Origin of the sequence: Tepidiforma sp. (assembly GCF_034433535.1) — a bacterium.
GTDB lineage: Bacteria > Chloroflexota > Dehalococcoidia > Tepidiformales > Tepidiformaceae > Tepidiforma.
In genome coordinates this window covers 1-53,512 of the sequence record NZ_DAOUAO010000005.1, presented here as the reverse complement: position 1 = coordinate 53,512, position 53,512 = coordinate 1, and the positions used below count along the sequence as shown (strand labels likewise).

Genomic DNA, 53,512 nt, shown 5'->3' with positions numbered 1-53,512 from the left:
TCTGGCCGTTCCTTGGCCGGCTGCGCAGCCGGCTCGACTGGGGCGAAGACCTCCCCCGGCCCGGCGAAGTTCTCCTCCTCCTCGGCACCTTCTGCCTGCCCCTGCTCACGCCCGTCGCCCGGGTCACCCTCCTCGAGCCGCTGGGCCTCATCGAAAAAGACCGCCTCAGCTGGGAAAAGCGGCTCCAGGGCCCTCTAGATACACGTGACCAGGTCGCCCTCCTCGGCCTCTTCACCGTCACCGTCAGCATGGCGGCTTTCGCCGGGCTCCAGTGGCGCCCGAAGGTCTGGGGCATTGCCTTTGCCCTCTCGGCCGTCGTCTACCTCACCCTGACGACCTCCCTCTGGACGAACCTCAACGGCCTCGTCAGTGGCCCGTGGGGCTCGCTCGACTACTGGTACAGCCAGCAGGACGCACACCGCGGCGAGCAGCCCTGGTTCTACTACTACCTCCTCATGTTTGCTTACGAATTCCTGCCGCTCGCGCTGGTCCTCCTCGGGGCCTGGTGGGCCGTCGTCCGCGGCGACGCGTTTTCCCGCTTCCTGGTGGCCTGGCTCGCCGGCATCTGGCTGGCCCTTTCGTGGGGCGCCGAAAAGATGCCGTGGCTCAACACGCACATCGCGCTCCCTGCCTGCCTCCTCGCCGCCTGGACCGTCCAGCGGGCCTGGGAGCGCTGGCGGCCCGGCCGCTCGTTGGCGCCCCGCGATGCCCTGCCGCTCCTTTCCGCCGGCCTGGTCGGCTTCGGCGCCCTCCTTGCGATTGCCTACCTGCCCGGCGGCGTCGCCTTTCACGCTCTGCGCGGCATCATCGCCTGCGTCGCGCTCGGCGCGCTCGTGGTGGTTGCCCGGCCCCTGGGGCGCACGGCGATTGCGCCGCTCACCGTCGCCGTGATTGTCGGCGCACTGCTGCCGTTCTCGGCCCGGACGATGCTCGCTGCCACCTTTGAACGCGGCGACGTACCGAAGGACCTCCTCGTCTACACGCAGTCCTCGCCGGCCCTGAAGGATATCGCCGACCAGATCAACGCTCTTGCCGATGCCACCGGCCTCGGCTATGACCTCCCTATCGCGGTCGATACCACCGACTCCTTCGCCTGGCCGTGGGCCTGGTACCTGCGCGATTACCGCGCGGTCTCCTACCTCGACTTCTCCACCGGGCAGCCCCCGGGCACCTACCAGGTGATGCTCGTGGCCGCCGGCAACCTCGGGCGCGTCCAGGACTACCTCCTGCAGCCCGGGGTTCCGCAGTACGCGGCGCCCATCCGCTACCCGCACCGCTGGTGGTACGACGAAACCTACAAGTGGGCGATGGCCGTCGAACCGGGGCAGTCCTGCACATCGCGGAGCGGGAACTGCGGACCGTTCCGCCTCGAAACCTGGCGGCATATCGCCGAGGGGTTCCTCCAGCACGGCTGGCTGACCGCCTGGCTCACCTACTGGCGCGACCACGACTCCGGCCGTCTGCCCGGCTCTACCGACGCCTACGCCTTCTTCCCGGTGAACTTCGACCCCGCGACCGGCCGCATTGCGACCCGCCCGGTTGAGCCGCCGCGCCCCTCCACCGACGCCGATGGTCGGCCGCTCTTCGGCGGGTCGGGCACCCTCCCCGGCCAGTTCCTCGCCCCCGTCGACCTCGAACGCGACGCGGCCGGCAACCTCTACGTCATCGACAGCGCCAGCCGCCGCCTGCAGAAGTTCGACCCCGCCGGCAACCTCCTCCAATGGGTCGACATCCGCGACGACCCGGCCAACCCCGCCGAGCAATCGCAGCCCTGGGGGCTCGCGCTCAGCCCGAACGGCGAGGTCATCGTCGCCGACACCTTCGGCTGGCGCATCCGTGTCTTCGACGCCAGCCTCCGGCCCGTCGCGGGCTTCGGACAGGCGCCCTCCAGCGCCACGCCCGGGGACTTCGACCTCTTCGGCCCGCGCGACGCCATCGTCGATGCCGCCGGCAACCTCTGGGTGACCGATACCGGCCACGACCGCCTCCAGGTCTACACGCTGGAGGGGCGCTACATAAAAACCATTGGCCGCAGCGGCAGCGGGCCCGGCGAATTCGATGAGCCGGTCGGTCTCGCCCTCGGTCCCGGCGGCGAAATCTACGTCGCCGACATGTACAACCGCCGCGTCCAGGTGCTCTCGCCCGACGGCGACTACCTCCGCGAATTCCCCGTCGAGGGTTGGGGCGGCGTCGATGTCAACGACAAGCCCTACCTGCGCGTGCTGACCGACGGGCGCGTCGCTGTCAGCCTGCCGTCCCTCAACCGCGTGCGGCTCTACAGCCCGGCAGGCGAGCCGCTCGGCGAGCTGAGCGCCGGCAGCGAACCCCTGTCCCGCCCCTACGGGATGGTCGAAATCCCCGGTGGTAAGCTCTGGGTGGTCGAAGGTGGCGCGGCCCGCGTCCGCCAGTTCGACCTCTCCCGCTGACCCGAAAGGCCTCGTCGTGCTCCGTTCCCTCCGCTTCTGGGTGAGCTTCGCTGTCAGCGCCGTCCTCATCGCGCTCTTCCTCCGCGCCACGCACCCCCGCGAGCTCGGCGCCGCCCTTTCTGATGCCGATTACCGCTGGCTCATCCCCGGCACCGCCGTCCTCTTCGTGGCCATCACGGCGCGCTGCATCCGCTGGTCGGTCCTCATGCGGCCGGTCGCGGCGATGAGCCCGGCCCGCCTCTTTCCCTACGCGATCATCGGCTACATGGCCAACAACCTCCTGCCTGCCCGCGCCGGCGAACTGGTCCGCGCCTACGTCCTCGGCGAACGCGAGCGCGTCTCCACAGTCGGCACCTTCGGCACCATCGCCGTCGAGCGGCTCTTCGATGGTTGCACCCTCGTGCTCATGCTGCTCGTCGCGGGTGCTCTCGTCGGCTTCGAAGATGGGCGCCTCCGCGCCATCGCCGCAGCCTCGACGCTGCTCTTCCTCGCCGCCGTTATCGGCTTCTACGTCCTCACCCTGCGCGAAGAACGTGCCCTCCGCATCATCCATCGTCTGCTCGCCTGGCTGCCGGACCGCTTCGAACCCCGCCTCGAGGGCGTCGCCGAAAACCTGGTCCGGAGCCTCCGGTCTGTCCACCAGCCCGGGCCGCTCGCCCTGGTTGCGCTTTTTAGCGTCCTCGCCTGGACCATCGAGGCCGGCGCTTACGCCGTTATCGGCCTGGGCTTCGATATGGACGTGTCGTTCGCCCATTACTGCCTGCTCCTCGCGGCCGCCAACCTCGCCATCATCATTCCCACCTTTTTCGGGGGCACCGGGCCGTTCGAATGGGCCGCCCGCCTGGTCCTCGTCGCCGCCAGCGTCGACCCCGCGGTAGCCAGCGCCTACTCGGTGGTGGCCCACGGCGTCATCCTCGTTCCCACCACCGTTCTCGGCCTCATCCTGCTCTGGAGCTTCGGCCTCTCCTTCCGCCGCATCTCCCGGGTCGAGGTCGAGGAGCAGGGGCTGATGCCGTGAGGGCTGCCATCGTAGGAGCCGGAGTCGCCGGGCTCGCCGCCGCCCGCGTCCTCCGCGAACGCGGTCACGAGGTCACCATCTTCGAGGGCCGCCACGAGGTCGGCGGGCAGGTGGTCACCTTCCCGGTCGGCGGCGAAGAGCTCGAGTGCTTCTACCACCACATCTTCACCAGCGACACCACCGTCATCCGCTACATCGAAGAGCTCGGGCTCGGGCCCCACTTGCGCTGGATCGAACCGCGCAACGCCCACTTCGTCCGCGGGCGGATGTACCCCTTCGTCACCCCGCTCGACCTGCTCCGCTTCACCGCCATCCCGCTGGCCAGCCGCATCCGCCTCGGCCTCGCCGCCCTCTGGCTCCGCCGCCGCGCCGATGGCGTCGAGCGCTATGAAGGCGTCACCGCCCGCGAATGGATGCTCCGCGCCGTCGGTCAGCGCGCCTTCGATGCCTTCTGGGGCCCGCTGCTGAAGGGCAAATTTGCCGACCAGGCCGACCAGGTCGGGATGGTCTGGCTCTGGAACAAGATCTATCTCCGCTTCTCCTCACGGAAAGGCGGCTCCTCCAAAGAACTGCTGGGGTACCTGGAGGGCAGCTTTAAGCGCTACTACCGCGCCCTCGCCGACCGCCTGGAGGCGCAAGGGGTCGCTATCCACCTCTCGACGCCGGTCGAAGCGATCGTGCACGAGGCCGGTCAGGTGCACGGCCTCCGCGCCGGCGGGTCCTACCACGAATTCGACGCCGTGCTGATGACGACGCCGAACGTCATCACCCTCAAGATCTGCCCCGACCTGCCGCCTTCGTACCGCGACATCCTCGAGCGCGTCCGCTACCAGTGGGCCACCTGCCTGGTCCTCGCCCTCGACCGCCCGCTCACGCCCTACTACTGGCTCTCCATCGGCGATGACCTCCCCTTCGTCGCGTGCATCGAGCACACGAACTTCATGCCCCCCGAGCGGTACGGCGGGAACCACATCGTTTACCTCTCCAACTACACCTCTCCCGGTCACCCCGTGCTCCAGATGGACGCTGACCAGGTGTTCGAGTACTACCTCAGCGGTATTCGCCGCCTCAATCCCGCCTTCGACCCCTCGTGGGTGCGCGACCGCTGGTTTTTCAAGGACCCGGGCGGGCAACCGGTGATCACCACCCACTACTCGCGCTCCATCCCGCCGATGCAGACCGGGATCGCCGGCCTGTACCTCGCGAACACGACGCAGGTCTACCCCGAAGACCGCGGCCAGAACTACAGCCTGCTGCTCGGAGAGAAGGCGGCGGGGCTCATGGACGAGGACTGGCGCGCCCTCGTGGCCCGCCTCGGCGTCGGCATTTAGGCCGCCACTGGCGGGTCGGCGCGGGGTGGGCGCCGCCATAGGCCGTGGCCCGCCCATCCGCTATAGTGTGCTCAATTTCACAAGCGAGGACCCCGCGCATGGCCGCTGAACCCGGTGTCCAGGAGCTCCGAGAACTCGTCGCTGAATTCCAGCCCGGGCGCGGGCACGTCATGCCCGCTTTGCATAAAGTCCAGCAAACCTACGGCTGGATTCCCCGAACCGCCATCGAGGTCATCGCCCGCCAGCTCAACACCACCCCGGCGCTCATCTACGGCGCCGTTACCTTCTACTCCGATTTCCGCACCCACCCGCCCGCCCAGCACGAAATCGCCTGGTGCTGCGGCCCGGCCTGCCGCCTCCGCGGCGGTGAAGCCATCCGCGAGGCGATCGAAGAGGAGCTCGGGATCGCCCTCAACGAACAAACCCCCGACCACCGCTTCGGCCTCCACGTCGGGCAGTGCAACGGCACCTGCCACGAAGCCCCGCAAATCTGGGTCGATGGCCGCGTCCGCGGCAACCTCACGCCCGAATCCGCTCGCGAACTGATCCGCTCCCTGGGAGACCGCGCATGAACGCACGCCTCGAACAGCTCATCGCCCGGGCAAAGGCGAAGTGGCAGGCCGAACAGTCCAGCGGGCGCGTCCGCATCCGCGTCACGCTCGACACCTCCTCCATCGCTCGCGGCGCCGAGGAGACGCTCGCCCGCCTGCGCGAGGCGGCTGCCAACCGCACCATCGATGCCGACGTCGAGATCACCGGCTCCTGGGGCTTCTGCTGGCTCGAACCCTGCGTCTCCGTGCGCTCCGCAGCCGGCACCCAGGCCATCCTCTACGGCAACGTCACCCCCGACCGGGTCGATGACCTGATCGCCGCCATCGCCCAGGGCCGCGACCTGCCAGAGCTCGCCCTCGGCGTCATCGAGGGGAACGCCACTCCCGAGATCCCGCTCCTCGAAGACCATCCCTTCATGAAGGGCCAGGTGCGCCGCCTGATGGCCAACCTCGGTCGCACCAACCCCGAAGACATCGACCACTACCTCGCGCACGGCGGCTACGAAGGCTTCGGCAAGGCCCTCGAAATGGAGCCCGAGGCAATCATCAAGGAGGTCCTCGATTCCGGCCTTGGCGGCCGCGGCGGCGGCGGCTTCCCCACCGGGCGAAAATGGGACTTCCTCCGCAACGCCACCGCCTCCCCGCGCTACCTCATCTGCAACGCCGACGAAGGCGACCCTGGCGCCTGGGTCAACCGCATCCTCATGGAAGGCGACCCTCACCTGATCATCGAAGGCATGCTCATCGCCGCCCTCGCCACCCACGCCGACGAGGGCTACATCTACATCCGCTACGAATACCCGCTCGCCTTCACCCGGATGAAGAAGGCGGTCGACCAGGCCTACGAGCGCGGCCTCCTCGGGAAAGACATCCTCGGCACCGGCCGAAACTTCGAGCTCATCGTCTTCCTTGGGGCGGGCGCCTACGTCTGCGGCGAAGAGACCGGCCTCATCAACTCCATCGATGGCTACCGCGGCATGCCGCGCATCAAGCCGCCGTTCCCCGCCCAGGCCGGCCTCTGGAACCGCCCGACGAACGTCAACAACGTCGAGTCCTATGCCAACGCCCCGCTCATCCTGCGCAACGGCGCGGCCTGGTGGAGCTCCGTCTCCGACGCCAAGGAAAAGGGCACCAAGATGTTCACCTTCTCCGGCCACGTCAAGCAGGCCGGCTGCATCGAAATCCCCTTCGGCCCGAAGGTCCGCACCCTCCTCGAACAGTACGCCGGCGGACTCAGCGGCGACCTCCCCCTCAAGGGCTTCCAGCCAGGCGGTCCGCTCTCCGGCGTCCTCCCCGCCTCCGATATCGACCTACCCCTCACCCTCGACCCCTACCGCGAGCGCGGCATGTTCCTCGGCTCCGGCGGCGTGGTCTTTTTCGACCAGTCCGCCTGCATCGTCGACCTCTGCCTGTTCTTCCTCGGGTTCTGCGAGGACGAATCCTGCGGGCGCTGCACCACCTGCCACGGCGGTACCCAGCGCGCCGTCGAAATCCTCCGCCGGATCGCCGCGGGCGGCGGCCGCGATGCCGACCTCGAGAACTTCGAGCAACTCATCTCCACCCTCGTCTGGTCGAACTGCCTCCACGGCCAGTTCTCCATGACGAGCATCAAGACCTCCCTCAAGACGTTCCGGGACGAATACGTGGAGCACATCGTGGACAAGGTCTGCCGCGCCGGCGTCTGCCGGGGCCTCATGCCCGGGCGCTGGGCCCGCCGACCGGCAGCTCCGCAGCCTGTCGCCGCCGACTGACAGGCACGCACATCCGTTCGCCCCTACAATGGTCTATCCCCCGGCGCGGGGCTGGAGCCGCGACGCGTGTCGACGCCCATCAGGCAGCAGTACCTCGAACTCCGGAAACGCTACCCGGGCACCATCCTCTTCTTCCGTCTCGGCGATTTCTACGAGACATTCGATGACGACGCCAAACTCGTCGCCGAGGAACTCCAGATAACCCTGACCTCCAAGCCGATGGGCAAGGACTTGCGCGTCCCGCTCGCCGGTGTCCCACACCACAGCATCGATACCCACGTCGCCCGGCTGGTCGCCCGCGGCTACCGCGTCGCCATCTGCGAGCAGCTCGCCGACCCTTCCGAAGTCAAGGGCCTAGTCCCGCGCGACGTTGTCCGCATCGTCACGGCAGGCACCGTCACCTCCGAGGCGTCGCTCGAAGCTGGCTGCCCGAACTACCTCGGTGCCTTCACCCGCCGCGGTGATCACACGGCCCTCGCCCTCGCCGACATCACCACCGGCGAAGTGCGCATCGTCCCGGGCGACGAAGCCGCGCTCGAACTTGGCCGCTCGCCGGTCGCGGAGCTCCTGGTGGAAGACCAGGCCGACGCCGTCGATGCCCGGGTGCCGGTTGTCCTTCGTCCCCTGCTCAGCGAGGTCGCCATCGATGCCGAGATCGCCCGGCAGTTTGGCGAACAGGCGCGCGATGCGCTCGTGCCCGGACCCGCCGCCGCGGCCGCGCTGGCCCACATCCTGGTCTACCTGCGCGAAACCTTCCCGGCGGCACTGGGCGCCCTCCAGCGCGTTCGCGCCGACGACGCCTCCGGCGCCCTCCTCATCGATGCGCGCACCCTCAGGAACCTCGATGTCTTCCCGGCCCCGGGACAGGCCTCTTCGCTGCTGGCTGTCATCAATCGCTGCCGCACCCCCATGGGCACCCGCCTGCTGCGGTACTGGCTCTCCCACCCGTTGCGCGACCCCGGCGCCCTTGCCGCACGCCACGACGCGGTCGCATGGTCAGTCGCCCACCCGATCGAGCGCGAGCAGGCGGAGGCCGTCCTCCGCGGGCTGCCCGACCTCGGCCGGCTGGCCGGAAAAGTGGGCGCCCGAACGGTCACCCCGCGCGACCTCGCTTCGCTGCGAGACGGGCTGCGCCGCTGCCTCGACCTCGGCGCCCGCCTCGCCCCGAACGGGGAGCTGCCCGCGTTGCTCGCCGGGTCGCTGGAAGCGCTGGCCCGGGCCGCCGGGCCCCTCGCCACCCTCAATGCCGCCCTCGCCGAGGACCCGCCTGCCTCGTTCGACGAGGGCGGCGTCATCCGCCCCGGCTTCAGCCCCGAAATCGACTCGCTCCACGCGCTCACCCGCGATGCCCGCGCCTACCTCCTCGGCCTCGAGCGCCTCGAACGCGAGCGCACCGGCATCAAGTCGCTCAAAGTCGGACATAACAAGGTCTTCGGTTATTACATCGAGGTCAGTGCGGCCAACGCCGCCCTCGTCCCGCCGCATTACCAGCGCCGCCAGACGCTCGTCGGTGCGGAGCGCTACGTGACCGAGGAGCTCAAGGAGCACGAGTCCCGCCTCGTGGGGGCCCGCGACCGCCTCGTGGAGCTCGAGCGTCAGGCGTTCGCCGGCCTGCTCGAATCGCTGGCAGCCGACCTCGCAGGTCTCCAGGCCATCGCCGAATCGGTCGCCCTCGTCGACCTGGTCCTTGGTCTCGGCGAGGTGGCTGCCGAGCGCGGATACACCCGCCCCGTCTTCACCGATGGCGATGTCGTCATCCGCGAGGGCCGCCACCCGGTGGTCGAAGTCGCAGTCGGGCCCGGGCGCTTCGTCCCGAACGATTGCATCCTCGGCGACGACACCCAGGTGCTCATCATCACCGGGCCAAACATGAGCGGGAAATCCACCTTCCTCCGCCAGGTGGCGCTCATCGCCTTGCTCGCCCAGGCCGGCTCCTTCGTGCCCGCGGCCGAGGCCCGCCTGCCGCTGTTCGACCGCATCTTCTCGCGCATCGGCGCCCACGACGACCTCGCCGCCGGCCAGAGCACCTTCATGGTCGAAATGGTCGAAACCGCCCAGATCCTCCACCGGGCCACGCCGTGCTCTCTCGTCATCCTCGACGAGGTCGGCCGGGGCACCTCCACCTTCGACGGGATGGCCATCGCCCGGGCGGTGATCGAATTCCTCCACAACCGCAAGGAGGTCGCCGCGCGCACGCTCTTCGCGACCCACTACCACGAGCTGACGGCCCTCGAAGACATCCTCCCGCGCGTGCGCAACGCCCATGTCGCCGTTCGCGAAGAGGGCAGCGAGGTCGTCTTCGAGCACCGCATCGTGCCCGGACCGAGCGACCGCAGCTACGGTATCCACGTCGCCCGGCTGGCGGGTCTGCCGCGCGCCGTCATCGCCCGTGCCGAGCACCTCCTCGCTGAGTTTGAATCCGGACGCCCGAAGACCACCCGCCGCAATGGCCGCGAGACACAGCTGGCGCTGCAGCCGCCGCTCTTCGCCGGTCCGTCCCCGGTCGAAGAGGAGCTGGCCCGCCTCGATATCGACAGCATGACCCCCATGGAAGCGATCCAGAAACTCTACGAGCTCCGCGCGCGTGTTCGCTCCGGGAGCCAGGTGCCGTGAGCGCCGCTGCCCGGGCGCCGGTCATTCGGGTCCTCCCGCCGGAGGTTACGTCCCGCATCGCCGCGGGCGAGGTTGTCGAACGCCCGGTCTCGGTCGTGCGCGAACTGCTCGATAACGCCATCGACGCAGGCGCCACGCGCATCGCGCTGGCCTTCGACGACGGCGGCATCACCCGCATCGAAGTGGTCGACGACGGACACGGCATCCCGCCGGGCGACGTTGAGCTCGCCTTCGAGCGCCACGCCACCTCGAAAATCGCTACGGCCGAGGACCTCCGCCGCGTGCACACGCTCGGCTTTCGCGGCGAGGCGCTGCCCTCGATCGCCGCAGCCGCGGACATCGAAATCCTGACCCGTGCCGCGGGCGAGCCGGTGGGCGTCTTCCTCGCGCTGGTCGAAGGCCGACCCGTGCGCCGAACCTCCCGGCCGGCCCCGCAGGGCACCACCATCACCGTCCGCGACCTCTTCGCGCGCATCCCGGCCCGCCGACAGTTCCTCGGCACGCCCGCCGCCGAGGCGCGCACCATCACTACCCTCGCAATTCACTACGCGCTCGCCTACCCCGGTATCGCGTTCCATGTGGTCTCCGGCGGACGCCGCATCCTCTCCACCAGCGGCGATGACGACATGCGCCACGCGTTTGCCGCGATCTACGGCGCCGATGCGGCCCGCGCCATGCTCGACGTGGTCCACGGCGAGGGCGACGTCGAAGTGACCGGCCTCGCCGGCCCCCCGACCCTCCACCGCGGCAACCGGGGCGCTATCTCGATCTTCGTCAACGGCCGCTGGGTGCAGAGCCGGCCGCTGCTCTTCGCCGTCACCGAGGCCTACCAGTCGCAGCTCCCCGGGGGCCGCTTCCCGCTCGCCGCCCTGCACCTCCGCCTCCCCGAGAGCGACGTCGATGTCAACGTCCACCCGGCCAAGGCCGAGGTCCGCTTCCGAGATGAGCGCCTGGTTGCCCGGGCCGTCCGCCATGCCGTCCGGGCGGCCCTCGAAGCAGCCCTCCCCGCAGCCTGGGCCCCTCCCCCGCCGTCCGATGCGTTTCAGGAGACCCCGCCGCCTGCGGCGCCCCCCGCCAGCGTGCCCCCGGCCTCGCCTCACGCACTGGCCGCGGCGCCGGTGCCTACCCAGGGGGTGCTCGCACTGACCCGGCCCCTCCGCCCGCACCCGTCCCCGGTCGCGGCTCCCCCGGCCCCCCACCGCGATGTCCTCCCCCTGCTGCGCGTCGTCGGCCAGCTGAACGCCACCTACATCGTGGCCGAGGGCCCGGGCGGCATGTACCTCGTCGACCAGCACGCCGCCCACGAGCGGGTGGTGTACGACCGCCTCCTCGCCCGGGTCGAAGCGGGAGATCTGCCCGGCGTGCAGCCGCTGCTCGAGCCGCTGCTCATCGAGCTCGACCCCGCGCTCGTGGCGGTCGCGGAGGCGCAGGCGCCCGACCTGGCGCGGCTTGGCCTCGTGCTCGAACCGTTTGGCCCCGGCAGCCTGCTGCTCCGGCAGGTGCCCCCAGGCTTCCGCGCGGACGACCCCGTGGGAGCCGTCCGCGGCGTCCTCGAGGCGATCGAGCGGGACGACCGCGTCCCCGCCGGCTTCGGCCGCACCCTGGCCACCATCGCCTGCCACAGCAGCGTCCGCGCCGGCATGGCGCTCTCCCGCGAAGAGATGGCCCGCCTGCTCGAGGACCTGGCAGCCAGCGCCACCCCGCGGACCTGCCCCCACGGCCGGCCAACGCTCATCCACCTCGGCACCGAGGCGATCGAGCGCCAGTTCGGCCGTCGGTAGGTTCGGCCTCTCAGCCCCCGAGCGCCTGCACGGCCGGGATGGGCCGCGAGCTGGTCCGGTACTGGCGCTTCCCCTCTTCGAGCAGGTCCCCGCCGTAGCAATCGTTCACCACGATCGCCGGGAAGCCCTCCACTTCGAGCCGGCGAATCGCCTCGGTCCCGAGGTCTTCAAAGGCCACCACCTCCGCCGACTTGATGTGTCGATTGAGCAGCGCTCCCGTGCCACCGACGGCGATGCAGTAGACTGCGTGGTGCTGCCGAATCGCTTCCCGCACGGCAGGCGAACGTCCGCCCTTGCCGATGATGCCTTTGACCCCCGCCTCGAGCATTGCCGGCGTGTACGGGTCGAGCCGCATTGCGGTCGTCGGACCAGCCGAACCGATGACCATGCCCGGGCGCGGCGGGGTCGGCCCTACGTAGTAGATCACCTGCCCGCGCAGGTCGATGGGCAGCGGCTCACCTCGCTTCATCAGTTCGATGAGCCGCTTATGCGCGGCATCGCGGGCCGTGTAGATTACGCCGCTGAACGTTACGTGCATGCCGATCCGCAGGCCATCGATGACGTCGTCGGTCAGCGGCGTCGTCAGGGCAAGGCTCTCAGCCATGGGTTTCCTCCGGGGCGGCGTTCCCGCCAAGTGATTTCGCAAACAGGATGAAGTGCGCGGGCGCCTTGAGCTCGTGCTGGTGCTCGGGCGGCCAGGGCCGGGTCCCGCAGGCCCGATAGCCGAGCCGCTCGTAATACCGGGGCAGTTCCGACCGCGGGCTGGCGATTTCCAGCGTCATGGTTGCTGCGCCGCGTTCCCGACACCACCGCTCTGCCGCTTCGATCAGCGTCCTCCCGAGGCCGACCCCCTGCCGTCCCGGGGCAACCGCCAGCATGCCGAAGTGCCCGACCTCGCCTTCGACGCCGACGCGCACCACCCCGGCGATGCTGCCGTCCTCTTCGCGCGCCACGAGGAAAGTTTCCCGCTCCAGGAGCCGCCGGACCTCTTCGACGGTCGTCCGGTCGCACGCCTTGAAAAAGTCCTCCACCCGGTAAGCGAGGTTGATGACCGCTGCCATCGCTTCAGCGTCCCCCGGTTGCGCCGGCTCGATGCGAGTCGTCATAACGGCTTCACCATCTCGACGTACACGTGGGGAACGAGGAAGTCCCAGTGCCCGGCAGGGTGCGCCAGCTCGTGCACCACGCGGTAGCCGAGCCGCTCGTAGTACGGGACCAGCCCGAACTCCCTCACCGTGCCCAGCGCGACCGCCCGGTACCCCTCGTCCCGTGCAAGCTTCTCCGCGAATGCCACCATCGCCCGGCCATGCCCGCGGTTCATCAATTCCGGCTCCACCGCCGCCATGCCGAAGTAAAGCGCCCCTGCCCACGGGTGGTCCGGCGCGGGCTGGCCCGGAGCGGGCCGGGGTGTGCCTGCCGGACCGAGCATGTCGGGCTCGACGAACCGCTCGGCCTTCGCGATCAGCGCGCTCGCCACCAGGCGGCCGTCGCCTTCGATAACGATGAACTGGGCTCCCGGCCCGGCCTCCGCGAGCAGCTCGGAGGGGGTGGTCCGTTGGCCGGCGAACAGGTGCGGATAGGTCCCGTAGGCGCGGTTCACGAGGGCCGCGATCGCCTCAGCGTCGGCCTCCTCCGCGCGAACGAGCCGTAGCTGCCCGGCCAGCGGCATTCAGATCACCGCCTGCTTCGTCCGCGCGCTGTGGCACTGGATGTTCACCGCCACGGGCAGAGCGGTGATGTGGGTCGGGTAGGTCTCGACGAATACGTCCAGCGCGGTGGTCGAACCCCCCACCGCCTGCGGGCCCACCCCGAGCTCATTCACCGCCTGCAGGATCTCCTGCTCCAGCTCCGCCACTTCCGGGTCGGGGCTGCGCTCGCCGATCTTGCGGAAGAGGGCGTGCTTGGCCATCGTCATCGCCTTCTCGGCCGTCCCCCCGACGCCGACGCCAATGACCAGCGGCGGGCAGGGGTTACCGCCCGACATGTCGACCGTCTCGCAGACAAAATCGATCACCGCCTGCTTGCCCATGCCCGGCAGGAAGTTTTGGTAGCGCGACATGTTTTCGCAGCCGCCGCCCTTCGGCATGAAGAGAATCTTCAGGCGGTCGCCGGGCACGATTTCCGTGTGGATCACCCCGGGCGTGTTGTCGCCCGTGTTGACCCGTGCGCTGAACGGCCGGGCCGCGATCGACTTCCGCAGGTACCCTTCGCTGTATCCCCGGCGAATGCCCTCGTTGACCGCGTCAATCACATAGCCGCCGGTAATGTGGACGTCCTGCCCAATTTCCAGGATCACCACCGCCGTGCCGGTATCCTGGCAGAGGGGCAGCATTCGCTCCCGCGCAACCTGCGCGTTCTCGAGAATCTCATCGATGATTTGGACCGCCAGCGGTGACCGCTCCCGTTCCCGCGCGTTCCGGATGGCGTTTTCCACGTCCTCGGGCAGGAAGTGCGTCGCCTCGATTGCGAGGCGCGCGACCGTCTCCGTAATCTGCTCGGCAGGTATCTCTCTCATGTGCATCCCGTGGCTGTGATGCACAGAGCGTAGCAGCCCGGGGCGGCTCGTTCCTCAGGCCGAGCGGTCGAGCAGGCGGCCCACGCTGGGGTCGAGCAGCCGGACGACCTCCTCCTGCATTTCGGCGGCCGCCTTCACCGCCCGGACGGCGGCCTGGAATGCGACGCGCCCGGCGATGCCCTCCACCGGGTCAGCCGGCACCGAGGTTGGGGCCAGGGCACTCAACAGGTTCATGCCGCCAGTGTGCCACCCCCGGGCCCGGAGGCCGGTGACAGTCCAGTGAACGCGAGGGGACAGGTGCGGCGACCGCAGTTTCTCCGCTCAGCGCCCCTTGAACACGGGCTCTCGCTTCTCCAGGAAGGAGCGCCTGCCTTCCTCCGCGTCCTCCGTCTGGTGCGTAATCTGCTGCAGGAACTGTTCGAGCTCGATCTGCTCATCCAGCCCTCGGGTGGCGCCTTCCTGCACCAGCCGCTTCATCAGCTCGATCGCGACCGATGGCCCCCGGGCGATGCTCCCGGCCAGCGCGGCGGTCGCGGCCGGCAGCTCCTCGTCCGGCACCACCTGGCTCACGAGCCCGATCCGTTCGGCTTCCCGCGCATCGACCATCTCGCCGGTGAAGAGCATCCGGTACGCCCGCTCGGTGCCCACGAGCCGCGGCAGCAGCCACGTCGCGCCGGTGTCCGCCACAATCGCCCGCTTCACGAAGATCGCGCTGAACTTCGCCGATTCGGCAGCGATGCGGATGTCGCAGGCCATCGCCAGCGAGAACCCGGCCCCTACGCACGGGCCGTTCACCGCCGCGATCGTCGGCTTGCGGCAGTGGTACACCTGCGCCGTTGCGAGGTAGCGCGAGCGCAGCATGCCCGCCCGGCCGGGGAACGGCCGCTCCGGCCAGTCCTTCTCCTGGCTCGCCGTCGTCAGGTCGGTGCCGGCGCAGAATCCCCGCCCGGCGCCCGTGAAGACCACTACCTTCACCGCGTCGTCCGCCTCCGCCATCGCCACCGCATTCTCGATCTCGGCCCACGAGCCCCACGAGAGCGCGTTGAGCTTCTCCGGCTTGTTCAGGGTGATCTTCGCCACCCCGTCATGCACCGAATACAGGATGTCCCGGAACTGCATTGCCACGTCTCCTTGCTGTCGTGCCCGAAGCCTACCCGTTCGCGCCCCTCACCGCACCCGCCTGCTCCCCGGCGCTATACTGCCGGACAGCCCGTTCCGCAGGTTCGAACCATGCTCTTCCGCGACTCCCCCGAGCACGCCGCCTTCCGCGCCGAGGTCCGCGCGTTCCTCGATGCCGAACTCCCCCGCGACGCCTGGGACATGCGCAACGACCGGGAGGAGATGACGCCGGATGAGAAAGCATTTACCCGCCAGTTCCGCAAGAAACTGGCCGAACGCGGCTGGCTCACGATGGGCTGGCCCCGCGAATTCGGTGGTGCCGGTGCCTCCTACATGACCCAAACCGTCTACATGGAAGAGATGAGCGCTGCGGGAGCGCCCGGCGCCTACGACCAGGGCGTCTGGCTCGCCGGGCCCGCCCTGATGATGCACGGCACGCCCGAGCAGCAGCAGCGCTGGCTCCCCGGCATGCGCTCCGCCGAGGACCACTGGTGCCAGCTCTTCTCCGAACCCGGTGCCGGCTCCGACCTCGCCTCGCTCCAGACCCGCGCTCTCCGCGACGGCGACGAGTACGTCATCAACGGCCAGAAAATCTGGACCAGCGGGGCCCAGGAAGCCGACTGGGGCATCCTCCTCGCCCGGACCGACCCCGAAGCGCCGAAGCACCGCGGGATCAGCTACTTCATGGTCGATATGCGGCTGCCCGGCATCACGGTCAGGCCGCTCGTCAACCTCATGGGCAGCCACCATTTCTGCGAGGTCTTCTTCGATGACGTGCGTGTCCCCGCCGACTGCCTGGTCGGCGAGGAGAACCGCGGCTGGTATATCGCGACCACCACGCTCGACCAGGAGCGCAGCAGCATCAACCGCGTCGTCATGACGCGCAGCACCCTCTACGCCCTGATCGACTACGTCCGCGAAACGCCGCATCTCCGTCGCCGGGGCGAGCTGCGCCACGAGCTCGCCGAACGCTACCTCGAATTCGAAATTGGCCGCTGGCTCTGCTACCGCGTCGCCCAGATGCAGAGCGAGGGCAAGATTCCGAACGCCGAAGCCTCGGTCTCGAAGATTTTCGGCACCGAGCTCCAGCGCCAGATGGGCATCACCGGTCTGCGGATCCTTGGCCTGCCGGGCCAGCTGGAGCCCGGCTCGCCCTATGCCCCGCTGCGGGGCCGGGTCGAACGCTGGGCACTCGCCGCACCCAGCTACACCATCGCCGGCGGCACCAGCGAAGTAAACCGGAACATCATCGCCACCCGCGGGCTCGGCCTCCCGCGTGGGTGATGCTTGCGCGCACCCTGCCCGCATCCGATCCTCCCGGTAGCAGCATGTCGCAGAACACCTTCCGCACCGACGGCACCATCGACGCCTTCGACAATCGGTTCCCGGGCCGCGATTACGTCATCGAATTCATCGCCCCTGAGTTCACCAGCGTCTGCCCCATGACCGGGCAGCCCGATTTCGGCACCATCCGCGTCACCTACGTCCCCGACCAAAAGTGCATCGAGCTGCGCTCCTTCAAGTTCTACCTTCACGCCTTCCGCAACCGCGGCATCTTCTACGAGGACGTGGTCAACACCATCCTCGATGACATCGTCGCCGCCGTGCAGCCCCGGTCGGCCACCGTCACCGGCGAGTTCAATACCCGCGGAGGCATCTCGGCCCGTGTCACTGCTTCGTACCCGAACCGCCCAACCGACCCATGACAACCCTCATCCCGACCCCGCGGAGCCTCACGTACGCGGCTTTCGCTGGCCGCGGGAGGCCCGCGTGAACGTCAAACCGGACCCGGCCGGTTTCCCCCAGCGCCGCGCCTCGGACGTCTGCACCGTGACCGCCGCCCAGATGCGCGATGTTCAGCGCATCGCCCAGGAGGATTTCGGCCTCGATATCCTTCAGCTCACCGAAAATGCCGGCCGGAGCGCGGCCCAGCTGGCGTTCGCGATGCTCGGCGGACGCGGCAAAGGCCAGCGCGTCGTGGTCCTCGCGGGGGGCGGCAACAAGGGTGCCGCCGGGCTCGCTGCTATTCGCCATCTGGCCAACTGGGGCTGCCGCGTCGAGCCGGTCATCGGCGGCGTCGAAGAAGAGGTCTCCTTCACCGCCCGCCGCCAGATGCACATCCTCCGGCAGTCCGGCATCCTCCAGCCCGCTGACCTCGAATCCAGCGAGGTCACCCTCGAAGAGCAGCTCGCCGCTGCCGACCTCGTCATCGACGCGCTCGTCGGCTACGGCCTCGAAGGCCCGCCGGTGGGCGTTGCGGCTGCCGTCACCCGGCTCGCCATCGAATCGCGCCGACCGATCCTCGCCCTCGATATCCCCACCGGTGTCAATGCAACTACGGGCGAAGTCAGCTCGCCGGCCATCCGCGCTGTTACCACGCTGATGCTTGATTTGCCCAAGCGCGGCTGCCTCGAATCCCAGGCCCGCGGCATGGTTGGCGAGCTCTTCCTGGCCGATATCGGCATCCCCCTCAGTGTCCACCAGCGCCTGGGCCTGCCTGTCCGCGACATCTTCGCCGAGGGGCCGATCATTCGCCTCCGCCGTTAGCGCCATCCCCCGTGCGCTCGCGGCTTTGTCCGCCATCGGAGCCCGTGCTATAGTCACCGGCGGTCCTTAGGGACGAATTTCACAAACGGCCCCGACGTTGCTGTACGAATACGGACACATCGGCATCCTGGTCATCATCGCCCTCATCTTCCCGCTGGGCGCGGTGGTGACGTCGTGGGCGCTGCAGTACGTCCGCATCCGCCCGAAATTCCGCCCCGACCGTGTCCGCGATGACACCTACGAGTGCGGCCTGCGCACCGAAGGCCCCAGCCTCGTCCAGTTCAACTTCCGCTACTACTACATCGCGCTGCTCTTCGTTCTGCTCGATGTGGAAATCATCTTCCTCTTCCCGTGGGCCCTCGTCTTCGATCAGGTCGGCTGGGTGGGCTACGGGAAGGGCCTGCTCTTCATCGGCACCTTCGTCGTCGGCGGCATCTACGCCTGGCGCAAACGAGCCCTGGAGTGGCGCCTGTGACCCGCGAACTCTCCGGCCCCGAAGTCGCGCAGCTTGCTGAAGCGCTCGTCCCCGGCAGCGTCGACCGCACCACCCCCGGCGCCTGCTACCTCAGGCCCGAAAAGCTGGTCGAAACCCTGCACGCCCTGCGCGATGACCCCGAAGCGAACCTCGTCCACCTCACCAACCTCTGCGGCGTCGACTACTGGGACCACTTCGAGGTCGTCTACCACATCCAATCGTTCGAGAAGAACCACATCGCCTGCTTCAAGGTCGAAGCCTGGGACCGCGAAAAGCCGGAAGTCCCAAGCGTCACGCCGGTCTACCACGGCGCCTGGATGCAGGAGTGCGAAGCGTACGACCTCCTCGGCATCCGCTTCACCGGCCATCCGAACCTCTACCGGATCCTCCTCTGGGAGGGCTACCCCGGGTGGCCCCTGCGCAAGGACTTCCTCGCCATGCCCGGCGGCCTGCAGCCAGGCCTCGGGGAGTTTGCCGGCGTCGCTCGCCGGCAGGAGCCGCCCGTGAAGGTGATCGAATGACCGGCGTCGTCAAGTCCGAACCGTTCGTCATCAATATCGGACCCCAGCACCCGTCCACCCACGGTGTGTTTCGCATCAAGGCCACCGTCGATGGCGAGAAGGTCATCGATGCCGAGATGGTGATGGGCTACCTCCACCGCTCGATGGAGAAGCTCGCCGAAGAGCGCACCTACACCCAGAACATCCCCTTCACCGACCGCACCGACTACCTCAGCAGCATGTCGAACAACCTCGGCTACTGCCTTGCGGTCGAGAAGCTCGCCGGCATCGAGGTCCCTCCCCGGGGCAACGCCATCCGCGTCATCATGGCCGAGCTGCAGCGCCTCGCCAGCCACTGCATGGCGGTCGGTGCCTTCGCCAACGATACCGGCGCCTGGCAAACCCCCGTCATGTGGGCGTTCCGCGAGCGCGAAAAGATCCTCGATATCTTCGAGGTGACCTCCGGGGCGCGCCTGACCTGCAACTACATGCGCATTGGCGGTGTCGCCTTCGACCTGCGCCCACAGTTCGAACCGATGGTGCGCCGCATCCTCCGCGAGTTTCCGCCCTTCATCGATGAGATGGAGGGGCTCCTCTCGAATAACGAGATCTTCATCGCGCGCACCAAAGGCGTCGGGGTCCTTACGCCGGAGATGGCCACCAATGCCTCGCTCTCCGGCCCCATGCTCCGCGGCAGCGGCATCGCCTGGGACATTCGCAAAGCCGACCCGTACTGCGGCTACGAGCAGTACGACTTCGATATCCCCATCGGGTACAACGGCGATAGCTACGACCGCTTCATCGTCCGTCTCGAGGAGATGCGCCAGAGCCTGCGCATCATCGAGCAGGCGCTCGATGGCCTCCCCGGCGGCCCGTTCCGCACCGAAGTGCCCCTCGCGCTCCGGCCGCCGAAGGGCGAGGCGTACGCGCGCATCGAGAGCCCCCGCGGCGAGCTCGGCTACTACCTGGTGAGCGACGAGGGCCCCTCGCCATATCGCTTCCACATTCGCCCGCCCTCGTTCATCAACCTCTCGGCGCTGAAGGAGATGACCGTCGGCGGCACACTCGCCGACGCCATCGTCGTCCTCGGTTCGATCGATATCGTCGTGGGGGAGATCGACCGGTGAGCCTGCTCCTCTCGTCCGGCAACTGGTACGACCTGCGCGACCTCGGAAACCTGTCAGGCGCGCTGCTTGACGCGCTCGATGAGGTCGTCCCCTTCGGTGTCGTGTATGTGGTGGCGGCGCTAATCGGGTTCGTCGCCAGTTTCCTTCTCTTCGTCCTCCCCTCCCAGCTGTTCGTCGGCGTCTATGGCGAACGGCGCATCATCGGACGCATGCAGTCCCGCCTGGGCCCGAACCGCGTTGGCCCCTTCGGCCTGCTCCAGCCCATCGCTGACGCAATCAAGCTCATCCAGAAAGAAGCCCTGACCCCGACCGGCGCCGACCGCGCCGTGATGTACATCGCGCCCATCATCTTCGTGATGCCCGCGGTCCTCCTCTGGGCGGTCATCCCCTTCGGCGAGAACATGGTGATCGCCGATATCCCGGTCGGGTTGATGTACTTCCTGGCGGTTTCGGCGCTCCCGGTCATCGCGACCTTCATGGCCGGCTGGAGCGCGAACAACAAATACAGCCTGTTTGGCGCCATGCGCATCGTCTCCATGGCGATCAGCTACGAATCGCCGCTGGTGATTTCGCTGCTCGGGGCCGTCGTGATGACCGGCACCATCAGCCTCAGCGGCATGGTCCAGTGGGCCGATGAGTACACCATCTGGCTGGTGTTCGTTCAGCCCCTCGCGTTCGTTATTTACTTCATCTGCGTCAGCGCCGAGCTGAACCGCACCCCGGTCGACATCGCCGAAGCCGAATCGGAAATCGTTGCCGGCTACCTCACCGAGTACTCCGGCATGAAGTGGGGCCTCTTCTACGGCATGGATATCGGCTACGCGCTGGCGGCCTCGGCCTTCGCCGCCACCGTCTTCCTCGGCGGCTACACGTTCTTCGGCCTCGAGCAGTGGGTCCCGGGGTGGCTCCTGTTCATCGCCAAGGTCTATGCCATCTACTTCATCTTTATCTGGACGCGCGGCACCCTCCCGCGCCTGCGCGCCGACCAGCTGATGGCCTTCGCCTGGAAGTTCCTCCTGCCCCTCGGCGTCTTCAACCTGCTCGTGGTGACGACCGAGCGTATGGTCTGGGCGGAGCAGGATTACGCCGATGGTCTGATCTACCTGTTCGCAGTCGTCAACATCGCCGTCTCGGTCGCCCTCGCATATGCGTGGGCCCGCTTCAACGGCTACCGGCCTGAGCGCACGCCGACCCGGCCGCGGCTCGTGAAGCAGGCAGGCGGCTACATCCCCGTCGGAGACCAGCCCTGATGGACGGTTTCGGTCCGGCACTCGCTTTCTGGGTCCTCGCAGCCCTGACGCTCATTGCGGCGGGAGGCGTGATGGTCTCGCGCAACCTCCTGCACGCGGTGCTCTTTCTCGTCCTCACCTTCGTCGGCGTGGCAGGGTTCTTTGTCCTCCTCTCGGCCGATTTCATCGCCATGGCGCAGGTCATCATCTACGTAGGCGCTATCGCCGTGCTCGTCCTGTTCGCGGTGCTGCTCACCCCGCGGGCCGGCCGCGACAACGGCGAAACCCGCTGGGCCGCGCCCGGCATCCTGCTTTCGGTTTGCCTCGCCGCCATCTTCCTCTTCGTGATCCACGACACCGCCTGGAACACCAGCGCGGAGGCTCCCCAGGGCCTCGATGCCGCCGCACTCGGCCGGGCGCTCCTCACGACCTGGGTCGTGCCCTTCGAGATCGCCAGCGTGCTGCTCACGGCCGCCCTCGTTGGCGCCGTCATGCTGACTCGCAGCCCCGAAGAAGAAGCGGAGGACGCCCTCGCATGACCCCCGGCATCGAACACTTCCTGACCGTCGGCGCGCTCCTCTTCTGCCTTGGGCTCGCCATCGCCCTCAGCAAGCGCAATGCCGTTGGCGTCCTTATGGGTGTCGAGCTCATGCTCAACGCCGTCAACCTCACGCTCCTGACATTCTCGCGCTTCACGCCCGGCCCGAACCCTATCGCGGGCCACTCGTTCGTGGTCTTCGTGCTTACCGTGGCGGCTGCCGAGGCCGCCGTTGCCCTTGCCCTGGCTGTCGCCGTCTACCGCAACCGCGAGACCATCGACGTCGACCGCCTCAATCTCCTCAGGTCGTGACGCAGCATGTGGGTTGAATTCATGACGGTTCGTAACGCCTTCGCCGCCCAGACCTGGGCGGAGCTTTTCGCCGCCGAGGCCCTCTCTGTACGGATCATTCCGCCCATCGGCTACGGCGAAAAAGCTTCGCTCTTCGACGAGCGGACGCTCTACGTCCCAACCGGCAAGGCCCACGTCGCACGCGAAATCCTGAGGAAGATCTAGCCGATGCTGTTCCTCGCTGAGCCCGCCGCAGCCGGGACCCCAACCATCGACGAGGCCGTCCTCTGGGCGATCCTCATCTGTCCGCTTGTCGCCTGGGGGCTGATCGCGCTCTACCTCCGCCGCGTGCCGACCCTCGCCGGCTATGCCGCCATCCTCGGTATCGGCGCGGCCATGGTCCTCAGCTACATTACGCTCTTCAACGTGATCGACGCCGATGGCGGCGTCGCCGTCTACACCCACGAGTGGTTTACCGCCGGCGACCTCGTCGTGCCCATCGGCGTACGCGTCGATGGGCTCACCGCCGTGATGCTGGTGGTGGTCACCACCGTAGCCTTCCTCGTACAGGTCTACTCCACCGGCTACATGGCCGGCGACCCCGGCTACGGGCGCTACTTCGCCCACATGTGCCTGTTCACCACCTCGATGCTCGGGCTGGTGCTCGCCGACAACCTCTTCCAGATGTTCGTCTTCTGGGAGCTGGTCGGCCTCTGTTCCTACCTCCTGATCGGCTTCTGGTTCCACAAACCCAGCGCCGCCGCGGCAGCCAAGAAGGCGTTCATCGTGACCCGCATCGGCGACCTGGGCCTGCTGGCAGCGCTGCTGCTGGTGTGGACGCGCACCGGCACGTTCGATGTGACCGCCATCCAGGAGTGGGCCGCCTCGGGCGAAGCAAAGAGCACCATCGTCACCCTGTTCGCGCTCGGACTGTTCGCCGGGGCAGCCGGCAAGTCCGCCCAGTTCCCGCTCCACGTCTGGTTGCCAGACGCGATGGAAGGCCCGACCCCGGTCTCCGCGCTCATCCACGCCGCAACGATGGTTGCCGCCGGCGTCTACCTGGTCGCTCGGTTCTTCCCCGTGTTCGAAGCGTCGAGCGATGCCGCCACCGTGGTCGCCTGGATTGGCGCCGTCACCGCTCTCATCGCGGCGACCATCGCCCTCGTTCAGACCGACCTGAAGCGGGTCCTCGCCTACTCAACGGTCTCCCAGCTCGGCTACATGATGATGTCGCTGGGCGCCCTCGGGTATGTGGCTGCCATCTTCCACCTGTTCACCCACGCCTTCTTCAAGGCGCTCCTCTTCCTCGGCAGCGGCTCGGTCAACCACGCCACCAACACCTTCGACATGCGCAAGATGGGCGGCCTGCGCACGCACATGCCGGTGACCTACTGGACTTTCGTCATCGGCTCGCTCAGCCTTGCCGGCATCTTCCCGCTTGCCGGGTTCTGGTCGAAAGATGAAATCCTGCTGGATGCCTGGCGGCACGACCGGGCTCTGTGGGCCATCGGCGCCGCCGTCGCGTTCATGACCGCCTTCTACATGTTCCGGGCCATCTTTCTCACCTTCCACGGCACCTACAAGGGCGGCGAGCCGGTCGACCATCATGACCCCGACAATCACTTCCACGGCGACCCGGCCCACCCGCATGAATCCCCCTGGCCGATGAGGGCCCCGCTGCTCGTGCTGGCCATCCCATCGATTGCCGCCGGCTGGTTTGCCTACGACCACATGTTCAAGGACTTCATCGAGGCGGCGCTGCCCGAGGCCGGCCACCACGGCAGCACGTTCGAATGGGGCATCGCCATCTCCTCGACCATCATCGCCCTGGCCGGCATCGGGACCGCGTACGCCATCTACATTCGGCGCCTGGTGGACTCGGCATCCATCCGCGCCACCTTCGCGCCGTTCGCCCTCATCTTCGAACGGAAGTACTTCCTCGACGACCTCTACGAGACGGTCTTCGTCCGCAACATCTTCTATCGCGGCTGGTGCCGGCTGCTTGAGCAGCTCGACCGCTCGTTCGTTGATGGCATCGTCAACGGCGTCGGGCAGTTCGGACGCACGGCCAGCGACCGGCTCCGCGCGATCCAGGTCGGCGAGGTCCAGTCGTACGGCCTGGGCGTTGCTGCCGGCGTCATCGTCATCTTCGTTGCCGTCATCGTGGCGAACCCGCTCTAGGAGGAGACGGTGGAACTGAGCATCCTCATCTTCCTGCCTGCCGTCGCCGCTGGCCTCATCCTGCTCCTCCCGCAGCGGCTCGAGCAACACGCCCGGTGGGTGGCCCTCGCAGCCGCTCTGGCCATGCTCGCGCTCTCGCTCCAGGTCTTCTTCGCCTTCGACCGCGATGCGGGCGGCTACCAGTTCACGCAGCGCGCCACCTGGGTCGATATCGGGCAGTTCCGGCTGCAATACTTCGTCGGCGTTGACGGCCTCAGCCTCCCCCTCGTGGTGCTCACCACCTGCCTGACCGTCGCCTCCGTCCTCGTCTCGTTCAGCATCACGCACCGCCCCCGGGCCTACTTCGCCAGCCTCCTCCTCCTTGCCAGCTCGGTGGTCGGCGTGTTTGTCGCCCTCGATTTCATGCTCTTCTTCCTGTTCTGGGAGCTCGAACTCTTCCCGATGTACCTCCTCATCTCCATCTGGGGGTCGGGCCGGAAGGAGTATTCGGCCACCAAATTCGTGCTCTACACCATCGCTGGCTCGGCCTTCATGCTCATCGGCATCCTGGTCCTCGCCTTCGACGCCGGCACGTTCGATATCCAGCAGCTCGAGTCGGCGACCTTCCAGGACACGCTGCTCCCGCTCGGCTGGGTGTTCCTGTTCCTCTTCATCGGCTTCGCGGTCAAGCTTCCCATCGTCCCGCTCCACACCTGGTTGCCCGACGCCCATAGCGATGCGCCGACGGCGGTCTCCGTCATGCTGGCGGGCGTCCTCCTCAAGATGGGCGGCTACGGCATCATCCGGATGTGCGTCGGGCTGATGCCCGAGGTCGCCCATGATTGGGATGCCTGGCTCGCCGGGATCGGGGCCTTCTCGACCCTGTACGGCGGGTTCATCACCCTCCGACAGACCGACGTGAAGCGGCTCATCGCCTACTCCTCCGTCTCCCACATGGGCATCGTGCTGCTTGGCATCGGCGCCCTGGGCACAACCGGCCTGGTGGGGGCCACCTACCAGATGCTTGCCCACGGCCTCATCACCGGCCTCATGTTCGTGATGATTGGCCTCATGTACGAGCGCACCCACACCCGCGAAATCGCCCGCCTCGGCGGCCTCGCCCGACAGATGCCGCTCATCGCCACCGGCATGGTCTTCGCCGGCATGGCCTCGCTTGGGCTCCCGGCGCTGGCGGGCTTCATCGCTGAAGTGACGGTCTTCCTCGGCGCCTTCCAGCGCTTCGAATGGGCCGTGCTCGCCGCCATCTTCGGCGTCGTGCTCTCAGCCGGCTACATCCTCTGGATGCTCCAGCGCGTCATGTTCGGGCCCGTCCGCCACGAATGGGATGAACTGACCGACCAGCGCCACTGGTGGGAGCACACCGTCGTCGCCGGCCTCGCCGCTCTCGTCGTCCTCCTCGGGGTCTACCCGGCCCTCATGACTGACGTCATCGAACCGGCGATGACCACCCTCGTCGCAAGGTTGAACGCATGAACGGGATCGATGTCATTGGCCCCCAGCTCTCGGTCCTCATCGCCGCCGGCGTGGTCATCGTGGCCGATGCCCTGGTCCCATCCCAGCGCCGCGTCCTCCCGTTCCTCGCGCTCGCCGGCCTGGTCGTGTCCGCTCTCTGGACGACCTCGTGGGTCGGCCGCGGCGACTACCAGGAGGCCTTCGGCGGCACCATCGCGCTCGACCGGTACGCGGTGTTTTTCCAGTACGTCTTTGCCGGGGTCACCGCGACCGTCGTGCTCGCCTCCATCGACTGGGTGAACCGTGAGGGCCGCCGCCAGGGCGAGTACTACGCCCTTCTGCTGACCGTCTGCGGCGGCCTCATGTTCCTCGCCTCCGCCCGAGACCTGATCACGATTTTCATCGCGCTCGAGCTCTCCTCGATTCCCCAGTACATCCTCGCCGGCTGGGGCAAGGACCAGCGCTCCTCCGAGGCAGGCCTGAAGTACCTCCTCCTCGGCGCCGTGGCTTCGTCGCTCCTCCTCTACGGCATGGCGCTCCTCTACGGCGCCACCGGCTCCACGCTTCTCAGCGGCATCGCGGCCGCCATCGAGGCCAACGGCGAAAGCCAGCGAAGCCTGCTCGTGGTCGCCATGACGCTCCTCATCGCCGGCTTCGGCTTCAAGATGGCCGTGGTGCCCTTCCAGATGTGGGTCCCGGACGTGTACCAGGGCGCGCCCACTCCGGTCGCCGCCTTCCTCTCGGTGGGTTCGAAGGCCGCGGCCTTCGCGGTGGCCACCCGCGTCTTCTTCGAGGCCCTCGGCGCCGACTTCCTCCGCGAAGACTGGTCGATGATCTTCGCCGTCATCGCCGCTGTCTCGATGACGCTTGGCAACCTCATGGCGATCGTGCAAACCGACATCAAGCGCATGCTCGGCTACTCCTCGATCGCCCAGGCCGGCAACTTCCTCATCGGGCTGGCGGCGATCTCGGTCGCCGGCGAGGAGTTCACCCTCGGTGCCAGCGGCATTCTTCTCTTCGTGGCGGCCTACGCGTTCACCAACCTCGGCGCGTTCGTCGCCGTGATCGCCATCTCGCAGCGCATCGGCTCCGACCGAATCGCCGATTACGCCGGCATGTGGCGCCAGTCGCCTTTCCTCGCGCTCGGCCTCGCCTTCTGCCTCGTCTCGCTCACGGGTATCCCGCCGACCGTCGGGTTCTGGGCGAAGCTCTACATCTTCAACGCCGCGGTCCGTGCCGACCTCCTCTGGCTGGTGATCATTGGCGTCCTGAACAGCGTCATCTCGGCGTACTATTACCTCGGCGTGGTGAAGGCGATGTTCCTCGGCGATGCCGCCGGGCAGCCCCGCTTCCGCACCTCGCCATCCATCGCCGTCGCGCTCTCGGCTACGGCCCTCGGCGTGCTCGTCTTCGGCATCATCCCCATGCCGCTCATGTCGGCAGCCCGCGACGCTGTCGAAATCTTCGCCCGCTAGCCGTGGACCTTCCGTTCGATATCACCGTCGAGGTCGCCGTCGATACGAAGGACGTCGACGTCCACGCTCTCCGCGACCTCGCCGGCCGCGTCATGGCTGGCGAATCCGTCGAGCGTGGCACATCGCTCGCCATCCTCATCACCGGCGACGACGAGGTTCGCGAGCTGAACGCTCGCTTCCTCGGCATCGACGAGCCCACCGACGTCCTCTCCTTCCCGGACGAATCGGAAGAATTCGTCAACGCGCCCGGCCAGCCGCCCCACCTCGGCGATATCGCCATTTCGCTGCCGACAGCCATCCGGCAGGCTGAGGCGCTCGGGCACGGGCTCGATGCCGAGCTCGCCCACCTGCTCGTCCACGGCATCCTCCACCTCTGCGGCTACGACCACGTCGATAACCCGGAGGAGGAGGCCCGCATGCGCGCCCGAGAGGAGCACTACCTCGGCGACCTCCGCCACGTCCACCTCCACTAGGACTATCCGGTGCCCTGCTGGCACACCTGTTCTATACTCGGTTCACCCGCTTCGCAGGAACGCACGTGCTCTACGGTAAGTGGCGGCCAAAGGGATTCGCCGAGGTCGTCGGACAGGACCACATCGTTCGAACGCTGAAAAACGCCCTCGCAACCGGGCGGATCGCGCACGCCTACCTGTTCAGCGGCCCGCGCGGCACCGGAAAGACGACCACCGCCCGCATCCTCGCGCGCGCGGTGAACTGTAGCGCCCTCCAGAACGGCGAACCCTGCAACCAGTGCGAATCCTGCCGCGCCATCCTCAGCGGCTCCGCGCTCGACCTCATCGAAATGGACGCGGCAAGCAACCGCGGCATCGACGACGTCCGCGAGCTGCGCGAGAAAATTGCCTATGCCCCCTCCGGCCTGGCCCGCAAGGTCTACCTCCTCGATGAGGTCCACATGCTCACCGAGGGGGCCTTCAACGCCCTGCTCAAGACGCTCGAGGAGCCGCCGCCGCACGCCATCTTCATCCTCGCAACCACCGACCTCCACAAGGTCCCGGCCACCATCATCTCCCGCTGCCAGCGTTACGACTTCCACCGGGTGCCCAATGAGGCCATCGTCCGCCGGCTCGCCTTCATTTGCGAACAGGAGGGCTGCACCGTACCGCAAGAAGGCCTTCACGCCATCGCCGTCCAGTCGCGGGGCGGCCTCCGCGACGCGATCACCATCCTCGAGCAGGTCATCGCCCGCTACGGCAACGCGCCCACGGTCGACGACGTCCGGGCTGCCCTTGGGCAGGTCAGCGATGCCCGCGTTGGCGGCCTCGTCCGCGCCCTGCTCGAATCGCACCTCGCAGCGGCGCTCGATATCGCCCGCTCCGTCGCTGACGACGGCATCGATATCGCCCGCTTCACCCGCTCGGCGGTCGACCTCGTGCGGGACCTCCTCGCCGCCGTCCTCCGCGATAGCGCTGCATCGAACGACGACGAGCTCCTCGCCGTCGCACGCTCGCGCGCCGACGCCGTGCCGCTCCTCGCCTCGGCCCTGGCCGAGCTTGCGCGTGCCGACTTCCGCCTCGACCCGGCCAGCCCGGTCCCGCTGGAGGTCGCCTGCGCCTCCGTCATCCTCGGTCCGCCCCGCGCGGCGCTACCCGTCGCTGCGGCTCCCGCGGCTGTGCCGGGGCAAGCTTCCGAAGGCGGCAGGCGCCCGGCCCGGCAGCCGTCTCCCCCGCCCGCCGATCCCGGTCCCATGTCCCGCGAAGAGAAGTTCGCGCGCGAGCTGTACGAGCACTGCAAGATCATCAACCCGGCGCTCGCCATGTGGCTGAACGGCTCGTTCGATGTCCTTCAGATGGACGGCGATGAACTGGTGCTCGGCTTCCAGCGCAAGATGCCCATGGAGAAGGTCGATACCGCCTGCCGGCCCATGGTCGAGGAGCAGGCAGCGGCGATTCTCGGGCGTCCCGTGCGCCTGCGCGTCCAGCTGGTCGAAGCCACGAAGCAAGCGAACCGCGAACCCCGCCGCGGCCACCTCGCCGAGGCCGCGAAGAAAATGGGCGCACGCCCCATCGGAAAGGACTCCTGATGGCAAAGGGAAGTGGGAACAATCGCTATCTTCGCCGCGCCGGGGGCGGCCTTCCCGGGCGCAGCTCCCTGGGCGGCGGCAACCAGAACGCCCTCGCCCAGGCGCAGGAGCTGCTGGCGAAGGCGCAGGCCGAGCTCGCAGCAGCCACCGTTGAGGGCACCGCAGGGGGCGGCGCGGTCCGCGTCACCATGACCGGCGAGCAGAAAATCGTCGGGATCCGGCTCGAACCCGAGGTGGTCGACCCCGACGACGTGGAGATGCTCCAGGACCTCATCATGGCCGCCATCGCCGATGCCACCGAGCGCGCGACCGAACTCCAGCAGAAGTCCTTCGGCGCGATCACCGGCGGCCTCGGCCTCCCCGGGCTCGGCCTCGGCTGAACGCCATGCCCGAAACCACGGCCACGCCCGAGCCGATCCAGCGCCTCATCGAGGCGCTCCACCGGCTGCCCGGTGTCGGGCCGAAGTCCGCCCAGCGCCTCGCCTATCACCTGGTCCGCACCTCGCCGCAGGAGGCTGACGCCCTCGCCCGCGCCATCGTCGAAGCCCGAGAGCGAATCCGCTACTGCTCCCGCTGCCTCAACCTCACCGAAGCCGACCCCTGCGCGGTCTGCACCGACCCCCGCCGCGACCAATCGCTGGTCTGTGTCGTCGAGCAGCCCCTCGACGTGCTCGCAATTGAACGGTCTGGCATCTACCGCGGGCTCTACCACGTGCTCCACGGCATCCTGAACCCGATGGAGGGCATCGGGCCGGAGCACCTCCACCTTTCCGAGCTGCGGGCCCGGGTCGAAGCGGGGGGTGTGGCGGAAGTTATCATGGCCACCAACCCCAGCCTCGAGGGAGAGGCGACCGTGATGTATGTCCAGCGCCTCCTCTCACCCCTCGGCGTGCGCGTCACGCGCCTGGCGCGCGGCCTCCCCAGCGGTGCCGACCTCGAGTACGCCGATGCCGTCACGCTTGCGCGCGCCCTCGAGGGCCGCCAGGAGATCTGACCGATGCCGGGCCGTCCGCCCCGCACGCTCACGACCGAGGCCATCGTCCTCAGGCGGCGCTACCTCAACGACGCCGACGCCATCCTCACCCTGCTCGCGCCCGCCCACGGGCGCATCGAGGCCGTTGTGAAGGGTGTCCGCAAGCCCCAGTCCAAGATGCGCGGGCACGTCGAACCGGTCACCCGCAGCCGGTTCCTCCTCGCCCACGGCCAGTCCCTCGAGGTCGTCACCCAGGCGGAAACCCTCGAGCCGTTCCTCGACCTCAAGGCCAGCCTCGACCACCTCGCGGCAGCGCTCTACCTCTGCGAAGTCGCCGAGCGGGTCATTGTGCCCGGGACGCCCCACCCCGAGCTGTACCGCCTGCTCCTCCGCGCGCTGCACGCCCTCGATGCCGGTGAAGCGCCGGCACTCATCGTTCGCTGGGTCGAGCTGCACGTTCTTGCTGTATCGGGCTTCGAACTTCAGCTCGCCGACTGCGCCTCCTGTGGTGCCGACCTGCCCGAGGAGGACGGCTTCTATGCTCCCGCCGCCGGAGGCCTCCTGTGCCGCCAGTGCCGAATTGACGCGAGCGGCCGCATCGTCTCCCTGCGCACGCAAAAGGTGCTTCGGTTCGCGCGGCGCGCCCCGATCGACGAGTTCGCCGCCCTCCGCGCCGACCCGGCCACCCTCGATACCTGCGCGGCGGTCCTTGCCGATGCCCTGCACGCTGCCTTCGATATCGCCCCGCGCTCCCGCGGGTTCCTCGAAGCCCTGTCCTCACCGCCGGCATGAATCCAACGGCCCGGGCGGCAGCGTGTACAATCAGGAACACGTTCCGAACCTGCCAACCTTCGCCACGGGAAGCGAGACGCCATGCCCCTTTACGAGTACTACTGCGAACCCTGCAACGGCATCTTCGAAGAGCTGCGCCCCATGCGCGAAGCGTCCGAGCCGGTCCCCTGCCCGGTCTGCTACAAGGATGCCCGCCGCATCATGCCGACCTCCTTCGCGGCCTTCACCTTCCGCGACGGCTACCCCCGGCGCATCCCCGATGACGGCAAGTACTGGCACCTCGGCAAGAAGGTCAATCGCCTGGTGACAAGCGCCCGCCCGAACGAGCACCCCGAGGTCAACAAGCCGCAGCCCAAGCGCCGTAAGACCAAGGGCGAAAAAGAAGAGCTGCGCGACATGAAAGAGCTCGCCGCAAAACACGAGCTCGTCGACCTCTACGGCAACGAAATCAAGCCCGAGGAAGTCACGCAGGTTGTCGAACAGGGGCGGGTCGTCCGCAAAGGCACCCCGCGGGGACTCTAGGAGCCGCTGCGTGGCGGCCTAGCTCTGCCGGGTGAGCACGTACTCGGACAGGTCGATAAGGCAGCGCTTGGCCTCCGACTCGGGCAGGAACGCGATCGCTTCCTGTGCCCGGCGGATGTAGTCGCGCGCCATCGCCATCGAGTCTTCGATGCACTCCGAATTCCGCACCGCCTCGAGCGCCTCCCGCAGGCGGGCCTCCCGGTCGCGCCGGGCAAGGATGAAGCGCCGGATGGGGTTGTCTTTCGGGTAGCGCTCGAGAAAGAGCAGCCCGGGCAGCGTGATGGTCCCCTCGAGCAGGTCGCTCCCCACCGGCTTGCCCAGCAACGCCTCGTCGCCGATGTAGTCCAGCACATCATCGACGATCTGGAACGCCATGCCGAAGCTGTAGCCGTAGGTGCGCAGCGCCTCGATGGTTCGCTCGTCGCAGTTACCCAGCATGGCTCCGCCTTCGGTGGCGTTGGCGAACAGCGCCGCCGTCTTGCCGCCGATGCGCCACAGGTAGTGCTGAACATCCTTGCCGGCATCGAACGCGGCCGCGTCTTGGTCCAGCTCGCCGCTCGTCATCTTCATGAGCGCCAGGGCGAACAGCCGCGTGACCGCCAGGCTCCCCGTGCGCGTCACCATTTCCGCCGCGTTGGCGAACATGTAGTCACCCAGCAGGACGGTGAGGGCGTTATCGAAGACGGCGTTCGCGGTCGGGCGGCCGCGCCGGCTGGTCGCCCCGTCGACGACGTCGTCGTGCACCAGGCTCGCGGTGTGGAGCAGCTCGATGGCGGCGCCGAGCGGGACCAGCCGGTTCAGGTTGTAGTCGCCGAGGTGGCCTGCCAGCAGCACCAGTGCCGGCCGCAGTCGCTTGCCGCGCGCCTCCAGCGCGTGGTCCAGCATGCGCTTGAGCGGCGGCAGGTCCACGTTCTTGGTCGATTCCAGCAGGTCCTCGACGAGGACCATGTCCTCCGCCACCGGGCCGTACAGCGACGTCACCTGCACACTCGTCATCGACTCCCCGCCTCAATCGGCCGCGGCAGCCGAAACAGCCGCCGTGCGTTCTCGGATGTCAGCTCCGCCAATTCGTCGAAGGTGATGCCGCGGCAACTCGCGACCGTGCGGGCGGTGTCCACGATGAGCGCCGGTTCGTTCCGTTTCCCGCGCATCCCCTGAGGAGGAAGGTACGGGCTGTCCGTTTCGATCACAAGTGAGCGCGCTGGCAACCCGGCCGCGAGCCGCCGCGCCACATCGTTCTTCGGATAGGTCACCGGGCCGGCAATCGATACGGCGAAGCCGAGCTCGACATACCGCAGCGCCTGCTCCAGTGTGCCGCCGAAGCAGTGCATCACCCCGGGACATGCGATTCCCGCCGCCCGGGCCCGCCGGGCGAATGCTGCGAGCGGCTCGTGGATCGCGTCCTCCGCCCCGCGCGAATGCACCGAAACCGGCAGGCCCGCCTGCAGCGCCAGTTCCAGCTGCCCTTCGAGCAGCCGAAGCTGTGCCTCAGGCCGTGCCCAGTCACGGTAGAAATCCAGCCCGAGCTCGCCGATGGCCACCACCTGCCCTGCGCGTGCCAGCGCCGCCAGCTCCTCGAGCTCTTCCGCACCCACGCTGTTGGCTTCGTGCGGGTGAATCCCCACTGCAGCAAAGATGCTGCCCGGGCGCCGCTGCGCCAGCTCCACCGCCGCCCGGCTCGAGGGGAGGTCGTACCCGGGCACCACCACCATCCCGATGCCAGCCGCCTCCGCCCGGGCCATTACCACATCGAAGTCCGCAATGATCTTCGGGTCCTGGAGGTGGGCGTGCGTATCGATGAGCACCGGCGTCACGTCCCTGCCGCGTCCCGCGCTTCGATCTTCGTGTAGAGCGGCCGCGGCTGCCCGAGCTTCGTGCCCGCCGGGACCGCCCGGAACTGCCAGCCGGCATCCCGCAGCGTGCCGCCCAGGCCCAGGTCCTGGTGCAGCCGCTCGGTCGAAAACGGCAGGACCGGGTGCAGGAGCGTCTTGAGGGCGTTGATCGCGTTCAGCGCCGTCGCGAGCGTCTCCGCGGCATGCTCGCGGTCGTCCTTCACCGCCTTCCACGGCGCGCGTTCGTCCAGGTACTTGTTCGCCGATTGGGCCAGCTGGAGCGCCAGCTGGAGCGCCCCGCGGAAGTGGCACCGCTCGAACTCGCCGCCAACCGCGTCGAACATCGCTTCCGCTTCTGCCGTCAGCGCGGCGCTCTCCGGCGATAGGCCGGCGAGTGCCGGCACCTCGCCCGCGAAGTTGCGGTGCAGCATGGAAATCACGCGGTTCGCAAGGTTGCCCCAGGTCGCGATGAGCACATCGTTGTTGGCCCGGATGAGCTCATCCTCGCTGAACACGCTGTCGTTCGTCTCCGGCATGATCTGCGTGAGGTAGAACCGAATGACGTCGGCGTCATACGTATCCAGCAGGTCGAGCATCCAGGTGCCCGTGCCCTTCGACTTGCTCTGCTTCTGTCCGGCCGAAAAGTTGACGTACTGGTTGGCCGGGACGTCGTACGGGAGGTTGAGTCCGCCGTAGCCGAGCAGCATGGCCGGCCAGATGATCGTGTGGAAGGGGATGTTGTCCTTCCCGATGAAGTAGTACGACCGCGTTTCCGGGTCTTCCCAGAACCGGCGCCACGCGTCCGGCTCACCGTGCGCAGCCGCCCACTCCTTGCTCGCCGAGAGGTAGCCGATGACCGCGTCGAACCAGACATAAATGCGCTTGTCCTCGTACCCCTCGATCGGGACCGGCACGCCCCATGAGATGTCGCGCGTGATGGCGCGGTCCTTGAGGCCCTCGTTGAGCATGCCCAGCGTGAAGTTCTGGACATTCCGGCGCCAGTGGCCCTGCTTCGATGCCCACTCGCGCAGGGGCGCTTCGAACGCCGAGAGCTTCAGGAAGAAGTGCTCCGACGGCCGCAGCACGGGCCGCGCGCCGCTCAGCTTGCTCCGGGCGTCCTTCAGCTCGGTTGCGTCGAGCGTCTTGCCGCAGTTGTCGCACTGGTCGCCCCGGGCCTCGGTGTAGCCGCAGTACGGACAGATGCCCTCCACATACCGGTCGGGCAGGAAGCGCTCCACCTCGGGGTCGTAGAGGTACTCCTCGGTCCGCTGGTAGAGGTATCCCTTCTCCAGCAGGCGGAGGAACACATCCTGCGTGACGGCGTAGTGGTTCTCCGTCAGCGTCGAGGTGTACAGGTCGAACGAAATGCCGAATCGCTGCCACACCTCGAGGATTTTCGGGTGGTAGCGGTCAACCACTTCGCGCGGGGTGATGCCCTCCCGGTCGGCGGTCACCGTAATCGGCGTCCCGTGGCAATCCGACCCCGAGACCATCAACACTTCGTTCCCTTTGAGGCGGTGGTAGCGGGCGAAGATATCCGCCGGGAGGTACGCCCCGGCCGCCTGCCCGACGTGCAGGAGGTAGTTCGCGTAGGGCCACGCTACGCAGACGAGGATGCGGTCAGCCACGGGTCACCCGGGAAGCGAAAACTGTTCCAATGCTAGCACACGCCCGGCTTTCGAAGCCCCGCCCTATCCTTCAGCCAGTGCTTCCCAGAGTTCGTAGACCTCGTTGCGCGGCGCCCCGGTGAGGCGCGCAACCTCGGCCGCGGCGGCCGCACGCTTCGCCCCGGCCCGCCGGAAGGCGGCGATCAGTTCCCGCGCCCCGCCGCTGCCCGCTTCGCTCGATGCCGCCGCAGTCGGGCCAATGACCAGCGTCACCTCGCCGCGAGTTTGGCCGAAGCGGTTGGCAAGCTCGAGCGCTCGCCCGCGTACTACCTCCTCGTGCAGCTTCGTCAGCTCCCGGCAGACCACCACCTCCGGGTCCTGCAGCGCTTCGGCGATATCGGAAAGGAGGGCTCCGACGCGGTTCGGCGATTCAAACGCCACCACCATCCGCGCGGGTCCCGCAGCTGCCCGGAGCGCCGCCTGCCGCGCCGAACGCTGCCGCGGCAGAAATCCGACGAACACCGCTTCGACTGCATCGAACCCGGCCACCGAAATCGCCGCCGACAGTGCGGAGGGGCCCGGCAACGGCACCACCCGCACCCCTTCCCTGTGGGCCGCCGCCACCAGCCGCGCGCCGGGGTCCGAGACGCCGGGCGTGCCGGCGTCAGATGCGAGCACCGCCACACCCTCCCGTGCCGCGGCCAGCACTTCCGGGATTCGCGAGTCGACATTGTGCTCCGTCAGGCTAACCATCCGTGCCGAACCCCCGGCCCGGCGCAGGAGCAGCCCGGTGACGCGCGTGTCCTCAGCGGCCACGAGCACCGCCTGGCGCAGGGCCTCTCCCACCCTGGGCGTCAGGTCGTCGAGGTTCCCAATGGGCGTCGCCGCCACGTACAGGCCGGGATGCCAGGTCGTCATCGAACCCGCCAATCGGAGGTATTGCACATAAGCCACTGCCCCGAAACGAATTTGTGTTGACCACGGCAGGCCGCCCCTCCTACACTCGAATGAACTGCAGCGGCCGCGCCAGGCCGCAATTCTAGCCCCGGGATTGCGCTGAATTGAGTACCGTACTGAACCTTTCCTCTGCCGCCTCCGATGAGCCGGAGCGCGGCCACGTCCCGTTGAGCGAGGATGGGCGGCCCCTCCCCACATTCAAGCAGCTCCGTCGCGCGTACGGCTTCGATGAAGTGGCGATTGTGCCAGGCACGGTCACCATCAACCCGGAACTCACCCAGCTCGGTCTCGATATCGGCCCGCACCACTTCGACATCCCGTTCATCGCATCGGCGATGGATGCGGTCGTCGATCCCTCGTTCGCCATCGCCATGCACCGCGCCGGCGGCCTCGCGGTCCTCAACCTCGAAGGCGTCTGGACCAAGTACGACGACCCCGGCGCCATTCTGCAGGAGGTCGCTTCGGTCAGCCGCGATGAGGCCACGGCGCTCCTCCAGCACGCCTACCAGCAGCCCATCCGTGAGGACCTCATCGCCCGCAGGGTGCAGGAGATCAAGGCCGGCGGCGCCGTTGCGGCCGTCTCGGTGACGCCGATGAACACCAAGCGCTGGGCGCCCCTCATCCAGGAAGCCGGCGCCGATATCCTCGTGGTCCAGAGCACCGTCACGACCGCCCGCCACGAATCGAACAGCGTCGAGGGCCTCCGCTTCGAAAAGCTCCTCAAGGAAATCCACATCCCGGTGGTGGTCGGCAACACCGTCGGCTTCGAGGCGACCCTCGAGCTCATGCGCACCGGCGTCGCCGCCGTGCTGGTCGGTGTCGGCCCGGGCGCGGCCTGCACCAGCCGCGAGGTCCTCGGCATCGGTGTGCCGCAGGTGACCGCGACGATCGACTGCGCCGCCGCCCGCGACTACTACTTCCAGGAGTCGGGCCGCTACGTGCCGATCATCACCGACGGCGGCATTCGCACCGGCGGCGATGTCTGCAAGTGCTTCGCAGCCGGCGCCGACGGCGTCATGATGGGGTCCCCCTTCGCGGCGACCACCGAAGCCCCGGGCCGCGGCTACCACTGGGGCATGGCCACCCCGCACGCCCACCTGCCGCGCGGCACCCGGGTTGCCGTGGGCGTCAACACCACCCTGCAGAAGCTGCTCTTCGGCCCCACCAGCCGGACCGACGGCACCGAAAATCTCGTCGGCGCCCTCCGCACGGCCATGGGCATGTGCGGGGCTCGCACCATCAAAGAGTTCCAGAAAGCCGAGATGGTCATCGCCCCCGCGATCAAAACCGAGGGCAAGATTTACCAGTTTGCACAGGCGAACGGCTAACCTCCTGCTCCTGTTCGTCGCTTCCCTCGCGCTCGTCCCGGCTCACGGGGCGGGCGCGAATGGCGCTTGCGCCGAAATCGACCCGGCCCGGCTCGACCCTGCCGCGCTCCCGCCGCTCATCCTCATCGGCACCGCCGCGGCCGACGGTGACTCGCTGGTGATTGAGCCCGAAGGCTTCCTGCGCGGCACGGCCTCCCGGGAACCAGTTCGCCTGGGCGAGACGCCTCCCGACCCCGCGTGCGGCCCGGCGCCGCTCAAGCCGGGCGAGCGCTATCTCCTCTTCCTGGATGTGGATGCCGCCGGCGCCCACTGGCCGGCGGCCGGTGCGGCATTCGCACTTCGCGACGGCCGCGCCACCCGCCTCGATGAGGGCCTCCCCGCAGCTCCCGAGGCGGAAGTGGTCTCGCAGGTGCGCTCCCTCACCGGCCAGTACGCCGTTCCCGCGCAGCAAGGCCAGTCGGGCGCCGGCATCGACCTGCGCGGCACCATCCTTCCCGTGGGCGTCGTGCTGCTCGTCGTGTTTGGCATCGGCCTGGTGCTGATGCGCATCTGGCACCGCATCGATCCCAGCTAGCGCGCCAGTCCCCGCAGGAACTTGGCCAGCGCATCCGCGCCCGGCTCGAGCACCAGGTCCGCGGCGTCGCGGGCATACGAATCGGCGTGCGCCATCGCCGCCCCGAGCCCTGCCCACGCGAGCATCGCCGCATCGTTCACGCTGTCGCCAACCGCGACTACCTCGTGGCGGTCGATGCCCAGGTCGCTGCAGATCAGCGAGAGCGCATGGCCCTTGTTCGCCTCGGGCGCAACGGCGACCGTCACCTCAGGAAAATCGAGCACGTGGAGGCGATCGGCGTAGGCAGCCGCCAGGTGGCGATGGATGGCCCGCGCTTCCTCGTCATCCGAGATGATGCCAACGCCGGTGGGGACCACCCCCGAATGCTCCGGGTCCGGGCGGTACTCGGGCACGATGCCGCTCACCTCGCCGTACCGGCGCGTCGCCTCCGATTCCCGGCTCGCCAGGTAGCGCAGCGGGTTGAACCACTCGTAGTCGCAGCCTATCGAACGCGCATAGTCGACAATCTCGAGCGCCAGCTGTCGGGGGATCGGGAATTCGTGCAGCATGGACCCGTCAAGCCGGTGCACTGAACACCCCTGCTGGCAGACCATCGGCGTGACCAGGTGCAGCGCCCGCACCACCCGGAGTGTCCCCGGGAACATCCGACCGCTGGCGAGCACCACGGCGACCCCCGAGGCGGTGAGGTCCCGGACAGCCTCGCGAATTGCCAGCGGCGGGTCATGGTCGCCGGACCCGTTGCCGGGCGGGATGACCGTCCCGTCAATATCGAGCGCGACGAGCTTCACCCCCACCGCAGGCACACCACCCGCTCGATGCCGGCCAGGTCGTTCATCACCGAAGCCGTCGCGCCTTCTGCCTCGCCCAGTGCGGCCACGGCAGCCGCCTGCCCGAAGCCCACCTCCAGCGCCAGCAGGCGCGGCCGGAGGCGGCGGGCGCAATCAGCGATGAGGGCCCGGATGAGCGAAAGGCCGTCGTCGCCGCCATCGAGCGCCACCCGGGGCTCCCAGCGGCTCACTTCCGGCTCGAGCGCGTCGATTTCGCCGCTGGGGATGTAGGGCAGGTTGGCGACCACGACATCGGCCCTGCGAACCCCGGCAGCGAGGTCGCCGAGCACCAGCTGCACCTGCGGTGCATGCGCAGCAGCGTTCAGCCGGGCGTAGCGCAGTGCCTCGCGGCTCACCTCGGTGGCGATCACACGGGCGTTCGGCTCCTCCGCCGCAATGGAGACAGCCACGGCCCCCGTCCCGGTGCCGACCTCGAGCACCGCGCGCGTACCGCCCTGGCGTATCTCTCGCAGGGTTACCTCGACGAGCAGTTCCGTCTCCGGACGCGGGATAAGCGCGCCCGGCCCGACCGCGAAGCGGCGACCGTAGAACTCGCGGTAGCCCGTGATATAGGCCAGCGGCTCCCGTTGTTCCCGACGCGCCACCCAGGCGGAGAGCCGTTCGCGCGCGGGGCCATCCAGTACCGCACCGGCGAAGTAGGCCGCCCGCGAGATGCCTGCCGCTTCCCGGGCCAGCACCTCGGCTTCGAACTGCGCGTCAGCCAGCCCCGCGGCCTTGAGGCGCGCCGTGGCCGCCGCCGCAACCTCCCGCGCGTTCATACCATCGCTTCGAGTCGGGCCGCCTCGTCAGCCGTCGCCACCGCGTCGATGATGTCGTCGAGGTTCCCGTCCAGCCGGTCCGCGATGTTGTGGACCGTCAGCCCAATGCGGTGGTCGGTGATGCGGTCCTGCGGAAAGTTGTAAGTCCGGATCTTCTCGCTGCGGTCGCCCGTGCCCACCTGGCTCCGCCGGCTCGCGGTCAGTTCGGCGGTCTGCTTCTGCTGCTCGATGTCATACAGCCGCGAGCGCAGGTGGGTCATCGCCTTGATCCGGTTCTTCAGCTGCGACCGCTCGTCCTGGCAGACCACCACGATGCCGGTCGGGATGTGCGTAATGCGGACGGCGGTGGCGACCTTGTTCACGTTTTGCCCGCCCGCACCAGAGCTGTGAAAGATGTCGACCCGCAGGTCCTTTTCGTCGATATCGACATCCACCTCTTCCGCCTCGGGCAACACGGCCACCGTCGCCGTCGAGGTGTGGATGCGGCCCTGGGCCTCCGTTTCCGGCACGCGCTGCACCCGGTGGACGCCGCTTTCGTACTTCAGCCGCGAATAAGCCCCTTCGCCGCGAACTTCGAACACGACTTCCTTGAAGCCGCCCTTCTCCGATTCCGACGCGCTCAGCACCTCGGTCTGCCAGCCTTTCCGCTCGGCGTAGCGCTGGTACATCCGGAACAATTCATGCGCGAACAGCGCCGCCTCCTCGCCGCCGGCCCCTGCCCGAATCTCCACGATGACGTTGCGGCTGTCCCGCGGGTCCTTCGGCAGGAGCATGCGCCGCAGCCGCTCCGTGAGCTCCTTCGCGCGCTCCTCGGCCGCTTCGAGTTCGGCCTCCGCGAGTTCGCGCATCTCCGGGTCCGCCTCGCCGAGCAGCGCCCGTGCGTCGTCGGCAGCCTTCACCGCGTCGCGGTACTGGCGGAAGGTCTCGACCAGCGGTTCGATCTCAGCGCGCTCCTTCGCCAGCCGGCTGACCAGCTCGAAGTCAGCCGCTACCTCCGGCCGACCCATTTCGGCCGTCAGCTCATCGAACCGAGCCGTCACACGCTCGAGCTGCGCCAGTACCGATTCGTCCATGGAACGTCACACAAGAACGGCCCGCACCGGGCGGACCGTTGGGAGAAGCCTTCGCCCTCAGTATACCACCGCTTCGCCCTCAGGCTGACGGGTCTGCCAGCGCGAACGTGATGCTCCCTTCCGCCGCGACCTGCCCGTCCACCGTCGCCCGCACGTGTCCCTTGCCCACCGGCCCCCGCATCTTCTCAAGTTCGAACTCCAGCCGAAGCTGGTCCCCCGGCACAACGGGGCGGCGGAACCGAAGCTGTTCGATGCCGCCGAACAGCGGCACCTTCCCGCCCGCATCGACCCCGCGCAGGAGCGTGACCGCTGCGACCTGCGCCAGCGCCTCCACGATGAGCACGCCGGGCATAATCTTCCGCCCCGGGAAGTGGCCCTCGAAGAACCACTCGTTGGCGGTCGCGTTCTTGATGCCGACGCCCCGCCGGCCCTCCTCGATCTCCACGATCCGGTCCACCAGCAGGAAGGGATACCGGTGCGGGATGATCCGTTCGATTTCGTCGGCTTCGATCGTCATCGCTTCACCCCATACTCCGGGACCGCGCACCGGTCCTCCAGGAATCGAACGAACTCCTCGACCCGCTCGTCCGGGAACGGGATATCGCCGATGTCCCGGTCGTCGGGATTCCCCAGCCCGTGATAGTCGCTCCCGCCCGAGCGGGCAAGCCCGAGCTCACCGGCGAGAGCCTCGTGGGCCGTCACCAGCTCCGGTCCGTAGTGCTTGTAGTAGGTCTCGAGCCCGTCGGCGCCCCAGGCCGTCAGCTGGCGGACCGTCTCGACGTACTCCCCGCCGATGAACACCGGGTGGGCGATGACGACGACTCCGCCGTGCCGGTGGACCATCGCGATGGCATCTTCCGGGCTGAGCTTCTCCCGGTTGACATCGGCCGGTTTGCCGTTGCCCAGCCAGAGGTCGAACGCCTCCTTCACGCTCGCCACGTACCCCTTCTCCACCAGGGCGCGGGCGACGTGCGGCCGCCCCACCGTGGCCTCCCCGGCAATTTCGAGCACCCGCTGCGTTTCGATCACCATCCCGTGCTCCCGCAGGATGCTGACGATTTTCTCGACCCGGGTACGCCGTCCCTCCCGCTGCCAGCGGAAGAACTCCTGCAGCTCCCTGGCCTCGGGGTCGAAGCCGAAGCCGAGCAGGTGGACATCCGCCGGGCCAAGGTCGGTGCTCACCTCAACCCCGGGGATGAGCCGCAATCCCAGCCGGGCGGCAGCCGCTGCCGCCTCCGGCAGCCCCTCCGTCGTGTCATGGTCGGTCAGTGCCAGCACACGAACCCCGTTGGCGGCGGCCCGCTCGACCACCCACGTCGGCCGCTGCACCCCGTCCGAGGCAGTGGAGTGCAGGTGAAAATCGCCAATCGCCATCAATCCACCTCCCTGTCGATCCTCGTGATAGAAACTGCCCGGCGCGTGACCGGGTCCGCCTCGACCAGCACGCCGTTGATGACCGCCGGCCCCTCCTCCGCCGGGCGCAGCCGTGTCGGCAGCTGGGTCAGGAAGCGCGAAAGCACCGCCTGGATATCGTCGCCAATAACAGAATCCCGTGCCCCGCACATCCCGGCGTCGGTGCAGTAGGCCGTGCCGTGGCGCAGCAGCCGCTGGTCGGCTGTCGGCACGTGCGTGTGGGTGCCGACGACCAGCGTCACCCGCCCGTCCAGGTGCCACCCCATCGCCTGCTTCTCGCTGGTCGCCTCCGCATGCATGTCGACCACAATGAAGCGGTTGCGCGGCAGCTCGGCCAGGGCGGCGTCCACCGCCCGGAACGGGTCGTCGTACTCGGCCGGCATAAACGACCGCCCGATGAGGTTGATCACGATGAGCTCGCCGCACTCCGCGACCCCGCGCCCGGGCGCCCCGGGCGGGTAGTTCAGCGGCCGCGTAACGGCCGGGCATGATTCGAGGTACGGGTAGAAATCGCGGTGCTGGAAGGTGTGGTTCCCGCCGGTGATGACATCGACCCCCGCCGCGAACAGCTCGTCGGCGTGCCGGGGAATCAGGCCCTTCCCGCCCGAGCAGTTCTCCCCGTTCGCAACGACGTAATCGAGGCCCAGATCCTCCCGTAGCGCCGGCACAGCCCGCACGACAGCTTCGCGGCCAACGCTCCCGACGATGTCCCCGAGGAACAGGAGCCGCATGCCGCTACCGCGCGTACTCGGTCGCGCGCGTCTCCCGCACCACCGTCACCTTGATCTGGCCGGGATACTCCATCGTCTCTTCGATCTTCTGGCTGACGTCCCGGGCGATCCGCATCGCCTCAAGGTCATCGACCAGCTCGGGCTTGACGATCACCCGCACCTCGCGCCCGGCCTGGATGGCGAACGCCGATTCCACGCCCTTGTAGCTCTTGGCGATGTTCTCGAGGGTCTCGAGCCGCTTGATGTACGCCTCGAGCGATTCCCGGCGCGCGCCCGGCCGGCCGCCCGAGATCGCGTCGGCCATCATGACGATAATCGCCTCGACCGTCCGCGGCTCGACCTCCTCGTGGTGCGCCTCGATGCAGTGGGCGATCGCCTCCTTGACCTTGTAGCGGCGCGCAATCTCCGCGCCGATGAGCGCATGGGTGCCTTCGACCTCGTGGTCCACGGCCTTGCCGAGGTCGTGCAGGAACCCGCCCGCGCGGGCGACTTCCACATCCGCCCCAATTTCGCGCGCGATCATCGCCGCGATGTGGGCGGTTTCCACCGAGTGGCGCATCACGTTCTGGCCGTAGCTCGTGCGGTACCGCAGGCGGCCGAAGATCTTCAGCACTTCCGGGTGCAGGTTGAGCACGCCGGCCTCGACGGCTGCCGCTTCCGCCGCCTCCATCATGGTGGCCTCAACGTCGCGGCGCGCGCGGTTCACCGCCTCCTCGATGCGGGTCGGGTGGATGCGCCCATCCTGGACCAGCATCGTCAGCGCCTGGCGGGCGATCTCCCGGCGAACCGGGTCGAACGCGCTGACCGTCACGGCGTCGGGCGTGTCGTCGATGATCAGGTCCACGCCCGTTGCCGCCTCGATCGCGCGAATATTGCGGCCTTCGCGGCCGATGATGCGGCCCTTCATGTCGTCGCTCGGGATCGGCACCACGGAAACGGTCGTCTCGGCCGTGACTTCCGAGGCGTAGCGCTGGATGGCCGTGGCGAGGATCTTGCGCGCGCGCTGGGCGGCCGTCGTCTCGACCTCTTTCTCCATCTCGCGTACCCGCCGCGAGGCTTCTTCGCGGATCTCCACCTCGACGGCCGCGAGCAGCTGCTGCCGCGCCTCTTCGACCGTCAGGTTCGCGACCCGCTCCAGTTCGGTCGCCTGCTTCTGGCGCAGCTCCTCCGCCTCGGCGCGAAGCCGTTCGACCTGCTCCTCGCGTGCCCGCAGGGCCTGCTCGCGCCGCTCCAGCGCCTCGAGCTTGCGGTCGAGATTCTCTTCCTTCTGCGCCAGCCGCTGCTCGACGCGGGTGGCCTCGGCGCGGCGCTCCTTGAGCTCGGCCTCGAGCTGGTTCCGCAGCGCGAGCGTCTCTTCCTTGGCGGCGAGCAGCAGCTCCTTTTGCTTGGTTTCGGCCTCAGCAAGAATCCGGCTGGCCTGCTTTTCTGCCTCTTCCAGCGAAGTGGCGGTGACGCGGCGGCGATACGCCAACCCTGCGCCCGCTCCGACCAGCAATCCAACGAGGCCGACGATAATCGCGGTTATCGCCAGCATTGAATCTCTCCAGGGCGGTCATCGGTGATGACACGGATACAGCACCGGTGGCGTCGTGTGACGTACCAGACACCACCATCGTACGCCCGGCAGCGCCAAAACGGAATCGCGCGCCTCACCGCTGGCGCGGCCGCTCCCCCCGGGCCGCTGCCCCCTCGCCGGGGTGCGGCAGGTGCAAATCGAAGGCCACGCCGGCCACGCGGACCATCGCCGTGACCCCCAGCCCGAGCAGGGTGGCCGCCCCGTTCGAAACGTCATACGCCGCCCACGTCGCCAGCCCGCCGAGCGCGGCCGCCGTGGCGTTGACCTCGCTGTGCAGCACGAACGGCACCCGGTCGGCGAGCAGGTCGCGGATGACGCCCCCTCCGACCGCGGTCACGATCGCCATCAGCATGACGCCGCTCCAGCCGAGGCCGGCACCGATGGCCGCCAGCGCCCCCGCGGTGGCGAAGGCCCCGAGCCCGCCCGCTTCGGCGATGGCCAGCACGAACCGCGGGTACCGTGCCCGGCGCCAGATCAGGAGGATGGCCGCGGCCGAGCCTCCGGCCGCCCAGGCGAGGTAGTCGGGATTCGCCAGCACCAGCGGCATCCGGTCGAGGATGGCGTCACGAATGACCCCGCCCCCCGTGGCCGTGACCACCCCCATCACCAGCAGGCCGAAGAGGTCGAGATGGCGCCGCACCCCGACCTGCACCCCGGAGAAGGCGAAAGCCACAATCCCGGCCCGGTCCAGCACGCCCACCAGGTCGCTGCTGTCGAGGTCCATCTCGCCTCCCGGCCGGGGCGAAGCCCCCGTCCGCCCGGGACTAGTTCTTCGGGCGGTTCAGCCAGCTCATCATGGCGCGCATCTCGGCGCCGACCTTCTCGACCGGGTGCTCGGCCTCGAGCCGCCGGGTCGCAAGGAAGTGCGGCCGGCCGGCCATGTTTTCGAGGATGAACTCCTTCGCGAACTGCCCGGTCTGGATCTCCCGCAGGATTTTCTTCATCTCGGCCCGCGTCTGGTCGGTGATGATGCGCGGGCCGCGGGTGTAATCGCCGTACTCCGCCGTGTCGCTGATCGAGTACCGCATCCGCGAAAGGCCGCCCTCATAGATGAGGTCCACGATCAGCTTCAGTTCGTGCATCGTCTCGAAGAACGCGCTCTCCGGCTGGTACCCGGCCTCGACCAGCGTCTCGTAGGCTGCCTTGATCAGCGCCGAAAGCCCGCCGCAGAGGATGACCTGCTCGCCAAAGAGGTCGGTTTCCGTTTCCTCGCGGAAGGTGGTCTCCAGCACCCCGGCGCGGGTGCCACCGATCCCCTTCGCGTAGGCCAGCGCGAGCTGGAGGGCCATCTCGCTCGCGTCCTGGTGCACCGCCACGAGGCAGGGCACACCGCCGCCCTCGGTGAACACCCGCCGCACCAGGTGCCCCGGCCCCTTCGGCGCGATCATCGTCACGTCAACGAACGGCGGCGGCTGGATCTGCTGGAAATGGATGTTGAAGCCGTGGGCGAACATCAGCATCTTGCCCTCGGCGAGGTTCGGCTCGATGCCCGCCTGGTAGATCTGCTTCTGCACCTGGTCCGGCGCCAGGATCATGATGATGTCGGCCTCGCGCGCCGCCTCCTCCACGCTCAGCACCCGCAACCCCTGCGCCTCTGCGGCCTCGCGCGACTTCGACCCCGGGTAGAGCCCAACGATGACATCGCAGCCGCTGTCGCGCAGGTTCAGCGCGTGTGCGTGCCCCTGCGAGCCGAAGCCGATGATCGCGATCTTCCGGCCCGAAAGCAGGCCGAGATCGGCATCCTTGTCATAATACATGGTGGCCATGCGGATACCCCTCGCTGTGGAAATGGTTGGCGGCGCGCCGCCCGGGCGGTTCAGGCGGGCAGGATGACCTGGCGCCGGTGACGGTCCTGCGCGTAGTTCTCGAACGGGTTGATGCCCAGCTCGCGGAGCATCGCGTACCCCTCGATCACCTGGATCTTCCCATCCACGAGCCGCACCCAGTCGGCGAAGCGCGGCCGGGCAGGGTCAATCGCCAGCTCGACCAGCGCCATGTGGTCACCGCAGAGGAGGTTCGTCACCCGCAGCTTCCCGAACGCCGGCATCGGGATCGAGGCGAGCAGCCCGAGCACGTTCTCCGGGCCCGTTGCCACGCCGTAGACGCCGTCGATGACGGTCGCCTTCGCGGTCAGCTGGGCGGCTGCCGTCTCACGGTCGCCGGCGAGGAGCGCGTTGTAGAAGGCCTGCACCACCTGCCGCGTCTGCGAGGCAGAGCCGCCGCGGTAGCCCAGAGCATCGTTGAGCGCCGCCGTCGCCGGCTTGTCGAGGGTGATGTCCCGCAGCGTGGCGTACAGCCGCCGGCGGGCCACCTCTTCGCTCTCTTCGCTGTCGAACTCGAAGACCTCCACCGCGCGCTGAGTGAACGGCCGCCAGTCGTACCCTTTCGCTTCGATGGTCGTCCGTACCGCGACCGTATTGCCCTCCTCGATGTACTCGAGCTCGGCATAGTTGCAGTCCTGGTAGTCCCGCAGGAACTCGCGGTGCCAGTCCGCGATCGCCACCGCATCGCGCAGGGTCGGCCCCCGGAACGACCAGAACTCCGCGTCCGGCCGGTGTCGGGCCTCGATCTCGGCGAAGCGGTCGAAGTTGATGGCGGTGATCAGCGCGTTGACCGCGGGGATATGGGACATGGCTGCGTCCTGGGCGGTAAGGTCGCCGGGATTGTACCGCGGTTCACGAATGCGGGGTAGCAACGCCGGAAGGCGTCTCGCCCCGGCGTCGGCTACCCTTCAACCAACCGGTCGGGCTCGGACCCGCCGCATCCAACGGAGCGCATCGTGACCACACCCACCGCAGCAGCACGCGACAACCTGACGCAATCCGAGGCCGAGGCCCGCGCAGCCCGCGTCACATCGTGCAGCTACCGCATCGAACTCGACCTCCAGCGCGGCGCACCCACCTATCGCGGTGTCGCCACCCTGAAGTTCGAGGACACCGGTTCGGGCGACCTCATCCTCGACTTCCGCGGCAGGTCCATCGAGTCCCTGGAGGTCAACGGCGCGCGGCTCGAACCGCGCTGGAACGGCTACCGCCTCTGGCTCCCCGGGGAGGCGCTCGCCCCATCGAACACCGTCCGCATCGCCTACGAAAACGAGTACGACCACGAAGGCGACGGCTTTCACCAGTTCATCGACCCCGAAGACGGCGAAGAGTACCTCTATACCAACTTCGAGCCCTACGAGAGCCATCGCCTCTTCCCGCAGTTCGACCAGCCCGACATCAAGGGCACCTACACCCTCTCAGTGACCGCGCCGGCTGGCTGGGAGCTCATCCACAACACCGCCCCCGCCGCGGTCACGCCCGCCGGGGACCGCCGCCGCTGGGACTTCCAGCCGACAAAGCCCTTCAGCACCTACCTCTTCGCGCTCGTCGCCGGGCCGTACCATGTCGTCCGCGACCGGCACGGCGATATCGACCTCGGCCTCTACTGCCGCCGCTCCCTCGCGCGGTACCTCGATGCCGAGGAGATCTTCGAAGTCTCGAAGCAGGGCCTCGACTTCTACGCCGACTTCTTCGCTGTCCCCTACCCCTTCGGGAAGTACGACCAGGCCTTCGTGCCCGAGTTCAACTCAGGGGCGATGGAGAACGTCGCCTGCGTCACCCACAACGAGTACATGGTCTTCCGCGACCCACCGACCACGAACCAGCGCCGCAGCCGGGCGGAGGTCATCCTCCATGAAATGGCGCACATGTGGTTCGGCGACCTCGTCACCATGCGCTGGTGGAACGACCTCTGGCTGAACGAGAGTTTCGCGACCTACATGTCCTACCTCTGCATGGAGCGGGCGACCCGTTTCGATAGCGGCTGGCTCGATTTCGCCTCGTCGATCAAGAACTGGGCCTACCGGCAGGATCAGCTGGTGACCACCCACCCGATCGCCGGCCGCGTCGAGGACACGGACCAGACGTTCCTCAACTTCGATGGCATCACCTACGGCAAGGGCGCGTCCGTGCTCAAGCAGCTGGTCGCGGCCATCGGCATGGACGGCTTCCGCGAGGGCATGCGCGAGTATTTCCGCCGCCACGCGTACGGCAACGCCACGCTGGCTGATTTCCTCGCCGCGCTCGAGCACGGCAGCGGCATGTCGCTCAGGCGCTGGGCCGAACTCTGGCTCGAAACACCCTCGCTCAACACCATCGCGGCCGACTGGGACGCCGACGGCGACCGCATCTCGCGCTTCCGGTTGCGCCAATCCGCACCGGCGGAGTACCCGTACCTCCGCCCGCACCGGCTGGATATCGGACTTGCGCGCGAAGATGACGGGGCGCTGCGCGTCACCGTCGTCCCCGCTTCGATCGACGGGCCCGAAGCGACCATCCCCGAGGCCGAAGGGCTCCCACGGCCCGACTTCGTCTTCCCGAACTACGGCGACCATGGCTACTGCAAGGTCGCGCTCGACCCGGCCTCGCTCGACTACATCCAGCGCCACCTCGAGCGGGTTGACGACACGCTCCTGCGGCTGCAGCTCTGGGCGTCGCTCTGGAACATGGTCCGCGACCAGCAGCTCTCCTCCCTCCGCTACCTCGAACTCGTCCGTGCGAAGGCCCCGCTCGAGGGGCATCCCGAGCTCGTTGAGTCCATCACCGCCAACGCCCTCGGCGCCATCGGGCGCTACGTGCCGGAAGAGCGCATCGTCGATGAGGCGCGCGCCTTCTTCCGCACCGCGGATACCGCCCTGCGCGCTGCCCCGCCGGGTGACCTGCAAAAGCTGTGGGCCCGGGCGCTCATCGGTGCCGCTGCCCACTCCGAGGACGTCTCCGCCCTCCTTCGCCTGCTCGACGGGGAGGACGTCATCCCCGGGTTCGAACTCGACCAGGAGATGCGCTGGAGCATCGTCACGAAGGCCGTCGCCTACGGCCTCCCCGGCGCTTCGGAGCGGCTCGCCGCCGAGTCTGCCCGCGACCTCTCCGACCGCGGCGTCCGCGCGAAGCTCCGCGCTGAAGTCTCGGCCCCCGACCCGGCCGTCAAATCCGCAGCCTGGGAACGCATCCTCGGCGAGGGCTACGGCTCGCTCTACCTCACCGGCGCGGCGATGTCCGGCTTCAACTGGCGGCACCAGCGCGAGCTGCTGGAGCCTTACGTCGACCGTTTCTTCGCCGCGGTCGTGCCGGTCTTCCGGGAACGCGACAAGGAGTTCGCCACCGACTTCTTCCGCAACCTGGCCCCGGGCTACCGCGTCGAGCCGGAGACGATCCGCCGTGCCGAGGAGGTCCTGGCCGCCGAGCCCGACCACGTGCTCCTTTCCCGCGTGGTCCGCGAGTTCATCGACGACACGCAGCGGGCGCTCCGCTGCCGCGATTTCGCCGCAGGCGGGCGCGGCTCCTGACGGGTGAGCCCACCCACAGCGCCTAACTCCTCCGCCGCCTAGTCTAGGTTCAGCGCCCTCGTCCAGGGTGGGCAGGACCCCGCGATGTCAACCAACACGATCTCACCTGTCGTCGCGCCCGGCCGCATTGCCCGGGGATTGACCGTGAACCCGCTTTCAGCGGCCACCGTCGAGTGGTACCGGGCTCGGGGTGAGCTCTGGCTCCGCGAGCACGCGACCGTGACCTGGGAGCGCCCGGCCGCCGACGTGCAGGTGTTCGGGCTCGGGACCGCGGTCCGCGTCATCGGTCAGCGTGGCGACGGGATCGCGGCGCTGCGGGAACAGGTGGCCCCGCTCCTCGAAAACCTCGCCGCCGCGGCGGCGGAGTTGCCGTTCGCGCCCCGTGTCTTTGCCGTGGCGGCCTTCGACCCCGGAGCGCCCCGCCTTGACCCGGCCTGGGAGCCGCTCGGCAGCTACCAGGTCATCATCCCGGCGATCACCCTGCTTCGCTGCGGCGAAAGCTGGTCCGGGATCGCCTGCGCGGGGGATTTCCCTGCCGCCGTCCCTGGCGCCGACCTCGGCCTCGGGCCCTGCACGGACGCTGCGCACCTCGAACAGGCCATCATGGCTGCGGTGGGCGAAATCCGCGAGGGTCGCTACCAGAAGGCCGTCCTGGCGGGCTGTCGACTCGTCCCCACCGGCGGCCTGCGACCATCGTTTATCCTCGCCCGTCTCGGTGCTGCGTTTCCCACCTGCTGCATCTTTAGCATCCGCGCCGGCGGCCTTGCCTGGCTGGGAGCGACCCCGGAGCCCCTCGCGCTCGTCCACCAGGGTAAGCTCGACCTCTTCTCACTGGCGGGCTCCCGCCGCCGCGGTGCGACGCCCGACGAGGATGAGCGGCTCGCCAACGAACTCCTCGCGAGCCCAAAGGAGCGCTGGGAGCACCAGCTCGTGCTCGATGCCATCCGGGGCGATCTCGCCGGGCTTGCCACCGACCTCCAGTACCCGGAAACGCCCCGCGTAATGAAGCTGGCCAACATCCAGCACCTTTCGACGCCCATCTCCGCCCGGCTCGTCCCGGGCCGGACAATCCTGGACGTCGTCGAGCGGCTCCACCCCACCCCGGCGGTCGGCGGCTGGCCCCGCGCGGAGGCGCTCGACGCCATCCGCCGCCTCGAGGCCATGGATCGCGGCTGGTACGCGGGGCCCATCGGCTGGGTCGATGCGAACGGGGACGGCGAGTTCTACGTCGCGCTCCGCAGCGCACTCGTCGGCGGCAACGTGGCCCGCCTGTACGCCGGGGCTGGCATCGTCGCCGATTCCGACCCCGCCGCCGAGCTCGATGAAATCGAAACCAAGCTCGACGCCCTCCGGGGGGTCATGACGCGGTGAACACCGCCCGGGCCAACACACTCTGCGCGCGGGCTCTGATTGAAGGCCTGGCCCTCGAAGGCGTGCGTCATGCGGTGGTCACCCCGGGCAGCCGCTCGACCCCGCTGGTGTTCGCGCTCGCCGACCAGTCGCAGGTGCGCCCTTGGCTCATCCTCGATGAGCGCTCCGCCGGCTTTTTTGCGCTTGGCTTAGCCCGTGCGCTGGGCGAGCCGGTCGCGATCGCCTGCACCTCCGGCACCGCAGTTGCCAACCTCGCGCCGGCCATCGTCGAAGCCAACCTCTCGCGAGTTCCTGTCATCGCCCTCACCGCCGATCGGCCGCCCCGCCTCCGCGATGTCGGCGCGGCCCAGACCATCGACCAGGTCCACTTCTTCGGCCGGCAGGTGCGCTGGTCGGTCGACCTCCCGGTGCCATCGCTCGCGGCGGCTCAGGCGTTCACCGCTGCCGGGCGTCGTGCCGCGCGCGCCAGCCTCGAGGCGCTTCCCGGGCCGGTCCAGGTGAATGTGCCCTTCGATGAGCCGCTCATCGAGCCGCCGGCCGAGCACCCGGGGCCATGGGAGCCCCGCATGGGTGCCTGCTCCAGGCCGCGCTACGAACCCGACTCCGCAGCGCTGGAGCGGGTTGCAGCCCTCGCTGCCGCGGCGCGCCGCCCCCTCATCATCGCCGGGCCGGAAACGGGAGGCCTGCCGGTTGACCCCTTGCTCGCGCTGGCGGAGGCGCTCGACGCGCCGCTGCTGGCCGACCCGCTCAGCGGACTTCGTGCCGGCGTCGAGCGGGACGCCCCCGTGCTCGATGCCTTCGACGCCTGGCTGCGCGGCGCCCGCGTGGGCGAACCCGATTTCGTGCTTCGCTTTGGTGCCGCCCCCACGTCGAAGACCCTGAACCAGCTGCTCGCGGCGTTGCCTGCCGCGCTCCACGTGGTCGTGGACCGGCCAGGCGGCTACCGCGAACCAAACGGGCTCTCGCCAGTGGTCCTGGTCGGCGACCCCGCTGTCGTTGCGGAGGCGCTGGCCTGTGCCGGCCTCCCTCGCGCCGAGCCCGGCTGGCGCGCCGCCTGGGCGTCGGCTGACCGCGCCGCCCGCAACGCCCTCGACACCGCCGCCGCAACCGATGACCTGTTCGAAGGGCGCGTCTTTGCCCTGTTGCGGGAATTGCTGCCCGCTGGCGCCACCGTCGTCGCGGGCAACAGCATGCCCGTTCGTGACCTCGAGAACTTTTTCGGGGTGCGTTCGGCACCCGCGACGATCACCGCCAACCGCGGCGCGAACGGGATCGATGGCGTCATGTCGTCGGCGGCCGGGGCGGCAGCGTCCGGGTCACCGACCGTCGTGGTCGTCGGCGATGTCTCGTTCCACCACGATACCAACGCCCTCTGGGCGGTCCGCGAGCATCACCTGCCGCTTCTCGCCATCGTGGTCAACAACAACGGCGGCGGCATCTTTCACTACCTGCCCCAGGTCGCGCACGACCGCTCGTTCGAACGCTGGTTCGCGACTCCGCCCAACCTCGACTTCCGCCACGCCGCCCGCCTGTTCGACCTCGAGTACACTTGCGCGGTCGACTGGCCGACCTTCGAGCGCGCGCTGGCCCGCTGGTGCGACAGCCCGGCGCCCGCCGTGCTCGAGCTCCGCACCGACCGCCGGCTGAACGTTGCCCTGCACCAGCGGGCCTGGGATGCCGCCGTCGCCGCCGCCAGCGAGGTTCTCGAGCGATGACCCGCTACGAGATCGCCCAGGGGTTCTCCCTGAACGTCGAAAGCTGGGGCTCGGGGCCGCCGCTGGTCCTGCTGCACGGCTTCACTGGCTCGGCCGACGGCTGGGGCGAATTCGGCCGGCTCCTCGGCGAGGAATTTCGCTGCATCGCCATCGACATCGTGGGGCACGGCCATTCCGATGCTCCCGAGGCGTTGGACCGCTACCGCATGCCAATTGCGGCCCGTGACCTCCTGGCCGCTGCCCGCCGCGCCGGTGCGCCTGCGGCGGCCTGGCTCGGGTACTCGATGGGCGGCCGAACCGCCATTGCCGTCACCGTCACCGACCCCGGCGCGGTGACAGCGCTCGTGACCATCGGCGCTTCGCCCGGGCTGCCCACCGCTGCCGAACGCGAGCAGCGCATCGCCGCAGACGAGGCTCTCGCCGACCGCATCCTGTCAGAAGGCATCGAAGCGTTCGTCGACTACTGGGAGTCACTGCCCCTGTGGGAGAGCCAGTCCCGCCTCCCGGCCGACGTTCGAGCCGCCCTGCGTGCCGCCCGGCTGCGCAATCGCCCCATCGGACTGGCCAACAGCCTGCGCGGTATGGGCACCGGCGCCCAGCCCGACTACCACGATGCCCTGCGCTCCCTGCCGATGCCCTTCCTCGCCCTCGCCGGCGCGCTCGATTCGAAGTACCTTGCCATTGCCCGTCAGATGGCCGAGGCGGCCCCGAACGGACGGTTTGCTTCGGTCCCGGGCGCGGGACATGCTGCCCAGCTCGAAGCACCCGCCGCGGCCGCCCGGCTCGTCGCCGAATTTCTCCACCAGCATCATCCCATGGAGGCACCCGCGTGAGCACCCTGCAGTGGCAGACCGTCCGCGAATACGACGACATCCTCTACCAGAAGGCCGAGGGCATCGCCCGCATCAGCATCAACCGGCCCGAAGTCCACAACGCCTTCCGCCCCAAGACCACCTTCGAACTCATTGACGCCTTCTCGCATGCACGCGAGGACTCCGAGGTTGGCGTGATCCTCTTCACGGGCGAAGGCGGCCGGGCCTTCTGCTCGGGCGGCGACCAGCGTGTCCGCGGCCACGGCGGCTACGTCGGCGACGACAATGTGCCGCGGCTCAACGTCACCGACCTTCACAAGCTCATCCGCTCCATCCCGAA

53 protein-coding genes are annotated in these 53,512 nt (G+C 68.5%); 33 read left to right on the top strand and 20 right to left on the bottom strand.

Annotated features, from left to right (window positions below; all coding sequences use genetic code 11):
- The 7 genes from VAE46_RS00485 to mutL form a co-directional block, all read left to right on the top strand.
- The coding region (locus VAE46_RS00485; RefSeq protein ID WP_322794936.1) for a 6-bladed beta-propeller at positions 1 to 2,426 on the top strand (2,426 nt) is incomplete at its 5' end.
- 16 nt (positions 2,427 to 2,442) lie between these two features.
- The gene (locus tag VAE46_RS00480; protein ID WP_322794935.1) at positions 2,443 to 3,444 is read left to right on the top strand and encodes a lysylphosphatidylglycerol synthase transmembrane domain-containing protein; all 1,002 of its coding nucleotides are present in this window, start codon (positions 2,443 to 2,445) and stop codon (positions 3,442 to 3,444) included.
- The gene (locus tag VAE46_RS00475; protein ID WP_322794934.1) at positions 3,441 to 4,775 is read left to right on the top strand and encodes an NAD(P)/FAD-dependent oxidoreductase; all 1,335 of its coding nucleotides are present in this window, start codon (positions 3,441 to 3,443) and stop codon (positions 4,773 to 4,775) included. The genes VAE46_RS00480 and VAE46_RS00475 overlap by 4 nt, the downstream gene beginning before the upstream one ends.
- Before the next feature lie 98 nt (positions 4,776 to 4,873).
- A complete protein-coding gene (locus tag VAE46_RS00470) occupies positions 4,874 to 5,347 on the top strand; it encodes an NAD(P)H-dependent oxidoreductase subunit E (RefSeq protein WP_322794933.1) in 474 nt (157 codons plus the stop codon).
- Positions 5,344 to 7,077, top strand: a complete 1,734-nt coding sequence (locus tag VAE46_RS00465; protein ID WP_322794932.1) for an NADH-ubiquinone oxidoreductase-F iron-sulfur binding region domain-containing protein — start codon at positions 5,344 to 5,346, stop codon at positions 7,075 to 7,077. Before VAE46_RS00470 ends, VAE46_RS00465 begins: the two co-directional genes overlap by 4 nt.
- Before the next feature lie 66 nt (positions 7,078 to 7,143).
- Positions 7,144 to 9,690: a DNA mismatch repair protein MutS gene (gene mutS / locus VAE46_RS00460; protein WP_322794931.1), complete on the top strand. Its 2,547-nt coding sequence runs from the start codon at positions 7,144 to 7,146 to the stop codon at positions 9,688 to 9,690.
- Positions 9,687 to 11,471 (top strand): DNA mismatch repair endonuclease MutL, encoded by a 1,785-nt coding sequence (gene mutL, locus VAE46_RS00455; RefSeq protein WP_322794930.1) that lies wholly within the window; start codon positions 9,687 to 9,689, stop codon positions 11,469 to 11,471. Before mutS ends, mutL begins: the two co-directional genes overlap by 4 nt.
- Positions 11,472 to 11,481: 10 nt before the next feature.
- Here mutL and VAE46_RS00450 read toward each other — a convergent pair whose 3' ends face one another.
- The 6 genes from VAE46_RS00450 to VAE46_RS00425 form a co-directional block, all read right to left on the bottom strand.
- Positions 11,482 to 12,075, bottom strand: coding sequence for a Fe-S-containing hydro-lyase (locus VAE46_RS00450; protein ID WP_322794929.1), 594 nt, complete (start codon positions 12,073 to 12,075; stop codon positions 11,482 to 11,484).
- Positions 12,068 to 12,577 (bottom strand): GNAT family N-acetyltransferase, encoded by a 510-nt coding sequence (locus tag VAE46_RS00445; RefSeq protein ID WP_322794928.1) that lies wholly within the window; start codon positions 12,575 to 12,577, stop codon positions 12,068 to 12,070. Before VAE46_RS00445 ends, VAE46_RS00450 begins: the two co-directional genes overlap by 8 nt.
- Positions 12,574 to 13,140 (bottom strand): GNAT family N-acetyltransferase, encoded by a 567-nt coding sequence (locus tag VAE46_RS00440; RefSeq protein WP_322794927.1) that lies wholly within the window; start codon positions 13,138 to 13,140, stop codon positions 12,574 to 12,576. Before VAE46_RS00440 ends, VAE46_RS00445 begins: the two co-directional genes overlap by 4 nt.
- Entirely contained in the window at positions 13,141 to 13,986 is an 846-nt protein-coding gene (locus VAE46_RS00435) for a fumarate hydratase (protein ID WP_322794926.1), read from the bottom strand.
- A 54-nt stretch (positions 13,987 to 14,040) separates the two neighbouring features.
- Positions 14,041 to 14,220, bottom strand: coding sequence for a hypothetical protein (locus VAE46_RS00430; protein ID WP_322794925.1), 180 nt, complete (start codon positions 14,218 to 14,220; stop codon positions 14,041 to 14,043).
- An 87-nt stretch (positions 14,221 to 14,307) separates the two neighbouring features.
- Positions 14,308 to 15,105, bottom strand: coding sequence for an enoyl-CoA hydratase (locus tag VAE46_RS00425; RefSeq protein ID WP_322794924.1), 798 nt, complete (start codon positions 15,103 to 15,105; stop codon positions 14,308 to 14,310).
- A 111-nt stretch (positions 15,106 to 15,216) separates the two neighbouring features.
- On the opposite strand from VAE46_RS00425, the gene VAE46_RS00420 reads away from it, so the two are divergent.
- The 19 genes from VAE46_RS00420 (at position 15,217) to VAE46_RS00330 (ending at position 31,248) form a co-directional block, all read left to right on the top strand.
- Complete coding sequence (locus tag VAE46_RS00420) at positions 15,217 to 16,389, top strand: acyl-CoA dehydrogenase family protein (RefSeq protein ID WP_322794923.1); 1,173 nt, start codon at positions 15,217 to 15,219, stop codon at positions 16,387 to 16,389.
- A 44-nt stretch (positions 16,390 to 16,433) separates the two neighbouring features.
- Positions 16,434 to 16,811, top strand: coding sequence for a preQ(1) synthase (queF, locus tag VAE46_RS00415; protein ID WP_322794922.1), 378 nt, complete (start codon positions 16,434 to 16,436; stop codon positions 16,809 to 16,811).
- A 64-nt stretch (positions 16,812 to 16,875) separates the two neighbouring features.
- On the top strand, positions 16,876 to 17,652 hold the full coding sequence (locus VAE46_RS00410) for an NAD(P)H-hydrate epimerase (RefSeq protein ID WP_322794921.1): 777 nt from the start codon (positions 16,876 to 16,878) through the stop codon (positions 17,650 to 17,652).
- A gap of 97 nt (positions 17,653 to 17,749) precedes the next feature.
- The gene (locus VAE46_RS00405; protein ID WP_322794920.1) at positions 17,750 to 18,127 is read left to right on the top strand and encodes an NADH-quinone oxidoreductase subunit A; all 378 of its coding nucleotides are present in this window, start codon (positions 17,750 to 17,752) and stop codon (positions 18,125 to 18,127) included.
- The gene (locus VAE46_RS00400; RefSeq protein ID WP_322794919.1) at positions 18,124 to 18,648 is read left to right on the top strand and encodes an NADH-quinone oxidoreductase subunit C; all 525 of its coding nucleotides are present in this window, start codon (positions 18,124 to 18,126) and stop codon (positions 18,646 to 18,648) included. Before VAE46_RS00405 ends, VAE46_RS00400 begins: the two co-directional genes overlap by 4 nt.
- Positions 18,645 to 19,754 carry an NADH-quinone oxidoreductase subunit D gene (locus VAE46_RS00395; RefSeq protein WP_322794918.1) on the top strand — a complete coding sequence of 370 codons (1,110 nt, stop codon included), beginning with the start codon at positions 18,645 to 18,647 and terminating at the stop codon, positions 19,752 to 19,754. The genes VAE46_RS00400 and VAE46_RS00395 overlap by 4 nt, the downstream gene beginning before the upstream one ends.
- Positions 19,751 to 21,004, top strand: coding sequence for an NADH-quinone oxidoreductase subunit NuoH (nuoH, locus tag VAE46_RS00390; RefSeq protein WP_322794917.1), 1,254 nt, complete (start codon positions 19,751 to 19,753; stop codon positions 21,002 to 21,004). Before VAE46_RS00395 ends, nuoH begins: the two co-directional genes overlap by 4 nt.
- Positions 21,004 to 21,522, top strand: coding sequence for an NADH-quinone oxidoreductase subunit J (locus VAE46_RS00385; protein ID WP_322794916.1), 519 nt, complete (start codon positions 21,004 to 21,006; stop codon positions 21,520 to 21,522). The genes nuoH and VAE46_RS00385 overlap by 1 nt, the downstream gene beginning before the upstream one ends.
- Complete coding sequence (gene nuoK, locus VAE46_RS00380) at positions 21,519 to 21,833, top strand: NADH-quinone oxidoreductase subunit NuoK (RefSeq protein WP_322794915.1); 315 nt, start codon at positions 21,519 to 21,521, stop codon at positions 21,831 to 21,833. Before VAE46_RS00385 ends, nuoK begins: the two co-directional genes overlap by 4 nt.
- Before the next feature lie 21 nt (positions 21,834 to 21,854).
- A complete protein-coding gene (locus VAE46_RS00375; protein ID WP_322794914.1) occupies positions 21,855 to 22,037 on the top strand; it encodes a hypothetical protein in 183 nt (60 codons plus the stop codon).
- Between the two features lie 3 nt (positions 22,038 to 22,040).
- Positions 22,041 to 23,993: an NADH-quinone oxidoreductase subunit L gene (gene nuoL, locus VAE46_RS00370; protein WP_322794913.1), complete on the top strand. Its 1,953-nt coding sequence runs from the start codon at positions 22,041 to 22,043 to the stop codon at positions 23,991 to 23,993.
- A gap of 9 nt (positions 23,994 to 24,002) precedes the next feature.
- Entirely contained in the window at positions 24,003 to 25,466 is a 1,464-nt protein-coding gene (locus tag VAE46_RS00365) for an NADH-quinone oxidoreductase subunit M (RefSeq protein ID WP_322794912.1), read from the top strand.
- Positions 25,463 to 26,920, top strand: coding sequence for an NADH-quinone oxidoreductase subunit N (locus tag VAE46_RS00360; protein ID WP_322794911.1), 1,458 nt, complete (start codon positions 25,463 to 25,465; stop codon positions 26,918 to 26,920). Before VAE46_RS00365 ends, VAE46_RS00360 begins: the two co-directional genes overlap by 4 nt.
- 2 nt (positions 26,921 to 26,922) lie before the next feature.
- Complete coding sequence (gene ybeY / locus VAE46_RS00355; protein WP_322794910.1) at positions 26,923 to 27,393, top strand: rRNA maturation RNase YbeY; 471 nt, start codon at positions 26,923 to 26,925, stop codon at positions 27,391 to 27,393.
- Positions 27,394 to 27,458: 65 nt separating this feature from the next.
- Positions 27,459 to 28,961 (top strand): DNA polymerase III subunit gamma/tau, encoded by a 1,503-nt coding sequence (dnaX, locus tag VAE46_RS00350; protein WP_322794909.1) that lies wholly within the window; start codon positions 27,459 to 27,461, stop codon positions 28,959 to 28,961.
- Positions 28,961 to 29,341 (top strand): YbaB/EbfC family nucleoid-associated protein, encoded by a 381-nt coding sequence (locus VAE46_RS00345; protein WP_322794908.1) that lies wholly within the window; start codon positions 28,961 to 28,963, stop codon positions 29,339 to 29,341. Before dnaX ends, VAE46_RS00345 begins: the two co-directional genes overlap by 1 nt.
- A gap of 5 nt (positions 29,342 to 29,346) precedes the next feature.
- Positions 29,347 to 29,955: a recombination mediator RecR gene (recR, locus tag VAE46_RS00340; RefSeq protein ID WP_322794907.1), complete on the top strand. Its 609-nt coding sequence runs from the start codon at positions 29,347 to 29,349 to the stop codon at positions 29,953 to 29,955.
- Between the two features lie 3 nt (positions 29,956 to 29,958).
- Positions 29,959 to 30,726: a DNA repair protein RecO gene (gene recO / locus VAE46_RS00335; RefSeq protein WP_322794906.1), complete on the top strand. Its 768-nt coding sequence runs from the start codon at positions 29,959 to 29,961 to the stop codon at positions 30,724 to 30,726.
- A gap of 81 nt (positions 30,727 to 30,807) precedes the next feature.
- Complete coding sequence (locus tag VAE46_RS00330; RefSeq protein ID WP_322794905.1) at positions 30,808 to 31,248, top strand: zinc ribbon domain-containing protein; 441 nt, start codon at positions 30,808 to 30,810, stop codon at positions 31,246 to 31,248.
- 18 nt (positions 31,249 to 31,266) lie between these two features.
- Here VAE46_RS00330 and VAE46_RS00325 read toward each other — a convergent pair whose 3' ends face one another.
- From VAE46_RS00325 to rsmI, 4 genes are all read right to left on the bottom strand, one after another.
- Positions 31,267 to 32,244 (bottom strand): polyprenyl synthetase family protein, encoded by a 978-nt coding sequence (locus VAE46_RS00325; RefSeq protein WP_322794904.1) that lies wholly within the window; start codon positions 32,242 to 32,244, stop codon positions 31,267 to 31,269.
- Positions 32,241 to 33,062, bottom strand: a complete 822-nt coding sequence (locus VAE46_RS00320) for a TatD family hydrolase (RefSeq protein WP_322794903.1) — start codon at positions 33,060 to 33,062, stop codon at positions 32,241 to 32,243. Before VAE46_RS00320 ends, VAE46_RS00325 begins: the two co-directional genes overlap by 4 nt.
- Positions 33,059 to 34,708, bottom strand: a complete 1,650-nt coding sequence (gene metG / locus VAE46_RS00315; protein ID WP_322794902.1) for a methionine--tRNA ligase — start codon at positions 34,706 to 34,708, stop codon at positions 33,059 to 33,061. The genes VAE46_RS00320 and metG overlap by 4 nt, the downstream gene beginning before the upstream one ends.
- A gap of 63 nt (positions 34,709 to 34,771) precedes the next feature.
- Positions 34,772 to 35,605 (bottom strand): 16S rRNA (cytidine(1402)-2'-O)-methyltransferase, encoded by an 834-nt coding sequence (gene rsmI, locus VAE46_RS00310; RefSeq protein WP_322794901.1) that lies wholly within the window; start codon positions 35,603 to 35,605, stop codon positions 34,772 to 34,774.
- A gap of 206 nt (positions 35,606 to 35,811) precedes the next feature.
- On the opposite strand from rsmI, the gene VAE46_RS00305 reads away from it, so the two are divergent.
- Positions 35,812 to 36,972: a GuaB3 family IMP dehydrogenase-related protein gene (locus tag VAE46_RS00305; protein WP_416223919.1), complete on the top strand. Its 1,161-nt coding sequence runs from the start codon at positions 35,812 to 35,814 to the stop codon at positions 36,970 to 36,972.
- Positions 36,953 to 37,546, top strand: coding sequence for a hypothetical protein (locus VAE46_RS00300; protein WP_322794899.1), 594 nt, complete (start codon positions 36,953 to 36,955; stop codon positions 37,544 to 37,546). The genes VAE46_RS00305 and VAE46_RS00300 overlap by 20 nt, the downstream gene beginning before the upstream one ends.
- Here VAE46_RS00300 and VAE46_RS00295 read toward each other — a convergent pair.
- The 10 genes from VAE46_RS00295 to VAE46_RS00250 form a co-directional block, all read right to left on the bottom strand.
- On the bottom strand, positions 37,543 to 38,340 hold the full coding sequence (locus VAE46_RS00295; protein WP_322794898.1) for an HAD family hydrolase: 798 nt from the start codon (positions 38,338 to 38,340) through the stop codon (positions 37,543 to 37,545). The two genes, VAE46_RS00300 and VAE46_RS00295, sit on opposite strands and share 4 nt — an antisense overlap.
- A complete protein-coding gene (gene prmC / locus VAE46_RS00290; RefSeq protein ID WP_322794897.1) occupies positions 38,331 to 39,152 on the bottom strand; it encodes a peptide chain release factor N(5)-glutamine methyltransferase in 822 nt (273 codons plus the stop codon). The genes VAE46_RS00295 and prmC overlap by 10 nt, the downstream gene beginning before the upstream one ends.
- Positions 39,149 to 40,225, bottom strand: a complete 1,077-nt coding sequence (prfA, locus tag VAE46_RS00285; RefSeq protein ID WP_322794896.1) for a peptide chain release factor 1 — start codon at positions 40,223 to 40,225, stop codon at positions 39,149 to 39,151. The genes prmC and prfA overlap by 4 nt, the downstream gene beginning before the upstream one ends.
- Before the next feature lie 79 nt (positions 40,226 to 40,304).
- Positions 40,305 to 40,742 (bottom strand): 3-hydroxyacyl-ACP dehydratase FabZ, encoded by a 438-nt coding sequence (gene fabZ / locus VAE46_RS00280; protein ID WP_322794895.1) that lies wholly within the window; start codon positions 40,740 to 40,742, stop codon positions 40,305 to 40,307.
- A complete protein-coding gene (locus VAE46_RS00275; RefSeq protein WP_322794894.1) occupies positions 40,739 to 41,599 on the bottom strand; it encodes a PHP domain-containing protein in 861 nt (286 codons plus the stop codon). Before VAE46_RS00275 ends, fabZ begins: the two co-directional genes overlap by 4 nt.
- A complete protein-coding gene (locus VAE46_RS00270) occupies positions 41,599 to 42,369 on the bottom strand; it encodes a TIGR00282 family metallophosphoesterase (RefSeq protein ID WP_322794893.1) in 771 nt (256 codons plus the stop codon). Before VAE46_RS00270 ends, VAE46_RS00275 begins: the two co-directional genes overlap by 1 nt.
- Before the next feature lie 4 nt (positions 42,370 to 42,373).
- Positions 42,374 to 43,903, bottom strand: coding sequence for a ribonuclease Y (rny, locus tag VAE46_RS00265; protein ID WP_322794892.1), 1,530 nt, complete (start codon positions 43,901 to 43,903; stop codon positions 42,374 to 42,376).
- Between the two features lie 115 nt (positions 43,904 to 44,018).
- On the bottom strand, positions 44,019 to 44,669 hold the full coding sequence (locus tag VAE46_RS00260) for a trimeric intracellular cation channel family protein (RefSeq protein ID WP_322794891.1): 651 nt from the start codon (positions 44,667 to 44,669) through the stop codon (positions 44,019 to 44,021).
- Positions 44,670 to 44,709: 40 nt separating this feature from the next.
- On the bottom strand, positions 44,710 to 45,711 hold the full coding sequence (gene ilvC, locus VAE46_RS00255; protein WP_322794890.1) for a ketol-acid reductoisomerase: 1,002 nt from the start codon (positions 45,709 to 45,711) through the stop codon (positions 44,710 to 44,712).
- Positions 45,712 to 45,761: 50 nt separating this feature from the next.
- On the bottom strand, positions 45,762 to 46,577 hold the full coding sequence (locus tag VAE46_RS00250; protein ID WP_322794889.1) for a nuclear transport factor 2 family protein: 816 nt from the start codon (positions 46,575 to 46,577) through the stop codon (positions 45,762 to 45,764).
- Positions 46,578 to 46,724: 147 nt separating this feature from the next.
- Here VAE46_RS00250 and pepN point away from each other — a divergent pair, with 147 nt between their 5' ends.
- The 5 genes from pepN to VAE46_RS00225 form a co-directional block, all read left to right on the top strand.
- Positions 46,725 to 49,274: an aminopeptidase N gene (gene pepN, locus VAE46_RS00245; RefSeq protein ID WP_322794888.1), complete on the top strand. Its 2,550-nt coding sequence runs from the start codon at positions 46,725 to 46,727 to the stop codon at positions 49,272 to 49,274.
- Positions 49,275 to 49,358: 84 nt separating this feature from the next.
- Complete coding sequence (locus VAE46_RS00240; protein ID WP_322794887.1) at positions 49,359 to 50,645, top strand: isochorismate synthase; 1,287 nt, start codon at positions 49,359 to 49,361, stop codon at positions 50,643 to 50,645.
- Positions 50,642 to 52,360 (top strand): 2-succinyl-5-enolpyruvyl-6-hydroxy-3-cyclohexene-1-carboxylic-acid synthase, encoded by a 1,719-nt coding sequence (gene menD / locus VAE46_RS00235; protein WP_322794886.1) that lies wholly within the window; start codon positions 50,642 to 50,644, stop codon positions 52,358 to 52,360. Before VAE46_RS00240 ends, menD begins: the two co-directional genes overlap by 4 nt.
- On the top strand, positions 52,357 to 53,193 hold the full coding sequence (menH, locus tag VAE46_RS00230; RefSeq protein WP_322794885.1) for a 2-succinyl-6-hydroxy-2,4-cyclohexadiene-1-carboxylate synthase: 837 nt from the start codon (positions 52,357 to 52,359) through the stop codon (positions 53,191 to 53,193). Before menD ends, menH begins: the two co-directional genes overlap by 4 nt.
- Positions 53,194 to 53,198: 5 nt before the next feature.
- Positions 53,199 to 53,512, top strand: a 314-nt coding sequence (locus tag VAE46_RS00225; protein WP_322794937.1) for an enoyl-CoA hydratase-related protein, incomplete at its 3' end; no start/stop codon positions are given.

Bases quoted from the DNA above. Each gene is read 5' to 3' on its own strand.
- VAE46_RS00445 (WP_322794928.1), bottom strand. From the start codon at position 12,577: ATGACGACTCGCATCGAGCCGGCGCAACCGGGGGACGCTGAAGCGATG.
- fabZ (WP_322794895.1), bottom strand. From the start codon at position 40,742: ATGACGATCGAAGCCGACGAAATCGAACGGATCATCCCGCACCGGTAT.
- VAE46_RS00260 (WP_322794891.1), bottom strand. From the start codon at position 44,669: ATGGACCTCGACAGCAGCGACCTGGTGGGCGTGCTGGACCGGGCCGGG.
- VAE46_RS00440 (WP_322794927.1), bottom strand. From the start codon at position 13,140: ATGCCGCTGGCCGGGCAGCTACGGCTCGTTCGCGCGGAGGAGGCCGAC.
- recR (WP_322794907.1), top strand. From the start codon at position 29,347: ATGCCCGAAACCACGGCCACGCCCGAGCCGATCCAGCGCCTCATCGAG.
- VAE46_RS00345 (WP_322794908.1), top strand. From the start codon at position 28,961: ATGGCAAAGGGAAGTGGGAACAATCGCTATCTTCGCCGCGCCGGGGGC.
- VAE46_RS00275 (WP_322794894.1), bottom strand. From the start codon at position 41,599: ATGGCGATTGGCGATTTTCACCTGCACTCCACTGCCTCGGACGGGGTG.
- VAE46_RS00425 (WP_322794924.1), bottom strand. From the start codon at position 15,105: ATGCAGTTCCGGGACATCCTGTATTCGGTGCATGACGGGGTGGCGAAG.
- VAE46_RS00375 (WP_322794914.1), top strand. From the start codon at position 21,855: ATGACGGTTCGTAACGCCTTCGCCGCCCAGACCTGGGCGGAGCTTTTC.
- VAE46_RS00240 (WP_322794887.1), top strand. From the start codon at position 49,359: ATGTCAACCAACACGATCTCACCTGTCGTCGCGCCCGGCCGCATTGCC.
- VAE46_RS00465 (WP_322794932.1), top strand. From the start codon at position 5,344: ATGAACGCACGCCTCGAACAGCTCATCGCCCGGGCAAAGGCGAAGTGG.
- VAE46_RS00420 (WP_322794923.1), top strand. From the start codon at position 15,217: ATGCTCTTCCGCGACTCCCCCGAGCACGCCGCCTTCCGCGCCGAGGTC.
- rsmI (WP_322794901.1), bottom strand. From the start codon at position 35,605: ATGACGACCTGGCATCCCGGCCTGTACGTGGCGGCGACGCCCATTGGG.
- VAE46_RS00430 (WP_322794925.1), bottom strand. From the start codon at position 14,220: ATGAACCTGTTGAGTGCCCTGGCCCCAACCTCGGTGCCGGCTGACCCG.
- VAE46_RS00325 (WP_322794904.1), bottom strand. From the start codon at position 32,244: ATGACGAGTGTGCAGGTGACGTCGCTGTACGGCCCGGTGGCGGAGGAC.
- VAE46_RS00470 (WP_322794933.1), top strand. From the start codon at position 4,874: ATGGCCGCTGAACCCGGTGTCCAGGAGCTCCGAGAACTCGTCGCTGAA.
- prfA (WP_322794896.1), bottom strand. From the start codon at position 40,225: ATGGACGAATCGGTACTGGCGCAGCTCGAGCGTGTGACGGCTCGGTTC.
- VAE46_RS00395 (WP_322794918.1), top strand. From the start codon at position 18,645: ATGACCGGCGTCGTCAAGTCCGAACCGTTCGTCATCAATATCGGACCC.
- VAE46_RS00450 (WP_322794929.1), bottom strand. From the start codon at position 12,075: ATGGCTGAGAGCCTTGCCCTGACGACGCCGCTGACCGACGACGTCATC.
- VAE46_RS00435 (WP_322794926.1), bottom strand. From the start codon at position 13,986: ATGAGAGAGATACCTGCCGAGCAGATTACGGAGACGGTCGCGCGCCTC.
- VAE46_RS00250 (WP_322794889.1), bottom strand. From the start codon at position 46,577: ATGTCCCATATCCCCGCGGTCAACGCGCTGATCACCGCCATCAACTTC.
- nuoL (WP_322794913.1), top strand. From the start codon at position 22,041: ATGCTGTTCCTCGCTGAGCCCGCCGCAGCCGGGACCCCAACCATCGAC.
- rny (WP_322794892.1), bottom strand. From the start codon at position 43,903: ATGCTGGCGATAACCGCGATTATCGTCGGCCTCGTTGGATTGCTGGTC.
- queF (WP_322794922.1), top strand. From the start codon at position 16,434: ATGTCGCAGAACACCTTCCGCACCGACGGCACCATCGACGCCTTCGAC.
- prmC (WP_322794897.1), bottom strand. From the start codon at position 39,152: ATGAACGCGCGGGAGGTTGCGGCGGCGGCCACGGCGCGCCTCAAGGCC.
- nuoK (WP_322794915.1), top strand. From the start codon at position 21,519: ATGACCCCCGGCATCGAACACTTCCTGACCGTCGGCGCGCTCCTCTTC.
- VAE46_RS00330 (WP_322794905.1), top strand. From the start codon at position 30,808: ATGCCCCTTTACGAGTACTACTGCGAACCCTGCAACGGCATCTTCGAA.
- menH (WP_322794885.1), top strand. From the start codon at position 52,357: ATGACCCGCTACGAGATCGCCCAGGGGTTCTCCCTGAACGTCGAAAGC.
- VAE46_RS00270 (WP_322794893.1), bottom strand. From the start codon at position 42,369: ATGCGGCTCCTGTTCCTCGGGGACATCGTCGGGAGCGTTGGCCGCGAA.
- VAE46_RS00360 (WP_322794911.1), top strand. From the start codon at position 25,463: ATGAACGGGATCGATGTCATTGGCCCCCAGCTCTCGGTCCTCATCGCC.
- ilvC (WP_322794890.1), bottom strand. From the start codon at position 45,711: ATGGCCACCATGTATTATGACAAGGATGCCGATCTCGGCCTGCTTTCG.
- recO (WP_322794906.1), top strand. From the start codon at position 29,959: ATGCCGGGCCGTCCGCCCCGCACGCTCACGACCGAGGCCATCGTCCTC.
- VAE46_RS00385 (WP_322794916.1), top strand. From the start codon at position 21,004: ATGGACGGTTTCGGTCCGGCACTCGCTTTCTGGGTCCTCGCAGCCCTG.